Annotated in this window: 49 protein-coding genes and 5 tRNA genes (2 of these 54 cut by a window edge); 20 read left to right on the forward strand and 34 right to left on the reverse strand. The window is 70.8% G+C overall.

The window, feature by feature from the left end; genetic code table 11:
- A protein-coding gene (locus tag ACFY16_RS28655; protein ID WP_390650072.1) for a bifunctional DNA primase/polymerase crosses the window boundary here: on the forward strand, positions 1-406 show its 3' portion. It extends 260 nt beyond the left edge of the window; the window shows 406 of its 666 coding nt (coding positions 261-666); the start codon falls outside the window, past its left edge; it ends in the stop codon at positions 404-406.
- Positions 407-520: 114 nt separating this feature from the next.
- Here the strand turns inward: ACFY16_RS28655 and ftsY are convergent, their stop codons facing one another.
- On the reverse strand, positions 521-1,726 hold the full coding sequence (gene ftsY / locus ACFY16_RS28660) for a signal recognition particle-docking protein FtsY (RefSeq protein ID WP_390650073.1): 1,206 nt from the start codon (positions 1,724-1,726) through the stop codon (positions 521-523).
- A gap of 168 nt (positions 1,727-1,894) precedes the next feature.
- Between ftsY and ACFY16_RS28665 the strand changes: the two genes are divergently transcribed.
- The gene (locus ACFY16_RS28665; protein ID WP_390650074.1) at positions 1,895-2,866 is read left to right on the forward strand and encodes an LLM class flavin-dependent oxidoreductase; all 972 of its coding nucleotides are present in this window, start codon (positions 1,895-1,897) and stop codon (positions 2,864-2,866) included.
- 79 nt (positions 2,867-2,945) lie between these two features.
- Here the strand turns inward: ACFY16_RS28665 and ACFY16_RS28670 are convergent, their stop codons facing one another.
- From ACFY16_RS28670 to ACFY16_RS28685, 4 genes are all read right to left on the reverse strand, one after another.
- The gene (locus tag ACFY16_RS28670) at positions 2,946-4,364 is read right to left on the reverse strand and encodes a sugar porter family MFS transporter (protein ID WP_390650075.1); all 1,419 of its coding nucleotides are present in this window, start codon (positions 4,362-4,364) and stop codon (positions 2,946-2,948) included.
- 263 nt (positions 4,365-4,627) lie between these two features.
- Entirely contained in the window at positions 4,628-8,479 is a 3,852-nt protein-coding gene (locus ACFY16_RS28675; RefSeq protein WP_390650076.1) for an AAA family ATPase, read from the reverse strand.
- A 228-nt stretch (positions 8,480-8,707) separates the two neighbouring features.
- The gene (locus tag ACFY16_RS28680) at positions 8,708-8,911 is read right to left on the reverse strand and encodes a hypothetical protein (RefSeq protein WP_020942469.1); all 204 of its coding nucleotides are present in this window, start codon (positions 8,909-8,911) and stop codon (positions 8,708-8,710) included.
- Between the two features lie 382 nt (positions 8,912-9,293).
- Positions 9,294-9,575: an acylphosphatase gene (locus ACFY16_RS28685; RefSeq protein WP_390650077.1), complete on the reverse strand. Its 282-nt coding sequence runs from the start codon at positions 9,573-9,575 to the stop codon at positions 9,294-9,296.
- A 213-nt stretch (positions 9,576-9,788) separates the two neighbouring features.
- Between ACFY16_RS28685 and ACFY16_RS28690 the strand changes: the two genes are divergently transcribed.
- Positions 9,789-10,901 (forward strand): CAP domain-containing protein, encoded by a 1,113-nt coding sequence (locus ACFY16_RS28690; protein WP_390650078.1) that lies wholly within the window; start codon positions 9,789-9,791, stop codon positions 10,899-10,901.
- 124 nt (positions 10,902-11,025) lie between these two features.
- Here ACFY16_RS28690 and ACFY16_RS28695 read toward each other — a convergent pair whose 3' ends face one another.
- A complete protein-coding gene (locus ACFY16_RS28695; RefSeq protein WP_390650079.1) occupies positions 11,026-11,613 on the reverse strand; it encodes a flavodoxin family protein in 588 nt (195 codons plus the stop codon).
- 138 nt (positions 11,614-11,751) lie between these two features.
- Here ACFY16_RS28695 and ACFY16_RS28700 point away from each other — a divergent pair, with 138 nt between their 5' ends.
- The gene (locus tag ACFY16_RS28700; RefSeq protein WP_390650080.1) at positions 11,752-12,153 is read left to right on the forward strand and encodes a winged helix-turn-helix transcriptional regulator; all 402 of its coding nucleotides are present in this window, start codon (positions 11,752-11,754) and stop codon (positions 12,151-12,153) included.
- On the opposite strand, the gene mutM is transcribed toward ACFY16_RS28700, so the two are convergent.
- From mutM to ACFY16_RS28740, 8 genes are all read right to left on the reverse strand, one after another.
- Positions 12,126-12,986, reverse strand: coding sequence for a bifunctional DNA-formamidopyrimidine glycosylase/DNA-(apurinic or apyrimidinic site) lyase (gene mutM / locus ACFY16_RS28705; RefSeq protein WP_390650081.1), 861 nt, complete (start codon positions 12,984-12,986; stop codon positions 12,126-12,128). The two genes, ACFY16_RS28700 and mutM, sit on opposite strands and share 28 nt — an antisense overlap.
- Before the next feature lie 75 nt (positions 12,987-13,061).
- Entirely contained in the window at positions 13,062-13,895 is an 834-nt protein-coding gene (gene rnc / locus ACFY16_RS28710; RefSeq protein ID WP_390650082.1) for a ribonuclease III, read from the reverse strand.
- A gap of 19 nt (positions 13,896-13,914) precedes the next feature.
- A complete protein-coding gene (rpmF, locus tag ACFY16_RS28715) occupies positions 13,915-14,088 on the reverse strand; it encodes a 50S ribosomal protein L32 (protein WP_003951102.1) in 174 nt (57 codons plus the stop codon).
- 2 nt (positions 14,089-14,090) lie between these two features.
- Positions 14,091-14,735, reverse strand: a complete 645-nt coding sequence (locus ACFY16_RS28720) for a YceD family protein (RefSeq protein ID WP_390650083.1) — start codon at positions 14,733-14,735, stop codon at positions 14,091-14,093.
- A gap of 164 nt (positions 14,736-14,899) precedes the next feature.
- Entirely contained in the window at positions 14,900-15,946 is a 1,047-nt protein-coding gene (locus ACFY16_RS28725; protein ID WP_390650084.1) for an ATP synthase F0 subunit B, read from the reverse strand.
- 134 nt (positions 15,947-16,080) lie between these two features.
- Entirely contained in the window at positions 16,081-16,560 is a 480-nt protein-coding gene (coaD, locus tag ACFY16_RS28730) for a pantetheine-phosphate adenylyltransferase (RefSeq protein WP_390650122.1), read from the reverse strand.
- A gap of 26 nt (positions 16,561-16,586) precedes the next feature.
- The gene (gene rsmD, locus ACFY16_RS28735) at positions 16,587-17,174 is read right to left on the reverse strand and encodes a 16S rRNA (guanine(966)-N(2))-methyltransferase RsmD (RefSeq protein ID WP_390650085.1); all 588 of its coding nucleotides are present in this window, start codon (positions 17,172-17,174) and stop codon (positions 16,587-16,589) included.
- 125 nt (positions 17,175-17,299) lie between these two features.
- The gene (locus ACFY16_RS28740; protein WP_390650086.1) at positions 17,300-20,521 is read right to left on the reverse strand and encodes a helicase-related protein; all 3,222 of its coding nucleotides are present in this window, start codon (positions 20,519-20,521) and stop codon (positions 17,300-17,302) included.
- Positions 20,522-20,688: 167 nt separating this feature from the next.
- Between ACFY16_RS28740 and ACFY16_RS28745 the strand changes: the two genes are divergently transcribed.
- Positions 20,689-22,518, forward strand: a complete 1,830-nt coding sequence (locus tag ACFY16_RS28745; protein ID WP_390650087.1) for an HSP90 family protein — start codon at positions 20,689-20,691, stop codon at positions 22,516-22,518.
- On the forward strand, positions 22,515-25,439 hold the full coding sequence (locus ACFY16_RS28750) for a tetratricopeptide repeat protein (protein WP_390650088.1): 2,925 nt from the start codon (positions 22,515-22,517) through the stop codon (positions 25,437-25,439). Before ACFY16_RS28745 ends, ACFY16_RS28750 begins: the two co-directional genes overlap by 4 nt.
- Before the next feature lie 20 nt (positions 25,440-25,459).
- Here the strand turns inward: ACFY16_RS28750 and ACFY16_RS28755 are convergent, their stop codons facing one another.
- Positions 25,460-27,286: a DAK2 domain-containing protein gene (locus ACFY16_RS28755; RefSeq protein ID WP_390650089.1), complete on the reverse strand. Its 1,827-nt coding sequence runs from the start codon at positions 27,284-27,286 to the stop codon at positions 25,460-25,462.
- A gap of 246 nt (positions 27,287-27,532) precedes the next feature.
- Between ACFY16_RS28755 and rpmB the strand changes: the two genes are divergently transcribed.
- The 3 genes from rpmB to ACFY16_RS28770 all read left to right on the forward strand — a co-directional run bounded on the left by rpmB (position 27,533) and on the right by ACFY16_RS28770 (position 32,080).
- Complete coding sequence (rpmB, locus tag ACFY16_RS28760) at positions 27,533-27,718, forward strand: 50S ribosomal protein L28 (protein ID WP_003993230.1); 186 nt, start codon at positions 27,533-27,535, stop codon at positions 27,716-27,718.
- Positions 27,719-27,830: 112 nt separating this feature from the next.
- Positions 27,831-30,830, forward strand: coding sequence for a BTAD domain-containing putative transcriptional regulator (locus ACFY16_RS28765; RefSeq protein ID WP_390650090.1), 3,000 nt, complete (start codon positions 27,831-27,833; stop codon positions 30,828-30,830).
- A gap of 35 nt (positions 30,831-30,865) precedes the next feature.
- Entirely contained in the window at positions 30,866-32,080 is a 1,215-nt protein-coding gene (locus tag ACFY16_RS28770; RefSeq protein WP_390650091.1) for an FAD-dependent monooxygenase, read from the forward strand.
- Here ACFY16_RS28770 and thiD read toward each other — a convergent pair.
- Entirely contained in the window at positions 32,065-32,868 is an 804-nt protein-coding gene (gene thiD, locus ACFY16_RS28775; RefSeq protein WP_390650092.1) for a bifunctional hydroxymethylpyrimidine kinase/phosphomethylpyrimidine kinase, read from the reverse strand. The two genes, ACFY16_RS28770 and thiD, sit on opposite strands and share 16 nt — an antisense overlap.
- Complete coding sequence (locus tag ACFY16_RS28780; RefSeq protein WP_390650093.1) at positions 32,865-33,830, reverse strand: thiamine-phosphate kinase; 966 nt, start codon at positions 33,828-33,830, stop codon at positions 32,865-32,867. The genes thiD and ACFY16_RS28780 overlap by 4 nt, the downstream gene beginning before the upstream one ends.
- Before the next feature lie 233 nt (positions 33,831-34,063).
- On the opposite strand from ACFY16_RS28780, the gene ACFY16_RS28785 reads away from it, so the two are divergent.
- Entirely contained in the window at positions 34,064-34,297 is a 234-nt protein-coding gene (locus ACFY16_RS28785) for an Lrp/AsnC family transcriptional regulator (RefSeq protein ID WP_003997603.1), read from the forward strand.
- Positions 34,298-34,317: 20 nt separating this feature from the next.
- Positions 34,318-34,809, forward strand: coding sequence for a DUF3515 domain-containing protein (locus tag ACFY16_RS28790; RefSeq protein WP_390650094.1), 492 nt, complete (start codon positions 34,318-34,320; stop codon positions 34,807-34,809).
- Positions 34,810-34,830: 21 nt separating this feature from the next.
- Here the strand turns inward: ACFY16_RS28790 and ACFY16_RS28795 are convergent, their stop codons facing one another.
- From ACFY16_RS28795 to ACFY16_RS28805, 3 genes are read right to left on the reverse strand one after another with little or no spacing between them, the layout of a single operon-like run.
- Positions 34,831-35,988 (reverse strand): D-alanine--D-alanine ligase family protein, encoded by a 1,158-nt coding sequence (locus ACFY16_RS28795; protein WP_390650095.1) that lies wholly within the window; start codon positions 35,986-35,988, stop codon positions 34,831-34,833.
- 59 nt (positions 35,989-36,047) lie between these two features.
- Entirely contained in the window at positions 36,048-37,058 is a 1,011-nt protein-coding gene (locus tag ACFY16_RS28800) for an NAD(P)H-dependent glycerol-3-phosphate dehydrogenase (protein WP_390650096.1), read from the reverse strand.
- Positions 37,055-37,903, reverse strand: coding sequence for a lysophospholipid acyltransferase family protein (locus tag ACFY16_RS28805; RefSeq protein WP_390650097.1), 849 nt, complete (start codon positions 37,901-37,903; stop codon positions 37,055-37,057). Before ACFY16_RS28805 ends, ACFY16_RS28800 begins: the two co-directional genes overlap by 4 nt.
- Positions 37,904-38,058: 155 nt before the next feature.
- Between ACFY16_RS28805 and cofC the strand changes: the two genes are divergently transcribed.
- Together cofC and ACFY16_RS28815 are read left to right on the forward strand one after the other, a co-directional pair.
- Positions 38,059-38,697: a 2-phospho-L-lactate guanylyltransferase gene (gene cofC, locus ACFY16_RS28810; RefSeq protein WP_390650098.1), complete on the forward strand. Its 639-nt coding sequence runs from the start codon at positions 38,059-38,061 to the stop codon at positions 38,695-38,697.
- 123 nt (positions 38,698-38,820) lie between these two features.
- Positions 38,821-39,024, forward strand: coding sequence for a hypothetical protein (locus ACFY16_RS28815; protein ID WP_351145014.1), 204 nt, complete (start codon positions 38,821-38,823; stop codon positions 39,022-39,024).
- Positions 39,025-39,102: 78 nt separating this feature from the next.
- Here the strand turns inward: ACFY16_RS28815 and ACFY16_RS28820 are convergent, their stop codons facing one another.
- The 4 genes from ACFY16_RS28820 to leuC all read right to left on the reverse strand — a co-directional run bounded on the left by ACFY16_RS28820 (position 39,103) and on the right by leuC (position 42,414).
- Entirely contained in the window at positions 39,103-39,753 is a 651-nt protein-coding gene (locus ACFY16_RS28820; protein ID WP_351145015.1) for an HU family DNA-binding protein, read from the reverse strand.
- A gap of 137 nt (positions 39,754-39,890) precedes the next feature.
- A complete protein-coding gene (locus ACFY16_RS28825) occupies positions 39,891-40,121 on the reverse strand; it encodes a hypothetical protein (protein WP_390650099.1) in 231 nt (76 codons plus the stop codon).
- Positions 40,122-40,384: 263 nt separating this feature from the next.
- Positions 40,385-40,978, reverse strand: coding sequence for a 3-isopropylmalate dehydratase small subunit (gene leuD / locus ACFY16_RS28830; protein WP_390650100.1), 594 nt, complete (start codon positions 40,976-40,978; stop codon positions 40,385-40,387).
- A gap of 5 nt (positions 40,979-40,983) precedes the next feature.
- Positions 40,984-42,414: a 3-isopropylmalate dehydratase large subunit gene (gene leuC, locus ACFY16_RS28835; RefSeq protein ID WP_390650101.1), complete on the reverse strand. Its 1,431-nt coding sequence runs from the start codon at positions 42,412-42,414 to the stop codon at positions 40,984-40,986.
- A gap of 188 nt (positions 42,415-42,602) precedes the next feature.
- Here leuC and ndgR point away from each other — a divergent pair, with 188 nt between their 5' ends.
- Positions 42,603-43,319, forward strand: coding sequence for an IclR family transcriptional regulator NdgR (ndgR, locus tag ACFY16_RS28840; RefSeq protein ID WP_390650102.1), 717 nt, complete (start codon positions 42,603-42,605; stop codon positions 43,317-43,319).
- A gap of 81 nt (positions 43,320-43,400) precedes the next feature.
- Here the strand turns inward: ndgR and ACFY16_RS28845 are convergent, their stop codons facing one another.
- Positions 43,401-43,919: a DUF4188 domain-containing protein gene (locus ACFY16_RS28845; protein ID WP_390650103.1), complete on the reverse strand. Its 519-nt coding sequence runs from the start codon at positions 43,917-43,919 to the stop codon at positions 43,401-43,403.
- Positions 43,920-44,009: 90 nt separating this feature from the next.
- Here ACFY16_RS28845 and ACFY16_RS28850 point away from each other — a divergent pair, with 90 nt between their 5' ends.
- A complete protein-coding gene (locus tag ACFY16_RS28850; protein WP_390650104.1) occupies positions 44,010-44,654 on the forward strand; it encodes a MerR family transcriptional regulator in 645 nt (214 codons plus the stop codon).
- Between the two features lie 56 nt (positions 44,655-44,710).
- On the opposite strand, the gene ACFY16_RS28855 is transcribed toward ACFY16_RS28850, so the two are convergent.
- The 9 genes from ACFY16_RS28855 to ACFY16_RS28895 form a co-directional block, all read right to left on the reverse strand.
- Positions 44,711-44,783: transfer RNA gene (locus ACFY16_RS28855), tRNA-Glu, on the reverse strand.
- A 28-nt stretch (positions 44,784-44,811) separates the two neighbouring features.
- Positions 44,812-44,883 (reverse strand) — tRNA-Gln (locus tag ACFY16_RS28860).
- A gap of 20 nt (positions 44,884-44,903) precedes the next feature.
- Positions 44,904-44,976, reverse strand: a tRNA-Glu gene (locus tag ACFY16_RS28865).
- Between the two features lie 28 nt (positions 44,977-45,004).
- Positions 45,005-45,077 (reverse strand) — tRNA-Glu (locus ACFY16_RS28870).
- Positions 45,078-45,098: 21 nt separating this feature from the next.
- A tRNA-Gln gene (locus ACFY16_RS28875) sits at positions 45,099-45,170 on the reverse strand.
- Between the two features lie 91 nt (positions 45,171-45,261).
- The gene (locus tag ACFY16_RS28880; protein ID WP_390650105.1) at positions 45,262-45,993 is read right to left on the reverse strand and encodes an HAD family hydrolase; all 732 of its coding nucleotides are present in this window, start codon (positions 45,991-45,993) and stop codon (positions 45,262-45,264) included.
- 97 nt (positions 45,994-46,090) lie between these two features.
- Positions 46,091-47,575, reverse strand: coding sequence for a glutamate--tRNA ligase (gene gltX, locus ACFY16_RS28885; protein ID WP_390650106.1), 1,485 nt, complete (start codon positions 47,573-47,575; stop codon positions 46,091-46,093).
- Positions 47,559-48,344: a fumarylacetoacetate hydrolase family protein gene (locus tag ACFY16_RS28890; RefSeq protein ID WP_390650107.1), complete on the reverse strand. Its 786-nt coding sequence runs from the start codon at positions 48,342-48,344 to the stop codon at positions 47,559-47,561. The genes gltX and ACFY16_RS28890 overlap by 17 nt, the downstream gene beginning before the upstream one ends.
- 193 nt (positions 48,345-48,537) lie before the next feature.
- Entirely contained in the window at positions 48,538-48,726 is a 189-nt protein-coding gene (locus ACFY16_RS28895; protein ID WP_390650108.1) for a hypothetical protein, read from the reverse strand.
- Positions 48,727-49,330: 604 nt separating this feature from the next.
- On the opposite strand from ACFY16_RS28895, the gene ACFY16_RS28900 reads away from it, so the two are divergent.
- The 5 genes from ACFY16_RS28900 to ACFY16_RS28920 all read left to right on the forward strand — a co-directional run.
- A complete protein-coding gene (locus ACFY16_RS28900; RefSeq protein ID WP_390650109.1) occupies positions 49,331-53,104 on the forward strand; it encodes a nitrate- and nitrite sensing domain-containing protein in 3,774 nt (1,257 codons plus the stop codon).
- A 9-nt stretch (positions 53,105-53,113) separates the two neighbouring features.
- Complete coding sequence (locus tag ACFY16_RS28905) at positions 53,114-53,527, forward strand: roadblock/LC7 domain-containing protein (protein WP_003993189.1); 414 nt, start codon at positions 53,114-53,116, stop codon at positions 53,525-53,527.
- Positions 53,528-53,639: 112 nt separating this feature from the next.
- Positions 53,640-54,035 (forward strand): DUF742 domain-containing protein, encoded by a 396-nt coding sequence (locus ACFY16_RS28910; RefSeq protein WP_351145026.1) that lies wholly within the window; start codon positions 53,640-53,642, stop codon positions 54,033-54,035.
- Complete coding sequence (locus ACFY16_RS28915; RefSeq protein ID WP_132855910.1) at positions 54,016-54,591, forward strand: ATP/GTP-binding protein; 576 nt, start codon at positions 54,016-54,018, stop codon at positions 54,589-54,591. Before ACFY16_RS28910 ends, ACFY16_RS28915 begins: the two co-directional genes overlap by 20 nt.
- Positions 54,592-54,969: 378 nt before the next feature.
- Positions 54,970-57,671, forward strand: partial view of a nitrate- and nitrite sensing domain-containing protein gene (locus ACFY16_RS28920; RefSeq protein ID WP_390650110.1) — the 5' portion only. It continues 532 nt past the right edge of the window; the window shows 2,702 of its 3,234 coding nt (coding positions 1-2,702); the start codon lies at positions 54,970-54,972; its stop codon lies beyond the right edge, outside the window.

The following is a 57,671-nucleotide window of genomic DNA, read 5'->3' on the forward strand; positions in this document are numbered from 1 at the left end:
CGAGGTCCCGGGTGCCGCCGTGATGCTGCCGGTCGGCCGCGCGTTCGACGTCGTCGAGGTGGCCGAGCCCGCCGGGCGCCACGCCCTGGTCCGGCTGGAGCGCATGGGGCTCCCGCTCGGCCCGGTCACCGTCACCCCCGAGGGCCGCGCCCAGTTCTTCGTCGCCCCCGGCGCCGCCGCCGAGCTGCCCGAGCTGCTCTACCGCATGGGCTGGGACGACCCGTCCACCCTCGACCTGCGCGGCCTCGGCCCCGGTACGTACGTCACCGCGCCCCCCTCCGACCGCGGCGGCCTCGGCCCGGTGCAGTGGCTGCGCCCGCCCGCCCTGGACGCGGCCACGAAGCCGCCGGCGGCGCGCCTGCTGCTGGGGACGCTGGCGTACGTGGCGCACCGGTCGCGAGCGTGAGCCGGGTGACCCACAGCGAAGGGCCCCACCGCATCTGCACCGTGCGGTAGGGCCCTTCTTCGATCAGGTACCGGTCTCGGCAGGTGATCAGGTACCGGTTCTGGCAGGTGGGATTCACTCCCCGATAAGGGCATCCACGAACGCCTCCGGCTCGAACGGCGCCAGATCGTCCGCGCCCTCGCCGAGCCCGATCAGCTTGACCGGTACGCCCAGCTCGCGCTGGACCGCGACCACGATGCCGCCCTTGGCCGTACCGTCCAGTTTGGTCAGCACGATGCCGGTGATGTCGACGACCTCGGCGAACACCCGGGCCTGCACGAGCCCGTTCTGCCCGGTGGTGGCGTCGAGGACGAGCAGCACCTCGTCGAGCGGCGCGTGCTTCTCGACGACCCGCTTGACCTTGCCGAGCTCGTCCATGAGCCCGGTCTTGGTGTGCAGGCGGCCGGCGGTGTCGATGAGGACCACGTCGACCCCCATCTCCTTGCCCTCCTTCACCGCGTCGAAGGCGACGGAGGCCGGGTCGCCGGCCTCGGGCCCGCGCACGATGTGGGCGCCGACCCGCTCGCCCCAGGTCTGCAGCTGGTCGGCGGCGGCGGCCCGGAAGGTGTCGGCGGCACCCAGGACGACGGTACGACCGTCGGCCACCAGGACGCGGGCGAGCTTGCCGGTGGTGGTGGTCTTGCCGGTGCCGTTGACGCCGACGACCATCACGATGCCGGGCTTGCGGTCCTCGGGCTCGGTCTTCACGGTGCGGTCGAAGTCGGTGCCGACCAGCGTGAGCAGTTCCTCGCGCAACAGGCCGCGCAGCTGCTCGGGGGTGCGGGTGCCGAGCACCTTCACGCGCTCGCGCAGCCGCTCGACCAGCTCCTGGGTGGGCAGCACGCCCACGTCGGCGGTGAGCAGCGTGTCCTCGACCTCCTCCCAGGTGTCGTCGTCGAGGTGCTCGCGCGACAGCAGGCCGAGCAGGCCCTTGCCGAGGGCGTTCTGCGAGCGGGAGAGGCGGGCGCGCAGGCGCACGAGGCGCCCGGCGGTGGGCTCCGGGATCTCGATCGCGGGAGCTTCGACGACGGGAGGTTCCTCGACCGCGACTCCGGTCGAGCCGCCTTCGGGAAGATCCACCTCCTCTATCGTGCGGCGCGGTTCTTCACGCGGCGTCTCGGCCTCGTCGCCGACGTGCGGCTCGGCCGGAGGGGCGGTGATGTCGGGCGCGGCGGGCGGCGGCGGGGGCAGCGACTTCTTCCGCCGGCTGCCGACGATGAGCCCACCGAGCGCGCCGAGCACGACCACGGCGATGACTACAGCAAGGATGACGATTTCCATAACGCGTCCAGTATCAGCCATGGGCCTCGACCGGACCCAGCTTGTGGTTTCCTCCAAGCCGGCGTGCCGCCTCGCGGACGTACCGGACGTACGACGCCAGGGCATCGCCGTAGCCATCTGACGGAACGTCAGCTACCGTCCCCCTCGCCAACTCGAAGGGGGATCCCCATGCCCGTCACGGTCGTACGTTTCAACCTCGTCGCGCCCGACGCCACCCCCGCCGCGCTGCACGCGCGCCATGCGACAGCCCTGGAGATGGCGAGGTACGCCGACGACCACGGCATCACCACCGTGCAGACCGAGGAGCACCACGGCGTCGCCGACAACTGGATGCCGTCGCCGTTCACGTTCGCGGGCGCGGTGCTCGGGGCGACCCGGCGGCTCGCGGTGACGGTCTCGGCGGTGATCGGCCCGCTGCACGATCCCCTGCGGCTGGCCGAGGACATCGCCGTACTGGATCTGCTGAGCGGCGGCCGGCTGGTGACCGTCGCCGGGATCGGATACCGGCCGGAGGAGTACGCCATGTTCGGGGTGGACTGGAAGCGGCGCGGGCAGCTCCAGGACGAGCTGCTGGAGACGGTCCTGAAGGCGTGGACCGGCGAGGAGTTCGTGTACCGGGGCCGTCCGGTTCGGGTGGCCCCGCGGCCCTGCTCCGACCCTCACCCCTTGCTGCTGGTCGGCGGCTCCTCCAGGGCCGCCGCCCGCCGGGCCGCCCGCCTCGGGCTGCCCTTCTTCCCCAGCGCGCACCTGCCGGAACTGGAGGCGTACTACAAGGACCGGCTCGCGGAGTACGGGACGGAGGGGTGGACGATGATGCCGGGCGCCGAGACACCGTTGCTGCATGTCGCCGAGGATCCGGACCGGGTGTGGGCGGAGTACGGCGAGCACTTCCTGCACGAGGCGCGGACGTACGCCTCCTGGCAGTCCGGCGAGATCCGCTCGGCGGTGAAATCTGCGGCCACGACGGTGGAGGAACTGCGCGCCGAGGGGGTGTACCGCGTTCTGACGCCGGACGCGTGCGCGGCACAGGGTCTGGACAACCTCGTCCTGCACCCGCTGGCCGGCGGGATGCCGGTCGAGGAGGGGTGGCGCAGCCTGCGGCTGTTCTGCGAAGACGTACTGCCCCGGCTCAGCAGCTGAGCCGGGGCAGTACGTCTTACGGGTACGAGGAGAGGGGCAGCGGGGGGTTTGGCCCTTCTCCCCGAGCTTGCGGGGCGGGTCAGCCCATCTCCTCCAGGGCCTTGCCCTTGGTCTCCTTCACGTACTTCAGGACGAACGGGATGGAGAGCGCGGCGAAGACCGTGTAGATCACGTAGGTGCCGGAGAGGTTCCAGTCGGCCAGCGACGGGAAGCTCGCGGTGATGGCCCAGTTGGCGATCCACTGCGCGGAGGCGGCCACGCCCAGGGCTGCGGCGCGGATCCGGTTCGGGAACATCTCGCCGAGGAAGACCCAGACGACCACACCCCAGGACAGGGCGAAGAAGAGGACGAAGATGTGGGCGGCGATGAGGGCGGTCCAGCCCTGCGCGGCCGGCAGCTTGCCGTCGACCAGGTCGAACGAGAAGGCCCAGGCCTCCAGCGCGAGGCCGATCACCATGCCGACCGAGCCGATGAGGGCCAGCGGCTTGCGGCCGACGCGGTCCACGAAGATCATCGCGATCACGGTGCCGACGATGTTGATGATCGACGTCGTGAAGGAGTAGAAGAACGAGTCCGCCGGGTCGACGCCGACCGACTGCCACAGCGTCGAGGAGTAGTAGAACGCGACGTTGATGCCGACGAACTGCTGGAAGACCGACAGGCCGATGCCGACCCAGACGATCGGCTTGAAGAAGAAGGAGCCGCCGAGCAGGTCCTTGAAGGTCGACTTGTGCTCGCTCTTCATGCCGTGCTCGATCTCGGCGACGCGGGCGTCGAGGTCGATCTTGTCGCCCTCGACCTCGGCGAGGATCTCACGCGCCCGCTCGTGCTTGCCGACGGAGATCAGGAAGCGCGGGGACTCGGGGATCGCGAAGGAGAGCAGGCCGTAGAGGATGGCCGGGATCACCATGACGCCGAGCATGACCTGCCAGGCCTCCAGGCCCATGATCTTGCCGCGCTGGTCGCCGTCGGCGGCGTTCAGCAGACCCCAGTTGACCAGCTGCGAGAGGGCGATGCCGACGACGATCGCGGCCTGCTGGAAGGAACCGAGACGGCCGCGGTACGCGGGCGGGGCGACCTCGGCGATGTAGGCGGGGCCGATGACCGAGGCCATGCCGATGGCGAAGCCACCGACGACACGCCAGAAGGCGAGGTCCCACAGCGCGAAGGGCAGCGCCGAACCGACGGCGCTGATGGTGAACAGCACGGCGGCGATCTGCATGCACCGGATGCGGCCGATGCGGTCGGCTATCCGGCCGGCGGTCGCGGCACCGATGGCGCAGCCGATCAGCGCGATGGCGATGACCTGGGCCAGGGCCGCGGATCCGACGTCGTAGCGGCCCCGGATGGCTTCGACGGCGCCGTTGATCACGGAGCTGTCGTAACCGAACAGGAAACCGCCCATCGCGGCCGCCGCCGCGATGAAGATGACGTGCCCGAGATGATCGGGATGAGCCGTCCTGGCTCCTGACTTGGGTGCCTGCGCAGTGCTGGTCACGTGTACTCCTCGGGCCACCGGCCTCGCTGCCGGGGGTGGGGGTCTGCCCTTGCAGGCGTGGGTCGAAGCCAGTGGCTCCAGTGGCGCATAGGTTCACGCCACACACACCTGAAGGTAAAAGCAACGCCACTGAGACTATGCCTTCAAGTTTCGAAGTCAACAGGTCCGAAGCTGTGAATTTGTGCCCATCGGGAACCTGGCGTGTGTTCAAGAAGTGAAGTCACTGAGAAGTGCAGGTCGGGGCCGGTGTAGACCGCACGTATCTAGCGCAGTCGCTGCGAGATGACCTTCGACACACCGTCGCCCTGCATGGAGACGCCGTACAGCGCGTCAGCGACCTCCATCGTGCGCTTCTGGTGCGTGATCACGATCAGCTGCGAGGCCTCCTGCAGCTCCTGCATGATGCGGATCAGCCGCTGCAGGTTGGTGTCGTCCAGCGCGGCTTCGACCTCGTCCATGACATAGAACGGACTCGGCCGGGCCTTGAAGATCGACACCAGGAGTGCGACAGCCGTCAGTGACCGCTCGCCGCCGGAGAGCAGCGACAGCCGCTTGACCTTCTTGCCCGGCGGACGCGCCTCGACGTCCACACCCGTGGTGAGCATGTTGTCGGGGTCGGTGAGCAGGAGCCGTCCCTCACCACCCGGGAACAGCCTGCTGAACACGCCCTCGAACTCGCGGGCGGTGTCCCGGTACGCCTCGGTGAAGACCTGCTCGACGCGCTCGTCGACCTCCTTCACCACTTGGAGGAGGTCGGCGCGGGTCTTCTTCAGGTCCTCCAGCTGCTCGCTGAGGAACTTGTGGCGCTCCTCCAGAGCCGCGAACTCCTCCAGGGCCAGCGGGTTGACCTTGCCGAGTTGCTGGTACGCCCGTTCGGCGGACTTCAGCCGCTTCTCCTGCTCCGCCCGCACGAAGGGCTTCGGCTGGTTGCGCGGATGCTCCGGGTCGTCCGGCAGTTCCTCCCCCTCGGCGGCGAGCGAGGGCGGCACCAGCTGATGCGGACCGTACTCGGACATGAGCCCCGCCGGTTCGACACCCAGCTCCTCCAGCGCCTTCGTCTCCAGCTGCTCGATCCGCAGCCGTTTCTCGGCGCCGAGTACCTCGCCCCGGTGAACTGAATCCGTCAACTTGTCGAGTTCTGCCTTGAGATCGCGCCCGGCGCTGCGGGCGGCGACCAGCTCCTGCTCGCGGCGGGCCTTGGCGGCCTCGGCAGCGGTCCGCTCCTCGTCGGCCCGGCCCAGCGACACCTCGACGTGCGCGAGCAGCTGCCGCGCACCGGAGGCGACAGCCTCCGCGACGCCCGCCTCGTGCCGCAGCCGGGCCCGCCGCTGCTCCGCCCGCGCGCGTGCCTCACGTTCGGCGCGGGCTGCCCGGTCCAGCGAATCGGCCCGCCCGGCGAGCCCCTTGACCCGCTCCTCGTGCGTACGGACCTGGAGTCGCGCCTCCATCTCGGTCTGCCGGGCGTTGGCCCCGTCGGCGGCGAGCCGGTCGCGCACGGAGGTGTCCGGCTCCTCCTCGACCGGCATCTCCTCCGCCACGGCAAGCCGTTCGGCAAGCTCCTCGGCCTCCTGTACGGCCTTGTCGAGCGCTTCCTGCGCCCGCGCCGCCGCCGCCGTGGAGCGCTCGGCCTCACCGGCGGCACCGCGCGCCTGTCCGGCGAGCCGCCCGAGCTGCTGGGCCACGGCCGACTTCTCCCGGTCGGCGGCCCGGCGCCGCTCCCCCAGCTCCTCGACGAGCGCGGCGCACTCCCTGCGCCGCTCGGCGGCCGCGTGCTGCGCCCCGGTCAGCGCCTCGCACCGCACGGCCAGCTCCTCGAGCTCGGTGGCGGCCTCGTCCACGGACGCCTGTACTTCCAGCAGGCTGGGCGCCCCGGCCGACCCGCCGTGCGCGAAGTGCGCCCCAAGCAGATCGCCCTCCGCGGTGACCGCGGTGAGCTCGGGACGGGCGTCGACCAGATCCTCGGCGTCCTCCAGGGTGCCGACGACGACGATCCCACGCAGGAGCCGTCGGACCGCGGGCACGAGCTCGGCGGGAGCGCGGACGAGGTCGGCGGCGAAGGGCGGTCCGGCTGTGGCGGTGCTGGTGGCGGCGGGGCCGGTGCCAGCGGTGCCGGTTGTGGCGGTTCCGGCAGTGGCGTCGCCCAGCGCACCCGCGCCGGCGCCCATGCCGTCACCCCGCACCGGGCCGCCGCCCACAGGCCCCGCCGACGGCTGCGCTCCGGACGACGAACCCGCCTCGGCAGCGAAGGCCGGTCCGGCGGTAGGGGTGACGGCGGTGGGGGTGACGGCGGTGGGCGTGGCGATTCCGGCAGTGGCGGCGCCCAGCGCACCCGCGTCGGCGGCCGTGGCGGCGCCGTGCGTGTCACTGTGGCCGGACCCGATCGCAGTGTCCTCCGGCGCCGCCGCCAACAGCAGCGCCGCCCGCCCCGCGTCCTGCTTGCGCAGCAGGCGGATGGCGTCGGCGGCCGAGGACGGGGTGGTCACCGCGATGGCGTCGGCGGCGGCGCCGAGAGCGGCGGCCAGCGCGACCTCGTATCCCGGAGTGACCGTCAGCAGTTCGGCGGCCGGGCCCAGCAGGCCGGTGAGTCGGTCCTTCGCACCCAGCAGCGCGCCGGTGCCGTCCTTGCGGCGCAGGCCCAGGGCGAGGGCCTCGTGGCGGGCCTGGGTCGCGGCCCGTCCGCGTTCCGCCGCTGTGGTCGCCTCGCGGGCGGCGGTCAGGGCGGCCTCGGCTCGACCGAGCTGCTCCTTCGCCGCCTCGTGCTGCCCGGCGAGTTCGACGTCGCCGGCGTCGAGGCCGTCGACCTCGGCCTTGAGGGCCTCGTACTCCTCCTGCGCCTGCACCGCCCGCTCCTGGGCCTCGTCGCGTGCCGCGGCGAGCCGGTCGATCTCGGCCTGGGCCGAGGCGGCCCGTGAACGGGCCGCGTTGACCTGGCCGTTCAAGCGGGCAAGCCCCTCACGGCGGTCCGCGATGGCGCGGGCGACGTCCTTCAGGCGCCGTTCCTCGACAGCAAGTTCGCGCTCCAGGTCGGCGCGGTGGGCGACGGTGTCGTCCAGGGCGTGCTGCGCCGCCTCCAGGGCGGCCTCCAGCTCGGCCTCCTGCTCGCGGATGCGGGCGGCCTCGCGCTCCATGTCCTCGGGGTCGCGGCCACGCCGTTCCTCCGGGGGCGCGGACGTCGCGCTCTTCACGCGCGCGTCGGCCAGCGAGATCGTTCCGCGCACCCGCTCGGCGAGCTGGGAGAGCTCGTACCAGGTGTGCTGGGCGCGCTGGAGGCGCGGCGTGAGCTGGCGGACCTCGTCCTCCAGGAGGGCCTCGCGCTGGAGCGCCTTCTTCAGCTCCTGCTCCGCGGCCTCCTTGCGTTCCTTCAGAGCGGCCTCGTCAGCGACCTCGGCGTTGAGTGCCTCACGCAGTCGTACGAGATCGTCGGCCAGCAGCCGTAGACGCGCGTCGCGCAGGTCCGCCTGGATCACGGCGGCCCGGCGCGCGACGGCCGCCTGGCGGCCCAGGGGCTTCAGTTGTCGTCGCAGCTCGTCCGTCAGGTCCTGCACGCGCGCGAGGTTGGCCTGCATCGCGTCCAGTTTCCTGAGCGCTTTCTCCTTGCGCTTGCGGTGTTTGAGAACGCCCGCGGCCTCCTCGATGAAGGCGCGGCGGCCCATGGGGTCGGCGTGCAGGACGGAGTCGAGCTGACCCTGGCCGACGATGACGTGCATCTCGCGGCCGATGCCGGAGTCGGACAGGAGTTCCTGGATGTCGAGGAGCCGGCAGGTGTCGCCGTTGATCTGGTACTCGCTGCCGCCGTTGCGGAACATGATCCGCGTGATGGTGACCTCGGCGTACTCGATGGGCAGCGCCCCGTCGGAGTTGTCGATGGTCAGGGACACCTCGGCGCGGCCCAGCGGCGGACGCCCGGTGGTGCCGGCGAAGATGACGTCCTCCATCTTGCCGCCGCGCAAGGACTTGGCGCCCTGCTCGCCCATGACCCAGCTGAGCGCGTCCACGACGTTGGATTTGCCCGAGCCGTTCGGTCCCACGACACAAGTGATCCCCGGCTCGAACCGGAGCGTGGTCGCCGAGGCGAACGACTTGAAGCCGCGGAGGGTCAGGGCCTTGAGGTGCACGCCGCTGGACTCTACCTCCCGGGCATGTCTCACTCCATGAACCCGCGGTTTCACCCATGAACGCGCAGGGCACACCAGACGTTAAAGACAGTGAAAGGGTGCGCGGGGGCAGAGAAGACGGGGGCAAGAAAGAAGGGACGCCGAAGCGTCCCTTGCAAACTCTGACAACTTAGCGGTTGATACGGGCAGCCCAACCACTGCGTGTGCTGTTGTGGAGCAGTGCAGCGATCAGGTGAGCGCAGGCTCCGCCTGGTGTGCGTCGATGCTCTCCATGATCCTGTCGTGAGAAGCGGCAGCCGTCAGCGCTTCGTTCTCGGCCTGGATCCGTCCAAGCTCGGATTCCAGGTCCTGTACGCGCTGCTGGAGCCGTCGCATCTCGGCGAGGAGTCGAGGGTCGGAGCCGCCGACGTAACCGAGAAGCGCCTTTGCCATGATGGATGGTCCTCCACACTGAGTGACCGACCGAAGCGGTGTGGGTCGTGAGGGATTTCGCACCCGCGGTGCTTGGCATTCTTGAGTTTGTGCTGCCGTTCATCCATGCCAAACAGCTAAGGTGCGCGGGGCTTTCAGCGTCTCACCAAAAAGTTTGACGGTCAACACGATCACGCCCCGTATCGGCGGGCGACCCGGCGGCACGCGGCCTGAGAACGGCGGCGTTGCGACTGCTGCGGGCCCCTCGGGGCGTGGCGATCATCCTTACGCGGGGAGCTTGCCACCGCAAGCGATTCTTGGCAACCACCAGGCCATTTCTGCTTCGGGCAATTGCCGGTGGCATGCCCCTCCGCTTCGGCCTGGGTCTTTTTACAGATCGGACTCAGCGGATGGCGAAGCCGTCGTAGCCACCGCGCGGTGTGTCCCAGATCTCCGTGACACCATCCACGCGGCCGGGCGTGTCGTCACCCTGGAGCCAGTCGAGGAGTCCCTCACAGCCCGCACGTGACCCCTCGGCGACCACCTGCACCCGCCCGTCGCCCAGATTGAGAGCAAAACCACTCAGCCCGCCGATCTCGAGCGCCTTGGCCCGCGTGAACCAGCGAAAACCCACGCCCTGCACGCGTCCACGCACCCAGGCAACCAGTCGCACATCCTCGCTCATGGGTGCAACCTAACCAGCCAATGTCCCTCGGGACACTTCCTCCCCCAGCGCCATGCGGTACCGTCCCGACCCAATGAATCTCATATGAAACTCACTCGATCGAGTGAGTCTGGTCACTCCGTGGAGCGCCAGATGCCGCGCGGGCCGGCCACCAGGACTCGGGGCCGGCTCGGGTCGACCGCAAGGACGATCAAGGACGAGGAAGGCAAGGGCATGGGACGCCACCGACGCTCCGCCGCCGGCCGCGCCGCCACGGGCCGCACCACGGAGGTCACGGAAACGTATGGCTCTCATCCGGGGAGCCGCGGCGTCCAGGGCCCGCAGGACTCGTACGGCGACACCCCCACCACGATGGGCATCGCGCCCTATCTGAACCCCGAGGCCTATGCCGAGACCAACGCGCGGAGCGATGCCTACCTCTTCGCGCCGGACGACGACCGCGGGCGGATCGACGACACCGTGATGTTCCCGGCGGAGGGCTTCACACCCGATGGCGGTGCACGGGACGCCGGGCGCCGCCGCCGGAAGAAGAGGACCGTGACGCCGGTCCGCACCGGCCTGCTCGGCGTCTCTGCCGCGGTCGCCCTCGGCACCGTCGCCGTCGCCTCGGGCGTGGTGCCCGGCCTCGACACCTACAAGCTCGGCGGCGGCACGAGCAGCGGCGACAACGTGCAGGCCGCGGACTCCCCGTCCAACTCGGCGACGGAGCAGGGCGGCAGCTCCGGCACCGCGGCCGGGCGCGACGACTCCACCTCGACCGGCCGCAACTCCGACCGGACGACCTCGCCGTCGGCCTCCCCCTCGACGGCGTCGGCCACGCCGACGCCGACCAGGACACCGTCGAAGAAGCCGACGGCGACGCCCGGCACGCCGACGACCACGCCGTCGAAGAAGCCGACGGCCACGAAGGCGCCGAAGGAGACCAGCGCCCCGGTGACGGTGTCGGCGGCGGCGCAGTCCGAGGCCGAGGTGCTGCAGCTCGTCAACGAGGAGCGGGCGAAGGTCGGCTGCAGTGCCGTTTCCGCGAACAGCTCGCTGACACAACTGGCCGAGGCCTTCAGCGAGGACATGGCCCAGCGGAACTTCTTCGACCACACCGACCCGGACGGCGCCACGCCGTGGGACCGGGCCTCGAAGGCCGACATAACCAACCTCGGCGGCGAGAACATAGCGCGGGGCCAGGCCGACGCGGCGGCCGTCATGGATGCCTGGATGAACAGCCCGGGCCACCGGGCCAACATCCTGAACTGCGACTTCACGACCCTGGGCGTCGGAGTGCACTTCGGCGAGGGCGGCCCGTGGTGGACGCAGGACTTCGGGTATTAGCTAGCTAGACCGGTACCAGGCCACTGCTAGCTAGACCAGTACCAGACAAGTACTGGACCAGTACTGCAGCGGTACCAGACCGGCACCGGACACGGTTCCACCGTTGCCCAGGACCGGTACTCGCTCAGGCGGCGGCCGCCCGCCCCTGAAGGAACACCTTCGCCGTCTCGGCGACCCGGCGCCCGAGGTGCTCCGCCGTCGCCACGTCGGCCTTGTGGACGGCCTCCGGGCCCTCGTCGACGTTCGTCTGGGCGGCGGCGCCCGCGAAGACGCCGAGGCGGTTGAGGTCGTGCTCGGAGCCCGCGCTGTTGTTCCAGCCGGGGTGCAGGCCGAGGTTGACCCAGTTCATGCCGTGCTGGGCGGCGAGAATCTGGAAGAACTGCAGGGTGTGCAGCTTGTCGCCGCTCTTGGAACCGGAGTTGGTGAACCCGGCCGCCAGCTTGTCCTTCCAGTCCTGCCCGAACCAGCGCTTCGAGGACGCCTCGGCGAAGACGTGGAAGGCGCCGGACGCGGTGCCCATGTAGGTCGGCGAGCCGAACACGATCGCGTCCGAGCCGTCGAGCGTGGCCCACTGCTCGTCGGTGATCTCGCCGACGTCGATCAGGTGCACCTCGGCGCCGGCTTCGACGGCCCCGGTCCGGACGGCCTCGGCGAGGACGGCGGTGTGGCCGTAGCCGGAGTGGTAGGCGATGGAGACAACAGGGGTGGTCACGTTACGTACTCCTCGAAATGCAGGAACAAAGAACGCGGCGAAGCAGCGGCGCAGCTCACCAGCGATGAAAAAAGGAAAGCACTAACTTCCAGTTAGTGCAACCTGTTGGTTAGCGCTGCGCTCGCGTAGGCTTGGGGCATGACCACCACGCAGGAGCGCAGGGAGGACCCGAACCTCCCGTACAACGTGTTCGCCAAGGCCTGCCCCTCGCGCGGGACGCTGGAACACGTCACGGGACGCTGGGGAGCGCTCACGCTCGGCGCCCTGCACGATGGCTCCCTGCGGTTCAACGAGCTGCGTCGCCGCGTCGACGGCGTGAGCGAGAAGATGCTCTCCCAGACATTGCACGCGCTGGAGCGCGACGGCCTGGTGCACCGCGACGCACAGCCGACCAATCCGCCCCGCGTGGACTACGAACTGACACCGCTGGGCCGCGAGGTCGCCCAGCGGCTGCTGGCCCTCATCCGGGTTCTGGAGGGCGGCATGGACGACGTGCTGGCGGCGCGGGAGCGCTACGACGAGACGCGCGGCGCCCGCTGACACTTCGGGCAGAAGTAGCTGGAGCGGTTCATCCAGGGGCGTCGGCGCATCGGCGTGGCGCACCGCTTGCAGGGCAGGCCCTCGCGGCCGTACGCGTCCAGTGACCGGTCGAAGTAGCCCGACTCCCCGTTGACGTTGACGTACAGGCTGTCGAAGCTGGTGCCGCCGACGGCGAGGGCGGCGTTCATCACGTCCCGTACGTGGCCCAGGAGTTCGGCGGTGCGCGGGCGGGTGAAGGACGCGGTGGGGCGCTCGTAGTGGACGCGGGCGCGCCACAGTGCCTCGTCGGCGTAGATGTTGCCGACGCCGCTGATGAGCGACTGGTCGAGCAGGGCCCGTTTGATGGTGGTGCGCTTGCGGCGCAGTGCCTGATGGAAGGCCTCGTCGTCGAACAGCTGGTCGAGGGGGTCGCGGGCGATGTGCGCGATGACGTCGGGCAGCCCGTCGGGGGTGTTGTCGTGCAGCGACAGGCCGCCGAAGGTGCGCTGGTCGACGAAGCGGAGTTCCGTGCCCTGGACGTCCGTGAAGCGGACGCGGATGCGCAGGTGCTTCTCGTCGGGCGCCTCGTGCGGCTGGACCAGGAGTTGGCCGCTCATGCCGAGGTGGGCCAGGACGGACTGGTCGGTGTCCTCCAGGGGCAGCCAGAGGTACTTGCCACGGCGGCTCGGGACGCCGATCCGGTGGCCCTTGAGTCGGTGTGTGAAGTCGTCGGCACCGGCCAGGTGACGGCGGACCGCGCGCGGGTGCAGCACCTCGGCCTCGGCGACCGTCCGGTGGGCGACCCACCGCTCCAGACCGCGCCGTACGACCTCGACCTCGGGCAACTCGGGCATGGGACCCCCGTGACAACCGGTGGATGAGCCGAGCGCCCGCCCCGGGCGGGGCGGGCGCTCGGATGCGCTGTTCGGTCAGGCGGATGCCGACTCGGGGCCGGTCTCGGCGGCCGCGGTGGCCTCTGCAGTGAGTTCTGCAGTGGTCTCTGCGGCTGCCGCCTTGGCACGCTCGTCCGCCGCGGCCCGGATGGACCGCCAGGCGGACTCCGCGGCCTGCTGCTCCGCCTCCTTCTTGCTGCGGCCGGTGCCGGTGCCGTACGAGACGCCTCCGACGCGGGCGGCAGCAGTGAAGGTCTTCTCGTGATCGGGGCCGGTCTCCGTGACCAGGTACTCGGGCACGCCGAGCCCCTCGGTCGCGGTGAGCTCCTGGAGACTGGTCTTCCAGTCCAGGCCGGCACCGAGGTTCGAGGACTTCTCGATCAGGGGGTCGAACAGGCGGTGCACCAGTTCGGACGCCGCGTCGAGGCCCTGGTCGAGATAGACCGCGCCGATCACCGCTTCCAGGGTGTCGGCGAGGATGGACGCCTTGTCCCGGCCGCCTGTGCCCTCTTCACCACGGCCGAGCCGGATGAAGGCGCCCAGGTCGAGGCCACGGCCGACCTCCGCCAGCGCACGAGAGTTGACCACCGCGGCCCGCAGCTTGGCCAGCTGGCCTTCGGGCAGGTCGGGGTGGGTGGTGTACAGCGTGTCGGTGACGACGAGACCGAGCACGGAGTCCCCGAGGAACTCCAGCCGCTCGTTCGTCGGCAGACCGCCGTTCTCGTACGCGTACGAACGGTGGGTCAGCGCACGCACCAGAAGGGCGGACTCGAGCTTGTACCCGAGCCGCCCTTCCAACAGCGTGTGGGACGAGGCCGCCGTGTTGTCCGCCTTTTTCTTGGCGGTCGTTTCCGCCTTGGCGTCAGACATGAAGCCTCTCACCAGCCGCTCAGACCTCGAGGACCTGGCGCTTGTTGTAGGTGCCGCAAGACGGGCACGCGATGTGCTGCTGCTTGGGCTCGTGGCAGCGCTCGCACGCAACCAGGGTGGGGACCGCAGCCTTCCACTGCGACCGGCGGTGGCGCGTGTTGCTGCGCGACATCTTCCGCTTCGGAACAGCCACGGCTACTTCTCCTGCTTCTCGTCGACGCCCGCTTCGGCGCCGCTGATCTCGTCCTTCTCGCCGTCTCCGGATGAACCAGCGAGTCCCTGCAGTGCCGCCCAACGGATGTCGACGGCGTCATGGTGGTGGTCCGGGTCGTCCGCAAGGCGTGCGCCGCACTGGGCACACAGTCCTGGGCAGTCTTCCTGGCACACCGGCTGCATCGGCAGTGCGAGCACCACCGCATCACGCAGCACGGGTTCGAGGTCGAACAGGCCGTCCTCGATGAAGAGCCTGTCCTCGTCTTCCTCGGCGTCGTCGGCCGGTTCCGCCTTGGGGCGGCCCCGGTCGTCGGCGTCAGGGTACGAGAACATCTCCTGGAAGTCCGCTTCGAGCGCCAGCTCGAGCGGCTCCAGACACCTTACGCACTCCCCCTCGGCCTGTGCACGGGCGGTGCCTGTGACGAGCACCCCTTCCATGACCGACTCGAGTCGGAGTTCGAGCTCCACCGGGGCGCCTTCCGGCACTCCGATGACCTCCTGGATCCCGAGATCCCTGGGGGCGTCGATCGTGCGGGTCAGGCGCTGCAGCGCGCCAGGACGCCGCCCCAGCTCGTGTGTGTCGAACACGAGAGGGTTGCGGTGGTCGAGGCGGGCGTTCAGAGCCATTCCTGCTTTCGATCTTCTGAGCTCAGAGGGACACTGCCCTTCGGTGTTGCCGGGCAGCGTTGATCGCGGACGTACACGCGACCGAAGAGCCAGGATACTGGACCTTTCGCTCTCGGCCCAATCCGGTGCGACTGCCGGCCTCCGACCGCGCTCGGAGACAGGCCCTACAGGCCCCGCTCCTGCTCATAGGCCCGCAACTGCTCGGCACTGATCATGCTGGTGTCGAAGAGGCTGGTCTCGTCGAGGGCGTAGCCCTGCTGGTCCTGCTGCGGCTGCTGGGCCTGGTTCGGGTCGTACGCGGTTTGCTGGGCGTCGTAGCCCTGGTAGGCCGCGTACGGATCCGCCTGCTGGTAGCCGTAGGCGTCCTGCTGACCGTAGGACTGCTGCTGGTAGCCGCCGTACGGGTCCGACTGCTGCTGGTAGCCGTACGCCGGCTGCGCGGTCTGCGGGTCGTACTGCGGCTGGGCGGGCTGCTGCGGCTCGGCCGGGGTGTCCGCGAGGGCGGCGAGGTCGGCGAGGTAGTCGGCGTCGCTGGAGTGCTGGAAGGTCGTGGTGTCGTCGGCGAGGACGCCGAGGTCGTCGGTGGCGATACGGCCGTGCAGCTTCTGGCGGCCGCGACCGACGGCCTCCAGGGTCTTGGCCAGGACCGCCTCGAAGGCGCCGAGCTTGGTGTCGACGTACGCGTCGGCGTCGCGGCGCAGGGTCTCCGGGTCGTGGCTGCGCTCGGGGGCGTCCTCGTCCTCGTAGCCCTGCTCGTCCAGGCCCGGGCCGGTGCCGAGCAGCTTCTCGCGGCCGCGGCCGACGGAGCCGAGGGTCTTGGTGAGGACGACCTCGAAGTTGGCGAGCTTGGAGTCGACGTAGTCGTCGGCCTCGGCGCGGACCTCCTCGGCCTCCTTGCGTGCCTCGTCGAGGATCCGGTCGGCCTCGGCCTGGGAGCGGCGGGCGATCTCGGTGTCGGAGATCAGGGAGCCGCGCTCGGCGTGCGCCGTGGAGATGATCCGCTCGGCCTCCTGGCGGGCCTGCTCGACCATGTGCTCGCGGTCGCCGATCAGCTCCTGGGCCTGCGCGAGGGAGCCGGGCAGTGCCTCGCGCAGCTCTTCGAGCATCGCGAGCAGCTCGGCGCGGTTGATCACGCACGAGGCCGACATCGGCATCGACCGGGCACTGGAGACCGTCGAGACGACCTCGTCGAGCTTCTTCTGCACGTCCATCGTGTGCTCGCCACTCTCTACAGCTGTGTTGGAGACGGACGGGACGACTGTACGGCCATGGGGTGTGCGGCCGACACCGGGTGACGGACTGTCAGGTTCCGGAGGGTTTCCCGTGCGCGCCCCCGGGGTCGGTCTCAGTCCTTCTTCAGACGCTGGGCGAGGGCCTCGAGGACCGCGGGCGGGACCAGGTGGGAGACGTCGCCGCCCCAGGTCGCGACCTCCTTGACCAGGGAGGACGACAGGAAGCTGTAGGTGGGGTTGGTGGGCACGAAGAGGGTCTCGACGCCCGACAGGCCGATGTTCATCTGGGCCATCTGCAGCTCGTAGTCGAAGTCGCTGACGGCGCGCAGACCCTTGACGATGGCGGGGATGTCACGCTGCTTGCAGAAGTCGACGAGGAGGCCGTGGAAGGCCTCGACCCGGACGTTCGCGTACTCGGCGGTGACCTCACGGATGAGGTCGATCCGCTCGTCGATCTCGAACAGGCCCTTCTTGGACTTGTTGATCATCACCGCGACATAGACCTCGTCGTACAGACGGGAGGCGCGGCCAATGATGTCGAGGTGTCCGTTGGTGATGGGGTCGAACGACCCGGGACAGACGGCGCGGCGCAACTGTGATCCCTCGCTCTCCGGTCCGGTCATGGTGCGTCTTCGCACGTAGAGGCGGCGCGACCGTACCAAAACGTGCCCTCGCCGTAGCGACGGGCCCTAAGGGCTTCGAAACCGTCCGGCCACCGGAATTCCCCGCCTCTGGTGCTGCGCTCCACGGTGACGAGGGCTTCCTGTGCGAGCCAGCCCTCCGTGCGGAGTGTGAGCAGAATCTCGCGAAGATCGTCGTCGGAGACGGCGTACGGGGGGTCGAGGAAGACGATGTCGTACGGCTCCGCGGGCGGCGGCGACTTGATGATCTGTTCCGCTTTGCCCGATCTGACCTCGGCACCGGGCAGCCCGAGGCTCTTCACGTTCTCGCGGACCGTGCGGGCCGCGCGGGCGTCGGCCTCGACGAGCAGGATGTGACCCGCGCCACGGGACAGGGCCTCCAGACCGACGGCGCCCGACCCGGCGTACAGGTCGAGGACCCGTTCGCCGTCCAGCGGGCCGCCGAGCAGGGACTGCCATGTGGACAGGAGGCCCTCGCGCGCGCGGTCGGAGGTGGGGCGGGTGCCTGTGCCCGGCGGGACGGCGAGGCGGCGTCCGCCGGCTGCGCCGGCGATCACGCGGGTCATCTGGGGTCCTTGTCCATGTGCGGTGGGGCGTCGCTTCCAGTCTCTCAGCTCTCCCGCTCCCGGCTCTTCCCGGCCCGATCGGTTCTCCCGCTCCCGGCTCTTCCCGGCCCGGCCACCGCGGGTGCTCACCCCTTGTCCAGGTACTGCTCCCTTTCCTCGTCCAAGAGGGCGTCCAGCGCCGTCCGCAGTCCGGGGAGGTGCTCCAGTTCGGGGTCGGCGGCGACGACGGCGGCCGCCTCCTCGCGGGCCTCCGCGATGACCTCCTCGTCCTCGATGACGGCGAGCACCCGCAGGCTGGAGCGGACGCCGGACTGGGCCTGGCCGAGCACATCGCCCTCGCGGCGCTGTTCGAGGTCGATACGGGAGAGCTCGAAGCCGTCCAGGGTGGACGCCACCGCGTTCAGCCGCTGGCGGGCCGCGCTCGCCTCGGGCATCTCGCTGACCAGCAGACACAGCCCGGCAGCCGAGCCACGCCCCACCCGGCCACGCAGCTGGTGGAGCTGGGAGACACCGAACCGGTCGGCGTCCATGATCACCATCGCTGTGGCGTTCGGCACGTTCACGCCGACCTCGATGACGGTCGTGGCGACCAGGACGTCCGTGTCGCCGGCGGCGAAGCGGCGCATGACGGCGTCCTTGTCGTCCGGTGGCATACGGCCGTGCAGCACCTCCACCCGGAGCCCCTGGAGGGGCCCGCGGCTCAGCTGCCCGGCCACGTCGAGGACGGCGAGCGGGGGCCGCTTCTCGGCCTCGTCCTCGGGCGACTGCTTCTTCTTGGCGGCCTTGGGGTCGTCGGCCTCGTCGCCGATGCGGGGGCAGACCACGTACGCCTGGTGCCCGTTGCCCACCTCCTCGCGCACGCGCTCCCAGGCCCGGGCCAGGAAGTGCGGCTTCTCGGCGGCCGGGACGACATGACTGGCGATGGGCGAACGCCCGGCGGGGAGCTGGTCCAGTACGGAGGTCTCCAGATCACCGAAGACGGTCATCGCGACGGTCCGCGGGATGGGTGTGGCGGTCATGACCAGCAGATGCGGCGGCTGCTTGCCCTTGCCGCGCAGGGCGTCGCGCTGCTCGACGCCGAAGCGGTGCTGTTCGTCGACCACGACCAGGCCCAGGTCGTGGAACTGGACCTTGTCCTCGATCAGCGCGTGCGTGCCGATCACGATTCCGGCCTCGCCCGTGGCGAGGTCCAGCATCGCCTGGCGGCGCGCGGCCACCCCCATCGACCCGGTGAGCAGCACCACCTTGGTCGCGTGCTCCGAGCCGCCCAGCATCCCGCCCTCGGCCAGCTCGCCCATCATCTCGACGACGGACCGGTGGTGCTGCTGGGCGAGCACCTCGGTGGGCGCGAGCATGGCGGCCTGTCCGCCTGCGTCGACGGTGGCGAGCATGGCGCGGAGGGCCACCATCGTGTTGTGGGTGACCGTGAAGTTGTCAGTGACGTAAGCATGGCTCGGGTGAGCGACGCTGACGCACTGGACCGGCTTTCGTCCCACGTACTCGACCGCGCGAATTCCGCGCCGGAAGGTGTTGTACTTCGGACGGGGACCTACCTGTTCGGCCTTGCGGGTCAGCCTGAACGGGGCGTACAGGTCGGGCAGGGACACGGAGACGTTGAACGCCGCCCGCTTCGGCAGGATCCGCGCCCGGCCTCCGAGCGAGCGGACCAGCCAGGCAACATCCTCCGCGAGCCGGAGCGAAGCTGAGCAGAACGAGGCGCTGAGGCCGCCCGTGTGGACGGTGCCGTCAGTGTCCATAAGCCCTTGGAGCACAGCGAGACGGTTTTTGATCGACGTGTTCTTGAACACGTCGGGCACGAACTTGCCCTGCGAGGTCACGCCCCAAAGGTTCAGGTCCCGCAAGGCCTGGATCACTGGATTACGCGCGCCTCCTTTACGGCAGGTCAGCTGGATCGTGTAGTCGCAGCGGGATCCCTTCACCGGAACCAGTCGGCATTCGGGGGCCACTGCCGTGGCCGCTGCCTCACGGATCTCGGCGTCGATCGTGGACAGGCGCAGGTTGTGCCGGAATGAGCCGTCTCCCAGCAGGAGGCCGAACAGGTAGGGATCGAGAGGCAGCCCGGCGTCGTTCCCAAGATCGACCGGAATGGCTGCCGGAACGTACCACTTCGAAGATCCGTTGGCCTTGAAGGTGTCCAGGCGGATCTCCCGGGTTGTCATGACCTTGGGAGCCTGACCTCGATGCCACGCACAACTCGTGCCAACGATCCAGAGATGCTCGTCGTCGCACTCGACGGAGCTTCCGTCGGAGAGGACCAGCCGCCAAACATCGCGCTCTCCCTGCGGAAAGACGCCGTCGATCAACGCGATCTCCCCGTCCGGCACGACAACTTCGTCCCCCACCCGCAGGTCGCCCATACGACGGAAACCGGCGGGAGTGAGGACCAGCGAGTCGAGGGGCTGAGCCTTACCCGAACCGACCTCTCCCTGCAGCAGTCGGTGCATCGGATGCTCCGTCGCGAGGTCGTCGAAGATCTCCTTGGAGACCTTCTGCTGGCCCTCGGTGAGGGTGAAGGGGAGGCGGTCGTCGAAGGCCGCGAGGAGGCCGTCGGGGGCGGGTTTGCGGGGGACGGCGGGGAGTTGGGCGTCGGCGTGGCGGCGGCGGGCGAGGGCGACCTGGAGGACGAAGGCCTCGTCCCACTTCAGTCGGGCGCGGGCGTCGGCGATGTCCGCCTTGGTGTGCGGGCGATGGATCTTGAGGAGGGCCTCGGGGAGGGAGACCAGGCCGCGGCCCTCGCGGAGGGATCCGGGGAGCGGGTCGAGGGCCTCCCGGGCGCTCGGCAGCACCGTCTGGACCGCCTTGCCGATCTTCCAGGACTCCAGTTTGGCGGTGGCGGGGTAGAGGGGGATGAGGGCGCCGGCCCAGGTCTCGACAGCCTCCTCCGTGTCGGCGCGCAGCAGTTCGTAGGCCGGATGGGCCAGTTGGAGGCGGCGGTTGAAGAGGGAGACCTTGCCCGCGAACATCGCGCGCGTGCCCGGCAGGAGCTCCTTGTGGGGCTTGTGAACGCCGTTTCCGAAGAAGACCAGTTGGAGCCGCCCGCTGCCGTCCGTGATCGTCACCTCGAGGCGCTGGCCTTTTCCGCGGGGTGCCTTGGACGAGGCGAAGGTGTGCAGACGGGCGTCGGCGACCTGGGCGACCACGGTGACGTGCTCGTCCATGGGGAGGTCGGCGAGGTGGGTGAGCTGGCCGCGCTCCTCGTATCTGCGGGGGTAGTGGTGCAGGAGGTCGCCGACGGTGTGCAGGCCGAGGTGCTCGGCCATCACCTTCGCGGTGGCGGGGCCGAGCACCTTTTTGAGTGGTTCTTGCAGTGCGGGCACGAGATCCATTGCACACCACACCACTGACAATGCCGTATACGTCCCGGGAATCTCCTGGTCGGACGGGCTGTTCGGGCTCTAGGATGGCGCGCTCCGGCCATCCCCCGCGGTCACTGCCCCACCGGGACCGCCCGACCCCGCGCCGTCGATCATCCCCCACCCACGGCGCTGCGACGATGGACTCCCAGACCTCACAGTCATCCCAGGCATCCCAGTCACCTCATACGTTCCAGGTCGACCTGCGTGGTCTGGTTGACCTGCTGTCCCATCACCTTTACTCCAGTCCCAAGGTCTACTTGCGCGAACTGCTGCAGAACGCGGTGGACGCGATCACTGCCCGGCGGGCCGGGCAGCCGGACGCACCTGCTCGGGTGCGGCTGTTCGCGGAGGGCGGTGCCCTGCGGGTCGAGGACTCGGGGGTCGGGCTCACCGAGGCCGATGTCCACAACCTGCTGGCCACCATCGGCCGCAGCTCCAAGCGGGCCGACGGTCTGCAGGAGGCCCGTTCCGACTTCCTCGGGCAGTTCGGCATCGGCCTGCTGGCCTGTTTCGTGGTCGCCGAGCGGATCCGGGTCGTCAGCCGCAGCGCCCGTACGCCGCAGGCCCCGCCCGTGGAGTGGACGGCGACCGACGACGGTTCGTACACCGTGCGGACGCTGCCGGACGAGGCCCGCCCCGAGCCGGGCACCACCGTGCACCTGGTGGCGCGGGCCGGGGCCCAGGAGTGGCTGACCGAGGCGCGCGTCCTGGCGCTGGCGCGGGACTTCGGGTCGCTGCTGCCGTACGACGTGCGGGTGGGCGACGAGGCGGTCACCGACCTTCCGGCGCCGTGGGACCGGCCGTATCCGTCTCCCGCCACCCGGCGGGTGGCCCTGGCGCGGCACTGTCACGGACTGTTCGGGTTCACTCCGCTGGACGCGATCGACCTGGACGTGCCGCTGGCCGGGATCCGCGGTGTGGCGTACGTGCTGCCGTCGGCGGTCAGCCCGGCCCAGCGGGCCGGTCATCGCGTCCATCTCAAGGGCATGCTGCTGACCGAGCGGGGCGAACAGCTGCTGCCCGACTGGGCCTTCTTCGTGCGCTGTGTCCTGGACACGGACAGTCTGCGGCCCACGGCGTCGCGCGAGTCGCTGTACGAGGACGAGACGCTGGCCGCCGTGCGGGAGGCGCTCGGAGAAAGGATCCGGTCGTGGCTGACCGGGCTGGCCGCCGGTGATCCGGAGCGGCTGGCGGCCTTCCTGTCCGTGCACCACCTGGGCGTGAAGTCCCTGGCGCGGCACGACAGCGAGATGCTGCGCACGATGCTGCCGTGGCTCCCCTTCGAGACGACCGACGGGCGGCTGTCCCTGGAGGAGTTCGCGCAGCGGCACCCGGTGGTGCACTTCACCCGGACCGTCGAGGAGTACCGCCAGGTCGCGCCGATCGCCTCCGCGCAGGGCGTCGGGGTGATCAACGGTGGTTACACGTACGACAGCGAGCTCGTCGAGGCGCTGCCCTCGGTACGGCCGGGGACGGTGGTCGCCGAGCTGGACGCGGACACCGTGACGGCCCATCTGGACGCGGTCGACCCGGCCGAGGAGCTGGCCCTTTCGGGTTTCCTGGCGGCCGCGCGGGCGAAGCTCGACCCGCTGGGCTGTGACGTCGTCCTGCGTGCCTTCCATCCGCTGTCCGTGCCCGCGCTGCACCTGGACGACCGGGCGGCCCGGCACGAGCAGGCGCGGGCGGAGGCCGAGGAGCAGGCCGACGATCTGTGGGCGGGCATTCTCGGCTCGCTGCGCGGCAGCGCTCCGCGCGCGCGTCTGGTGCTCAACCACCTCAATCCGCTGATCCGCAGGATCAGTTCGCTGCGTGACGCGGAGCTGATCGGCACCGCCACGGAGTCCCTGTACGGGCAGGCGCTGCTGATGGCGCAGCGCCCGCTGCGGCCCTCCGACTCGGCGCTGCTGAACCGGGCGTTCATCGGCCTGCTGGAGTGGGCCACCCTTGGCGAGGACGGTCACCGATGAGTGAGATCACGGACTTCGACTCCCTCCGCCGGGCGATGGCGGAGAACGGCGAGGAGCCGGAGGGGCCGGCCCGCAACGCGCGCGCGGAGCAGCTGCTCACCGAGGCGGAGCGGCTGAACATCCCGCTCGCCGTGATCGAGGCGCTCGGGCACCAGCTGAAGGTCTACAACTACAGCTCCGAGAAGGACAAGATGTTCGTCCCGTTCGCGCGGCTGCTGCGCATGTGGGACGAGAGGCCCGAGGACTTCGACGAGTACGAGACGCATTCGCTGCACTGGGTCTTCAAGTGGATGTCGTCCGGCATGCTCGACCAGCCGCACGTTCCGCTGGCCGCCATGGAGAAGTGGCTCGGCGAGATGGAGCGCCGCTACCGCCTGGCCGGGCACTCCGAGCGGGCCGTGCGCAGCGCGGAGTTCAGTGTGGCCGCGCACGTCGGGGACGTCGGGCGGGCCGAGCGGGCGTACGCCGCCTGGCTGGCCGCCGACCGGGACGCCATGGCCGACTGCCACGCGTGCGAGCTGCACGGGCAGGGCTGGTGGCAGTCGGAGCGGGGCCGGGACGCCGAGGCGGTCGAGCTGTGGGGGCCGGTCCTGGACGGCGAGTTCTCCTGCGCCCACGAGCCGCACACCGTCCTCGCCTCCTCCCTGGTCCCCCTGCTGCGCCTCGACCGCCTCGACGAGGCACGCGCCAACCATCTGCGGGGCTTCCGGCTCGTACGGTCCATGGAGAGCATGCGCGGCGCGTACGCGGACCACGTGGAGTTCTGCGCGCTGACCGGCAACGAGGCGCGCGGCCTGGAGCTGCTGGCGGAGCGGCCGGCGTACTTCACGGACACCGGGCATCCGCGCAGCCGACTGGAGTTCATGGCCGTGGTGGCCCTGCTGATGGACCGCCTCACGGAGCTCGGCCTCGAAGACCGGCGGGTGCCGGGGCCGGCGGGCCGGGCGTGGACGGCGGTCGAACTCGGAGCCCACGCGCGTGTGGAGGCCCTCGCGCTCGCCGAGCGCTTCGACGCGCGCAACGGCACGTCGTACGTCAGTGAGCGGGCACGCGCGCGTATGGCGCAGCGTCCGCTGGTGGAGCGGCTGCCGCTCGGCGTGCGCGCGGCCCGGCCCGCCGGCGCCGCCATGCCCGTGGTCACGTCGCCGGTGGAGCCGGCCGGCGAGCCCGATCTGGCCGCGCTGCTGGCCGAGGCGCGCCGGCTGTCGGACACGTTGCAGCCGAACGCCGTGGAGGCGTGGGCGGCGGTCTCCCGGGCCGCCGAGGGTGTCGAGCTGGACGCCCGCGACCGCGCGGAGATCGCCGACCACCAGGCGATGGACGCGGGCCCCGAGGGCGCCGAGCTGTTCGAGCGCGCCGCCGAGCTGTACGCGGAGGCGGGCGACCCGGGTGAGGCGTTGGCGGCACGCGCGCGTGCGGCGTACGTGCACGCCCTCACCGGCGAGCTGGACGAGGCGGTCGCCGCGGTCGCGGGGCCGTACGACGAGGTCCTCGCGCTCTACGCCGCCGACGCCACGGGTGTCCGGCAGGCGGCGTCCGTGCTGATGGGGCGGGCGCGGATCCTGATGCGGCGGGTGCACGAGGCCGACGGTCCCGCGCCGGAGCCGGTCCTGACCGAGGCGGAGGCGGCCGCGCGGGAGGTGCTGGCGCTCGTCGACGGGCACGTGGGGGACGACGTACGGCTCGCCTCACGGGCCGCCGAGTCCCAGGCGATGCTCGCGGAACTGGCGGCGCTCACCGGGGACGCCCAGGCGGGCGCGGAGCTGTTCGCGCGGGCCGCGGCGGCGTTCGTCGGGGCCGGGCTGCCGTGGTTCGCGGTGGAGTACGAGGCGCGGCTGGCCGGGCTTGCGCACCACCTGGGCGACACCGCGGAGGCGGAGCGGGCGCTGCGGGCGGCCCTGGAGCACGGGGGGCCGCACCTGGAGGCGGTCGGGCGGGCCCAGCTGCACCTCCAGCTCGCCGAGGTCGTCGGCGGCCGGGGGCAGGCCGAGGAGGCGGCCGAACACGCCCTGGAGGCGGCGCACTGGGCCGACGAGGCGGGCGAGGGGCCGACGCTGGGTGCCTGGGCCCGGCACCAGCTCGGCGGGTTCCTGGTACGGCAGGGGCGGTGGGTCGAGGCCGCGGAGGTGCTGGAGTCGGCACTGCCCGACCTGACCGCCGAGACGCACGGCGACGGCGCGATCGTCCAGACGCAGTGGTGGCTCGGTGACTGTCTGAGCGAGCTCGGGGAGCACCGCGCCGCCGCCGAACGCCGGCTCCAGGCCGCCGAGATCGCCCGGCACTGGCCCGAGCAGCACGACCACGCGACGCTCGCCCACCTCGCCGCCGAGAACCTCGGGCACGCCGGCCTGCCCGCCGAGGCGGACCGGGCCTACGCCCGCGCGGGCGACCTGTGGCGCACCCTCGGCAACACCCACGGCCTGGTCCGCTCCCTGCGCGCCCGCGCGTGGCTCGCGCTGCGGACCGGGCCGGGGCCGGAGGGCGCCCGGGAGTTGATGGCGGGCGCGGTACGGGAGTGCCAGGCGGCACTGGACGCGGCGGCCGACGAGGAGGCACGGGGACGGCTCGTCGCCGAACTCGGCCACACCCATCGGCAGTTCGGCGACCTGCTGGCCCGCTCCGTCTCCGAGGACGCCGGTGACGACTCGATCCAGGGCGCGTTCGAGGAGGCCCTGTCCCAGGCGGCGGAGGCGATCGCGGTGTTCGGCTCCCTCGGGCCGGAGGCCCGGCACAGCCGCACCGCCGCCCAGCTCGCCGCGGGCTGGCTGGAGGCCGACCTGGGCCGCCCGGCGGACGCGGCCGCACGCGCGCGTGCCGTCCTGGAGACGTACGCCGACGGGGACGAGGACGGGACGGCGCAGGCACGGCGCGCGGAGGCGGAGCAGATGTTGCAGGTCCTGGAGGAACAGGCGGCGAGGTAGGACCGAGGCGGAAGCAGGGCCTACTCGACGCCGATGAGCAGCAGCGACCCTTGCCGCCCGCCCCGGTACACCACCGTGTCGACGGCGAGATAGGACTCCCGGACCCGGGCCTCCAGATGCGCCGCGACGGCTTCGGGCGCCTCGTCGCCGAGAACGATGGTGACCAGCTCTCCACCCGCCTGGAGCATGCGGTCCAGCACGGTCTCGGCGGTGGTGGTGACGTCCGACCCGATCACGGCGACGTCGCCGTCGATGAGACCGAGGACGTCACCGGCCTGGCAGATGCCGGCCATGGTCCAGGACTGGCGTTCGGCGACGGCGAGCTCGGCGTAGCGGGTGGCACCGGCCGCCGAGGTCATGGCGACGACATCCTCGTCGAAGCGGCGGTCGGGTTCGTGCACGGCGAGCGCCGCGATGCCCTGGACCGCGGAGCGCGTCGGGATCAGGGCCACCCGGATGCCCTCGGCACGGGCCTGGTCGGCCGCCGCGGCCGCGGTGTGGCGCAGGTCCGCGTCGTTGGGCAGCAGGACGACCTCGCGTGCGTGGGCCCGGCGTACGGCCTCGACGAGTGCACCGCTCGCGGGCGGCTCCCCGGGGCGCGCGAGCACGGTGGTGGCGCCCGCCTCGGTGTACAGCCCGGCCAGGCCCTCGCCGGGCACGACGGCCACCACGGCGCGCTGGGCGGGCTCCCGGCGTCGGCCGCCGCGGGTGTGCACGTCGCCGGCGCCGAAGTGGGTGATGCGGATCCGGTACGGCCGCCCGGCCTCGACGCCCGCCTCCACGGCGGCGCCCGCGTCGTCGACGTGCACATGGACGTTCCACAGCCCGTCGCCGCCGACCACGACGAGCGAGTCCCCGAGGGCGTCGAGCCGTGCCCGCAGCCGCGCGACGGCCGCGTCGTCGGCCTCCAGCAGGTAGATCACCTCGAAGGCGGGGCCGCCCTCCTCCGGTGCCGCGGGCCCGTCCGCGCACGCCGCGACGTCGTCGGCGGCGGAGGTAGCGACGGCCGGGGTGGCGACGGCGGGGGCTGCGACGCTCTCGCCCACGCGCGCGTGGGCCCTGGGCACCGGTACCCCGGCCACCCCCGGCACCACCAGCGTCGCCGGAGCCTCTCCCGTGAGCGTCTCGACCAGCGCCCCGAGCACGGCCACCAGTCCCCGCCCGCCGGCGTCGACCACTCCGGCACGCTCCAGGACGGCCAGCTGGCCGGGGGTCGCGGCCAGTGCCGCACGCGCCCCCTGGAAGGCCGCCCGCGCGACCGCCCCGCAGTCGCCCTCGGCTCCCTCGGCCGCGTCGGCGGCGGCGGAGGCGACCGACAGGACCGTGCCTTCCACGGGGTGGGCCACGGCCTGGCGGGCGGAGTCGGCGGCGTGCCGCAGGGCGAGCCGCAGCCCCGTCCCATCGGTGTGAGCGGCCTCACCGTCGGCGGCGAACACCTGCGCCATACCTCGGAGCAGCTGCGCGAGGATCGTCCCGGAGTTGCCGCGCGCCCCTATGAGGGCCCCGTGTGCCATCGCGCGCGCGGCGTCCGCCAGAGACGGAACGGCGTCCGCCAGAGACGAAGAAGGTGAAAGGGCAGGGGAAGGCGAAGCGGAAGGGGAAGGCGAAGCGCCCCCGGCGTCCCTGTCGCCGCCGAATCCGGCCTCGTGTCCCGCGAACACCGCCTCGACGGTCGCGACGGCCGATTCCACGGTCAGGTACAGGTTCGTGCCGGTGTCTCCGTCCGCCACGGGGTAGACGTTGATCGCGTCGATCTCCTCGCGCGCCCGCCCGAGCGCCTGCAGCGCGAGACCACACCAGGTGCGCACCGCGAGAGCGTCGAAGAATGTCGGCGGCACCTGCGGCACCTGCGCCTCCTTGAGCTGCTGGTCTGGGAGGCAGCGTAGACCCCGGTTCGGTGTCCGCCGGAAGAGGGCCGGGGCGGACCCCCGGTCAGCCATGGTAGTTTCGTTGTACTGGCGCAGCCGTTGTATGCTGCTCCGGTTGCCCGATCACATCGGGCTCTCCCCCTGGCACCGCCACTCAGATCCTCGATCCTGATCCCGGCATGCCGGGATCAACCGTAAGTGCATCTGAAGTCTTTGGAGTGACCCGTGGCTGCCAACTGCGACGTCTGCGGCAAGGGGCCGGGCTTCGGCAACAACATCTCGCACTCGCACCGCCGTACGTCCCGTCGCTGGAACCCCAACATCCAGCGCGTCCGTACCGTGGTCGGCGGGACGCCGAAGCGCGTGAACGCTTGCACCTCGTGCATCAAGGCCGGCAAGGTCTCGCGCTGACGCACAGCTAAGCGCGCGGCCACTGCTGGTTCGCTGCATCAAGCCGGTCCACCTCGGTGGGCCGGCTTTTTGCCGTACCCGATCACCACCGCGCCCTGCCAGACTCCCATGAATGCGCTTCGGCATCCTGGGCCCCCTCGAGATACGCACCGACGACGGCACCCCCGTCGACCCCGGCGGCCCCCGCCCCCGCACCCTGCTCACCCTCCTGCTCCTCGATGCCGGCCGTACGGTCTCCGCGGAGCGCCTGACCGATGGCCTGTACGGCGCCGAGCCGCCCGCCGGAGCCGCCAACGCGCTCCAGTCCCAGGTCTCCCGCCTTCGCCGGCGCCTGGCCCCGCACACGGAGATCGAGGCGGCCCCCACCGGCTACCGCATCGCCACCCCGCCCCACTCCGTGGACGTCCACCGCTTCGAGCGGCTGTCCGAGGAGGGGCGTGCCGCGCTCGCCGCCGGGGACCATCCCGGAGCCGCGGCGCGGCTGCGGGAGGCGCTCGCCCTGTGGCGCGGGCCCGCGCTGCCCGATCTCCCGGACGCGCACGCCGAGACCGCTCGTCTCGGGGAGCTCAGGCTGGCCGCCGTGCAGGACCGGATCGAGGCGGACCTGGCCCTGGGCGGCGCCCCTGAGCTCGTGCCGGAGCTGCGGGCGCTGCTGTCCGCCCATCCGCTGAGCGAGCGGCTGTACGGGCAGCTGATGCGGGCCCTGCACGCGGGCGGGCGGCCCGCGGAGGCGCTCACGGTGTACGAGGAGGCCCGGCGCACGCTGGCCGACGAACTGGGCGCCGATCCGTCGCCCGACCTGTCCGCGCTCCACCTGGAGCTGCTCCGGGGCCGTGGCCCCGCCCGGCAGCAGGTCCCGGAGCAGCTCACCCGTTTCGTCGGCCGCGAGGACGAACTCGTCCGGATCGCCCGGGCCCTGTCCGACGCACGGCTGGTCACGCTCACCGGTCCGGGCGGTGCCGGCAAGACCCGGCTGGCGATCGAGGCAGCCCGCGCCCGGCCCGAGGTGTGCTTCGTCGAGCTGGCCCCCCTCACCGACGGCACCCGGATCCCGTACGCCGTACTGACCGCGCTCGGCGCCCGGGAAGGGTTCCGCACCCCCGCGACGGACACCACGAGCCGGTTGCTGGCGGCGCTGGAGGACCGTGAGCTGCTGCTGGTCCTCGACAACTGCGAGCACCTGGTGGAGGAGGCCGCCCGGCTGTCCGCGCTGCTGCTCGGCGCCTGCCCCGGCGTCCGTGTCCTCGCCACCAGCCGCGAGTCGCTCGGCGTCACCGGGGAGGTCCTCGTTCCCGTGCCCCCGCTGCCGCCGGAGCCCGCGGTCCGGCTCTTCCGCGACCGCGCACGAGCGGTGCGCCCCGATTTCGAGGACCACGCGCGCGTGCCCGACATCTGCCGCGCCCTCGACGGGCTGCCCCTGGCGATAGAACTGGCGGCGGCGCGCCTGCGCACACTCACGCCGGACGAGCTCGCCGCCCGCCTGGACGACCGGTTCCGTCTCCTGTCCCGCGGCGACCGGTCCAAGGCGCCCCGGCACCGCACGCTGCGCGCGGTCGTGGAGTGGAGCTGGGACCTGCTGGACGAGGAGGAGCGGGAGCTGGCGGCCCGGCTGACCGTGTTCTCCGGAGGCGCGACCCTCGACGCCGTGGAGGCGGTGTGCGCGGTGCCGTACCCGGAGGACCTGCTGGCCTCGCTGGTCGAGAAATCGTTCCTCGAGGTGTCCGAGGGGCGCTACCGGATGCTGGAGACGATCCGCGCGTTCGCCGCCTGGGGCCTCAGCGACGAGGAAGCGTTCCGGGACGCGCACGCCGCGTTCTTCCTGGAGCTCGCCGAGCGGGCGGAGCCGTGTCTGCGCGGCGGCGAGCAGCTGTCGTGGCTGGCCCGACTGACCTCCGAGCACGACAACCTGGACGCGGCTGTGCGCCACCTCACTCGTAGCGCGCCCGCCGACGCTCTGCGCCTGATGGCCGTGCTGACCTGGTTCAGGCGGCTGCGCGGTCCGTACGGCGAGCAGGTGCCGCAGGCCCGCGCACTCCTGGCGGCCGTCGGCGGCGAGCCGCCCGAGGGCCTGGCCGAGGAGTACGCCCTGTGCCTGATGAACGCGGTCAGCGGACGCGGCGAGGATCCGGCCGAGGCCGGCCTCATCGCGCGCACGGCCACCATCATGGGATCGTTGAACGATCCTCTGGGGTTACCGTTCACCGTGGTTCTCTGGTCGCTCACCGGTGGCCCCCACCTCACGGTCGGCGAACAGGTCCGCGTGCAGATCGGCGAGGAGCCGTGGGGTCTCGCCCTGCTGGACCTGGGTGTCGCCTACCAGGAGATGTTCGCGGGCCGCGCTGCCGAGGCCGAGATCGCCTTCGCCCGGTCCCTGGCCCGCTTCCGGGCCACCGGCGACCGCTGGGGCATGGCCAACTGTCTCGACCCGCTGGGCGGCTTCGCCGGCCGGCGCGGCGCGTACGGCCGTGCCCTGGAGCTGCTGGACGAGGGCTTGGCGTACGTGCGAGAGCTTCAGGCGCCGGAGGAGACCGCGGACCTGCTGCGGTCCCGCGCGTTCGTGCTGCTGCACCGCGGCGACACCGAAGAGGCAGCCGCGCACTTCACCCGCTCCGCGGACCTCGCCCGTACGGCGGGTGCTTCCGACAAGGTGGCGAGCGCCCGCCGGGGCCTGGGTGACGTGGCACGACTGTCCGGCGACCCGGCCCACGCGCGCGTGCACTACGAAAGCGCCCTGGAGGCCTGCGCCGCCAACTGGTTCAGCGTCGGCGAGACGGTGTGGATCCTCCTCGGACTGGGCCGCGCGACCGTCGCGGAAGGGGACACGGAAACGGCCCGGGACTGGTTCGCCCAGGCCCGCACGCTCGCCCTCGACTCCCCCGACGTCTTCGCGCTGGCGGGCGTCGCCGACGCGCTCGCCTCCGTCGCGCCGCATCCCGAACGGGCGGCCGAACTCCTGGGCGCCGCCACGGGCCTCAGGGGCGCCCCGGCCGAGGGCGACCCCGACGTCGTACGCACGGAGCGGGACGTACGCGCACGGCTGTCCGCCGAGGCGTACGACAAGGCCTTCGAGCAGGGCCGGAGTCTGCGGTCAGCCGCGGTCAGCGAACGGTAGGGGAACGGTCAGCGGCTCCCTGGAAGCTCATGGCCATGACGAACCCGACGAACGCACACAGCCTCAGCCACCTCACCGTTCTGGTCTCCGGCGCCAGCGTCGCCGGCCCCGCCGTCGCCCTCGACCTGGCCCGGTACGGCGCCCGTGTCACCGTCGTCGAGAAGGCCCCGGGCATGCGCGCGGGCGGCTTCGCGGTCGACTTCCGGGGCCATGTCCACCGCACCGTCCTGACCGCGATGGGCATCTGGGACGAGATCCACGCCCGCCAGACGCACATGGGCCGGCAGATCGTCGTCGACGCGGACGGCAGCCCGCGCGTGGACCTGCCCTCGGAGATGATGAGCGGGGACGTGGAGATCTTCCGCGGCGAACTCGCGCAGATCATGTACGAGCGCACCAGGGACAGTGTCGAGTACGTCTTCGGCGACTCGATCGCCACGCTCACGGAGACCGACGGCGGCGTCGAGGTGACGTTCGAGAAGGGCGCGCCCCGCCGCTTCGACCTCGTGGTCGGAGCCGACGGTCTGCACTCGAACACCCGCCGCCTGGCCTTCGGCGACGAGTCCCGTTACCTGCGCTTCTTCGACCACTACGTGGCAGGCTTCGACATCCCCAACGACCTGGGCCTGGACCGCACGGGCCGGGTCTACAGCGAGCCCGGCCGCGCGGTCGCCCTCGGCAACTACGACGGCGATCCGGACCGCGCCGGCGCCCTGCTGGTCTTCAAGTCCGAGCAGCTGACGTACGACCGTCGGGACATCGCCGCGCAGAAGCGGATCCTCGCCGAGCGGTTCGCGGGGATGGGCTGGGAGGCCCCGAAGGTGCTGAAGGCCCTGGAGCAGACCGACGAGCTGTACTTCGACGCGATCGCCCAGGTCCACATCGACCGCCTCACCAAGGGCCGCGTGGTCCTGCTCGGGGACGCCGGTCACGGCGCCACGATGGGCGGCATGGGCACGGGCGTGGCGATCGTCGGCGCGTACGTCCTGGCCGGCGAGCTCGCCCTCGCGGGCGGTGACCACCGCACCGCCTTCGCCGAGTACGAGAGCAGGATCCGGGACTTCGCGAAGGGCTGCCAGAAGATCTCCGGCAATGCCGGACCGTTCTTCGCCCCGCCCACCGAGCGCCGCATCCGCAGCCGCGACCGCATGTACCGCCTGCTCAGCTCGCGTCTCCTGGCCGGCTTCTTCAAGAAGCTCACCGAGAAGGCGGCCACGGACATCGAACTCCGCGACTACCCGGCGGCCTGAGGCCTGAGGGCCCACCGGTGGTCCACCGGTCCGATGCCCCCACCGAGCGCGAATCCGGCCGCGATCGCCCCGGTGACGTACCTCTTGGCGGCCGCGACCGCCTCCGGCACGGACTGCCCCTTCGCCAGCTGCGACGCGATCGCGGACGCGAGGGTGCAGCCCGTGCCGTGCGTGTGCCGGTTGTCGTGCCTCGGCGCCCGCAGCCAGTGCTCCTCGGAGCCGTCGGTCAGCAAGTCCACGGCGTCACCGGCCAGGTGGCCGCCCTTGATCAGCACCCACCGCGGCCCGTACGCCAGCACGGCCGCCGCGGCCCGCTTCAGATCCGCCTCCGACTCGACCCGCACACCGGTCAGCTGGGCCACCTCGTCGAGGTTCGGCGTGGCGACGGTCGCGACGGGCAGCAGTTTCGTCCGTACGGATTCCAGGGCCGAGGCGGCGAGCAGCGGGTCGCCGTGTTTGGACACGCCGACCGGGTCGACGACGGCCGGAGCGTCCGTCCCGCCGATCAACTCGGCGACGGTCGCCACCAGTTCGGCCGAGGAAAGCATCCCGGTCTTGACCGCCTGTACGCCGATGTCGTCGACGACGCTGCGGTACTGGGCCCGCACCGCCTCCACCGGGAGCTCCCAAGCTCCCTGCACGCCGAGGGAGTTCTGTGCGGTGACCGCCGTGATCACGCTCATGCCGTGCACGCCGAGCGCGAGCATCGTCTTCAGGTCGGCCTGGATGCCCGCGCCGCCACCGGAGTCGGAGCCCGCGACCGTCAGCACCCTGGGCGGAGCGCTCACGATTCGATGTCCCCGAAGTGGTCCCAGCCGCCCTTGCTGGTCCACGGCGCGCCGTCGACCGTCACCTGGGGCAGCGCCGACGGGTTGAGCACCTCGCCGATCACCTTCCAGCGGGCGGGCAGCTTCACGTCCGGCGGGAAGGTCGCCACGATCGCGTGGTCCTCGCCCCCGGTCAGCACCCACTGGAGCGGGTCGACGCCGACGGCCTGCCCGATGTCGTTCATCTGGCTGGGGATGTCGATGGCACCGGAGCGGATGTCGATGCGGACCTTGCTGGCCTCCGCGATATGGCCGAGGTCGGCGATGAGCCCGTCGCTCACGTCGCACATGGCGGTCGCGCCCAGCCCGGCGGCGGCCGGTCCCGCGTGGTACGGCGGTTCGGGGCGGCGGTGGGCCTCGACGAAGGCGCGCGGCGAGCGGAAGCCGCGGGAGAGCACCGCGTACCCGGCGGCGGACCAGCCCAGCCAGCCGGTGACCGCGACGATGTCCCCGGGCTGCGCGCCGCCCCGGGTCACCGGCTCCTGGTTGCGCAGGTCGCCGAGCGCGGTGATCGACACCATGATCGTGTCACCGCGTACGACGTCGCCGCCGACCACGGAGGCGCCGGCGACCTGGCATTCGTCGCGCAGGCCGTCCATCAGCTCGGTCGGCCAGGTCACCGGGAGTTCGGCGGGGACGACCAGGCCGAGCAGCAGCGCCGTCGGTACCGCGCCCATGGCGGCGATGTCGGCGAGGTTCTGCGCGGCGGCCTTGCGGCCCACGTCGTAGGCCGTGGACCAGTCGCGGCGGAAGTGCCGCCCTTCCAGCAGGATGTCGGTGCTCGCCACGACCCTGCGGTCGGGGGCGGCGACCACCGCGGCGTCGTCGCCGGGGCCGACCCGGACCGCCGGGGTGGTGGTGAGACGGGAGGTGAGCTCCCTGATGAGCCCGAACTCCCCGAGCTCACCAACAGTGCCCTTCATTACCCTTGCTCCCCTTCTGTCCCTGTCCATACCCGGTCGCGTTCTGGCCCTGTCCATGCCCGGTCGCGCGTCACCAGTGTCCTCGATACGGTCGAGGGGATCGTCAACTTCTGTCGTGCCTGGACCCCGGCACGGGGACGCCGGGCGCCGCAGGTCTCCCCGCGGCGAGCGGCGACGCGATACCGTGGCGTTCCTTTTCCCCACATGATCCTCGTGGCCGCCCTGGAGGTTCCGTGGTACAGGCGTACATCCTGATCCAGACGGAGGTCGGCAAAGCGTCGACCGTCGCCGAGACGATCAGCAAGATTCCTGGCGTGATCCAGGCAGAGGACGTGACGGGACCGTACGACGTCATCGTGCGCGCACAGGCCGACACAGTCGACGACCTCGGTCGCATGGTGGTCGCCAAGGTCCAGCAGGTGGACGGCATCACCCGCACCCTGACCTGCCCGGTGGTCCATCTGTAGCCCCCGTCTACCCTTGGCCGGTGAACTTCTCCCGTCACCGGCACCGCATTGTCCTCGGGCCGCCCGCGCTCGCCCTGCTCGTCGCCGCCGCGGGCTGCTCATCAGCAGACGGCAGCGCGTCGGCGGTGGTTCCCAGCCCCGACGCGAAGGTCGCGACGTTGTGCCGGAACCTGGACGAGGCGCTGCCGTCGAAGGTGGACGGTCTCAACCGGCGTGACCCCGAGCCCGTATCCTCGCTGACCGCGGGCTGGGGGAACCCGGCGATCATACTGCGCTGCGGTGTCGCCAGGCCCGAGAAGATGAGTGACCCGGAGGCCGACGGGGTCGAGGTGGACGGGGCCGGGTGGCTGCTGGAGAAGCAGGACGACGGAGCGTTCCGGTTCACGACGACGTTGCGCAAGGCGTATGTCGAGGTGACGATTCCCGCGAAGCGAACCGGGGACGGCATGGCGCCACTGGTCGATCTGGCGCCTGCCATCAAGAAAACGATCCCGGAGGGGATTGCCGACTAGGACCTGTCCTGGGAAACCAGGTCAGCGCAGTCCCGTCGGCCTGCGAAGTGCCGCCTGCACCAGCCTGTCCACCAGCTCCGCATAGCCGATCCCGCTCGCCTGCCACATCTGCGGGTACATCGAGATCGGCGTGAAGCCCGGCATGGTGTTGATCTCGTTGATCACGAACTCCCCGTCCTCCGTGAGGAAGAAGTCCGCCCGCACCAGGCCCTCGCAGGACGCCGCCTCGAAGGCGTCGACCGCGAGCTTCTGCACCTGCGCCGTCTCCTCGGGGGTCAGCGGGGCCGGGACGAGGCCCGGCGTCGAGTCGATGTACTTCGCCTCGAAGTCGTAGTACGCGTGCGCGTCCGGCGGCGGGATCTCCGCGGGGACGGAGGCCCGGGGTCCGTCCTCGAACTCCAGGACACCGCACTCGATCTCACGGCCGCGCAGCGCCGCCTCGACGAGGATCTTCGGGTCGTGCCGCTGGGCCTCGGCGACGGCCTCGTCGAGCCCGGAGAGGTCGTCGACCTTGGTGATACCGATCGACGAACCCGCGCGCGCGGGCTTCACGAACAGCGGCCAGCCGTGCTCGCCGGCGAAGTCGACGATCTTCTTGCGGGCGGCCGACTCGTCCTGCTGCCACTCGCGCGGCCGGATCACCACGTAGGGGCCCACCTTCAGCCCGAACGAGGTGAACACCCGCTTCATGTACTCCTTGTCCTGGCCGACGGCCGAGGCGAGCACCCCCGCGCCCACGTACGGGACTCCGGAGAGTTCCAGCAGGCCCTGGAGGGTGCCGTCCTCGCCGTACGGGCCGTGCAGCACCGGGAAGACCACGTCGACCTCGCCGAGGGCCTTGGGCACCGAGCCGGGCTCGGCGTAGACGACCTCGCGGTTGGCCGGGTCGACGGGCAGCACCACGCCGCCCTCGCTGGACTCGGCGAGCTCCTCGACGCTGGGCGTACGGCGCTCGCTGATCGCCATGCGGTCCGGTTCGTCGGCGGTGAGGGCCCAACGCCCGTCCCGGGTGATGCCGATCGGCAGGACCTCGTACTTGGTCCGGTCGATCGCCCGCAGTACGGCGCCGGCGGTGACCACGGAGATCCCGTGTTCGGAGCTGCGTCCGCCGAACACGACGGCCACACGCGGCTTACGGGACGGCTGCTCGGGGCTCTGGGGGAGGTTCTCGGTGCTCATATCGCGTTGAGAGTACCCGGTGGTAGGGCCCGGAGACAGCGTCGGCGGGGCGGGTTCGCTCAGCGTCGCTCGGGCTTCGCGCTGCGCGACATCAGCTCCTTGAGAGCGACCACCGGCGGCTTGCCCTCGTGCACGATGCCGACCACCGTCTCGGTGATGGGCATGTCGACACCGTGCCGGCGGGCCAGATCCAGCACGGACTCACAGGACTTGACGCCCTCGGCGGTCTGCTTGGTGACCGCGATGGTCTCCTGGAGGGTCATGCCCTTGCCGAGGTTGGTGCCGAAGGTGTGGTTGCGGGAGAGCGGCGAGGAGCAGGTCGCCACCAGGTCGCCCAGGCCCGCGAGTCCGGAGAAGGTCAGCGGGTCGGCGCCCATGGCGAGGCCCAGCCGGGTGGTCTCGGCGAGGCCGCGCGTGATGAGCGAGCCCTTGGCGTTGTCGCCGAGGCCCATGCCGTCCGCGATGCCGACGGCCAGGCCGATGACGTTCTTGACCGCGCCGCCGAGTTCGCAGCCCACCACGTCCGTGTTGGTGTACGGGCGGAAGTACGGCGTGTGGCAGGCGGTCTGGAGGCGCTGGGCGACGGCCTCGTCGGTGCAGGCGACCACGGCCGCGGCCGGCATCCGGGCGGCGATCTCCCGGGCCAGGTTGGGTCCGGTGACCACGGCGACCCGCTCGGGGGCGACCTTGGCGACGTCCTCGATGACCTCGCTCATCCGCATCGTCGTACCGAGTTCGACGCCCTTCATGAGGGAGACGAGGACCGTGCCGGGGGCGAGCAGCGGTGTCCACTCGGCGAGGTTGGCGCGCAGCGTCTGCGAGGGGACCGAGAGGACGGTGAAGTCGGCGCCGGCGGCGGCCTCGGCCGGGTCGGTGGTGGCCCGCAGGTTCTCCGGGAGCTCGACGCCCGGGAAGTAGTCGGGGTTCGTCCGGGTGGAGTTGATCGCTTCCGCGACCTCTTCGCGGCGCGCCCACAAGGTCACCTCGCACCCGGCGTCGGCGAGCACGATGCCGAAGGCCGTACCCCACGAACCCGCGCTGAAGACCGCCGCCTTGACCGGCTCGCTCACTTGCTCTGCCCCTCTTCCTGCCTGGCCTTCCCCTGCGTCCGCGCCTGGCCGCGCACCTGGGGCTGCGGCTCCGTCTGCGGCTGTGCCTGGCCGCGCACCTGCGGCTCCGTCTGCGCCTGGGTGCGGCGCCGCTGCTCGATCCGCTCCCGGCGCGGGTCGTACGGCGTCTCGGGCGCCCGCTCGCCGCGGATCTCCTCCAGCAGGCGGGTGATGGCGGCCATGATGACCTCGGTGGCCTCTTTCAGGACGTCCGGGGTCATCTCCCTGTCGTAGAAGCCGGAGAGGTCCACGGGCGGGCCCGCGAGCACATGGTGGGTCTTGCGCGGAAGGAGATTGGGCTTCTTCGCGTACGGCGGCAGCAGCTCGTTGGCCCCCCACTGGGCGACCGGGATCACCGGGCACTTGGTCTGCAGGGCGACGCGTGCGGCACCGGTCTTGCCGGTCATGGGCCAGCCGTCCGGATCGCGGGTGAGGGTGCCCTCGGGGTAGAAGGCGACGCACTCGCCGCGCTCCACGGCGTCGATCGCGGCCCGGAAGGCGCTCAGTGCGTCGGTGCTCTCGCGATAGACGGGAATCTGTCCGGTGCCGCGCATCGCGGCACCGACGAATCCCTTCCGGAAAAGGCCGCTCTTCGCCAGGAATCGCGGAACCCGTCCGGTGTTGTACTGATAGTGCGCATATGCGAAGGGATCGATGTGCGAATTGTGGTTCACCGCGGTGATAAATCCACCCTCGGCCGGAATGTGTTCCATTCCACGCCAGTCTCGCTTGATCAACGCCACCAACGGCGGTTTGCACAGCACCGCGGCGAAGCGATACCAGAAGCCGATTCTGCGGCGGGGCACGCGGACACCTTCCTCTAGGGCTTCCTCCCAGGGCTGGGGGCCGCACAAGTGTCGCCCCGGGCCGCCGGTCTGTCGAGAACACCGTACGCCCCACCACCCCGGCCCCCGGATGGGCCGGGTGACAATGGCCGCGACAAGAGAGGGGCTCAACGCTCGTGCAGTGGACCTTGGTCATACCCCTGAAGCCTCTGGCGCGGGCCAAGAGCAGGCTCTCGGACACCGCCACCGGCGGGCTGCGCCCGGGACTCGCCCTCGCCTTCGCCCAGGACACCGTGGCCGCCGCGCTGGCCAGCCCGGCGGTCGAGGATGTGGCGGTCGTCACGGACGACGAGCTGGCCGGCCGGGAGTTGGCGGCCCTGGGCGCCCGGATCGTCTCCGGCGAGCCCGGGGGCGGCCTGAACGCCGCTCTGGCCCACGGGGCGGCCGTCGTACGCGCCTCACGTCCCGCCTGCCCCGTGGCGGCCCTGAACGCCGATCTGCCGGCCCTGCGCCCCCTGGAATTGGCTCGCGTTCTGGAGGCGGCCGCGGAATTCCCGCGCGCCTTTCTCCCCGATGCGGCCGCAATCGGCACGACTCTGCTGGCCGCCGCTTCGGGCCGGGAATTGCTTCCCGCATTCGGCCCCGATTCCCGGGCCCGCCATCGCGCGTCCGGCGCGATGGAACTCCACCTCGACGCCGTGGATTCCGTACGCCAGGACGTCGACACCGGCGATGACCTGCGCACGGCACTGGCATTGGGGGTGGGACCCCGAACGGCCACCGTCGCCGCACGCCTCCTGATCCCCGGGCAATGAGCCCCCACCACGCAGCCGCGGATCACCCAGCCGCAAGCCCCCACGGAGCCCCCACAGAACCCCGAGCCCCGGACAGCCTCCGCCGCCGCGCGGCTCCCCGCCCCCGGGCAGTAGGCTGCCGCCATGCAGGCGACCGCATACACGTACGACCCCGAGACCCGCAGCGGACAGGTGCTGTTGGACGACGGCACGCCGGTGCCCTTCGACGCGCCGGCGTTCGACGCCGGGGGGCTGAGGCTGTTGCGCCCGGGGCAGCGGGTGCGGGTGGAGACCGAGGGCGAAGGGGACGCCCGGCGGGCCACCCTGGTGACGTTGCACACCTTCTGAGCGGGCTCGCGGAAACGCCGCGGGCCGGACTCCGAGAGGGAGTCCGGCCCGGCGCGTGAGTGCCCTGTGCCTGCCCTGCTAGCGAGCGGCGGCCTTCTTGGCGGTGGTCTTGCGAGCGGTCGACTTCTTGGCGGGGGCGGCCTTGGTGGTGGCCTTCTTCGCCGGGGCCTTCTTCGCCGTCGCCTTCTTGGCCGTGGCGGTCTTCTTCGCCGCGGTCGTCTTCTTGGCGGCCGCCGCCGTGGTCTTCTTGGCGGTCGTCTTCTTCGCCGTGGTCTTCTTCGCGGCCGCCGCCGTGGTCTTCTTCGCGGCGGCCTTCTTCGCCGTGGTCTTCTTCGCGGCGGCCTTGGTGGTGGCCTTCTTCGCGGCGGCCTTCTTGACCGTCGCGGCGGCACCGCCGGTCAGACTGCCCTTGGGCGCCTTCTTCACGGCGACCTCGCCGCCGCGCGGGAGCTTCTTCGAGCCGCTGACCAGGTCCTTGAACCCCTGGCCCGCGCGGAAGCGCGGCACGGAGGTCTTCTTGACCCGGACACGCTCGCCGGTCTGGGGGTTGCGGGCGTAACGGGCCGGACGGTCGACCTTCTCGAACGAACCGAACCCGGTGACCGAAACTCGCTCACCCGCGACGACCGCTCGGACGAGGGCGTCCAGGACCGCGTCGACAGCATCGGCGGCCTGCTGGCGGCCACCCATCTTGTCGGCAATCGCTTCTACGAGCTGCGCCTTGTTCACGTCTTCCCCTTCGGAGACATTGCCAGAACGAAAGTGTTCAAGCCTTTTCGCACGTTAGGCAGATATATACCGCAAATCAAACACGAAACGGGCTAATCACCCTCGTGCCGCAACGAACTCGGCTGTCCTGGACGCGATCAGCGTTCCTCTTCGAGGAATCGGCCCTCGTCGAGGTCCGCCATGAACCGCTCCAGACGCCTTGTCGCATCGGCGAGATCGTGCTTGGCCGCGGCCGTAATGACCAGCAGCTTCCGGGTCAGCGCCATCCGTACGCCCTCCGGGACTTGCAGTGAGCGCACTCTTGCGTGCGCTTCCTTCAGTCGGTCCGCGACCGCCGCATAGAGCTCGAGTTGGCCGTCGTGTTCCATGCACAGATTGTGCCATCTGGGGCGAGTTGTCGCCTGCGCAGGGTGCAACTATCGCCGCAAACGGCCGTTCGGGCATCGGCCGAGGCCCCGGCCACGGGAATCGCGTACCCGGCCAACCACCTTCGTAACGCGGGAAGTTGAGGGGTGGGGTGCGGACCGGCAGGGCCGTTCGGGTGCAGACATGGCTGTACCCCCAATCGTGGCGATCGGGGGTACAGGCGGAGTGTTGCGTGGCCGAAAGTCGACCCGGCCAGGCCTCTGCGTCAGACCTCGAGCGTGCGCGGCTTGTACGACGGGCGCTTGGTCTCGTACGCGGCGATGTCGGCCTCGTTCTGGAGGGTGATGGAGATGTCGTCCAGCCCGTTCAGCAGCCGCCAGCGGGAGTTCTCGTCCAGCTCGAAGGAGGCGGTGATGCCCTCGGCGCGCACCTCGCGGGCCTGAAGGTCGACCGTGATCTCGGCCTGCGGGTCCTGCTCGGTGAGTTCCTGCAGCGCGTCCACGATCTTCTGCTCCAGAACCACCGTGAGCAGGCCGTTCTTGAGCGAGTTGCCGCGGAAGATGTCGGCGAAGCGGGAGGAGATCACGGCCTTGAAGCCGTAGTTCTGCAGCGCCCAGACGGCGTGCTCACGGGAGGAGCCGGTGCCGAAGTCGGGGCCGGCCACCAGGACGGTGGCGCCCTGCCGCTCGGGCTGGTTGAGGATGAACGAGGAGTCCTTGCGCCAGGCCTCGAACAGCCCGTCCTCGAACCCGTCCCTGGTCACCTTCTTGAGCCAGTGAGCAGGGATGATCTGGTCGGTGTCGACGTTGCTGCGGCGCAGCGGGACGGCCCGGCCGGTGTGCGTGGTGAATGCTTCCATGACTCTCAGACTCCAGCGGGCGTACGGGTGTCGGCGTCGGACAGGTCGGCGGGGGACGCCAGGTGGCCCAGGACCGCCGTAGCGGCCGCGACCTGCGGCGACACCAGGTGCGTACGGCCGCCCTTGCCCTGCCGGCCCTCGAAGTTGCGGTTGGAGGTGGACGCGGAGCGCTCACCCGGGGCCAGCTGGTCGGGGTTCATGCCCAGACACATCGAGCAGCCCGCGTGCCGCCACTCGGCGCCGGCCTCCTTGAAGACGACGTCCAGGCCCTCGGAGACGGCCTGCAGACCGACCCGCGCGGAGCCGGGGACGACCAGCATCCGTACGCCGTCGGCGACTTTGCGGCCCTCGACGATCGCGGCGGCGGCGCGCAGGTCCTCGATGCGGCCGTTGGTGCAGGAGCCTACGAAGACGGTGTCCACCTTGATGGAGCGCAGCGGCTGACCGGCCTCCAACCCCATGTATTCCAGGGCCTTTTCGGCGGCCAGGCGCTCCGAAGCGTCTTCGTACGAAGCCGGGTCGGGGACCTCGGACGAAAGCGGCGCACCCTGGCCGGGGTTGGTGCCCCAGGTGACGAACGGCGCGAGCGAGGCGGCGTCGATGACGACCTCCGCGTCGAATTCCGCGTCCTCGTCCGTCTTCAGGGTCTTCCAGTACGCGACGGCGGCGTCCCAGTCCTCGCCCTCGGGGGCGTGGGCGCGGCCCTTGATGTAGTCGAAGGTCGTCTCGTCGGGGGCGATCATGCCCGCGCGGGCGCCGGCCTCGATCGACATGTTGCAGATGGTCATCCGGGCCTCCATCGAGAGCTTCTCGATGGCAGAGCCGCGGTATTCCAGGATGTAGCCCTGGCCGCCACCCGTACCGATCTTGGCGATGATCGCCAGGATCAGGTCCTTGGCCGTCACACCGTCGGGCAGCTCGCCGTCGACGGTGATGGCCATCGTCTTCGGGCGGGCCAGCGGCAGCGTCTGGGTGGCCAGCACGTGCTCCACCTGGGAGGTGCCGATGCCGAACGCCAGCGCGCCGAAGGCACCGTGCGTGGAGGTGTGGGAGTCACCGCAGACGACCGTCGTACCGGGCTGGGTCAGGCCCAGCTGCGGGCCGACGACATGCACGACGCCCTGCTCGACGTCGCCCAGCGGGTGCAGGCGCACACCGAACTCGGCGCAGTTCTTGCGCAGCGTCTCCAGCTGGGCCCGGGAGACCGGGTCCGCGATGGGCTTGTCGATGTCGAGGGTCGGGGTGTTGTGATCCTCGGTCGCGATGGTGAGGTCGAGCCGCCGCACCCGGCGACCCGCCTGACGGAGGCCGTCGAAGGCCTGCGGGCTGGTCACCTCGTGCAGCAGGTGCAGATCGATGAAGAGGAGGTCGGGCTCGCCCTCGGCGCGCCGGACGACGTGGTCGTCCCAGACCTTCTCCGCGAGTGTCCTACCCATCGCTTTCCCTCCGGCCGGCAAGCGTGCACCGGCCCAACTAGAGATCTTGAGGTGGCGGCACCCGAGCCCCTGCATACGGGCACCCGCCGCCAGGCCCGTTGGTCCGCGGGCCGCTGTGCATACAAGGGTTGCGCGTCTCACTGAAAATTGAACTTGCGTTTCACAGAGTGAGACGCGAGTATCGTTGCATGGACAACAGTAGCGGCGTCGGCGTTCTGGACAAGGCAGCCCTTGTCCTGAGCGCTCTGGAGTCCGGTCCGGCCACCCTCGCGGGGTTGGTGGCGGCCACCGGACTGGCACGACCCACGGCCCACCGACTGGCCGTGGCCCTGGAACACCACCGCATGGTGGCACGTGACATGCAAGGGCGGTTCATTCTCGGACCGCGCCTGGCCGAGCTGGCCGCGGCCGCCGGCGAGGACCGCCTCCTCGCCACGGCGGGCCCGGTGCTCACCCACCTCCGTGACGTCACGGGCGAGAGCGCGCAGCTCTATCGCCGCCAGGGTGAGATGCGCATCTGCGTCGCCGCGGCGGAACGCCTCTCCGGCCTCCGGGACACGGTGCCGGTCGGCTCGACGCTCACGATGAAGGCGGGCTCCTCGGCCCAGATCCTGATGGCCTGGGAGGAGCCGGAGCGCCTGCACCGCGGTCTCCAGGGCGCCCGCTTCACGGCCACGGCGCTCTCGGGCGTACGGCGCCGGGGCTGGGCCCAGTCCATCGGCGAGCGCGAGCCCGGCGTCGCGTCCGTCTCCGCGCCCGTACGCGGCCCGTCCAACCGTGTGGTGGCCGCCGTCTCCGTCTCCGGCCCCATCGAGCGCCTGACGCGCCACCCGGGCCGTATGCACGCCCAGGCGGTCATCGACGCGGCCGGCCGCCTCTCCGAGGCACTGCGCCGCACCGGCTGACCGCCGGCGGCACGTCTACGGGAAAGGGCCGGCCTCAACGCCGCGGCAGGCCCGTCCCCCGTCTCAGACGTCTCACCCGTCTCAGGCGTCCTTGGACGCCTTCGCCGACCGGTAAGCGAACCGGTCCTTCGCCCGCCGCCCCCGCTTCTCCAGCGGCAGCTGACCGTGCGCGGCCGCGAGCCCGAACGCCGGCATGTCCCCGTAGATCGACTCGTACGACCCCTCGGGGACGACGTAGGTCTCATGCCAGAGCCCCACGTGCTGCCGGGCCTTCCCCTCCTTCTCCTTGCGGTTCATGACCGCCCAAGCCCGGTGGTGGAACGTGTCGGGGGACGACGCGTACGCATAGAGCTTCTCCTTGGACTCCCAGTACTGGACGACGTAGTACGTCCGCGGGGAGGCCGTCAGCAGCACATGGCTGAGGAGACCGCGCTCGGGGGCCTTCTGCAGTTCGCGCAGCATGCGCGGCATCCCCACGAACACCGGGAACCAGTGGTGCACGGCCCAGAAGTGGTTGATGCGCATGCCGATCAGAAGAACGACCACGTCCCCCTCTGCTGCCGCGGTCGTACGGCCTGCGGTGACGGGCTTACCGAACATGACGCTTCCCCCTTGCGGTCTGGTTGGCGAGCGGCGCTATCCAATTGGCCATGCTTGGATAGTGTCGGTATCCAATGAGGGGCGCAAGAGATGCGGCTGGCCGAGCTGAGCAAGCGCAGCGGTGTGTCCACCGCGACGATCAAGTACTACCTGCGCGAAGGCCTGTTGGCGCCGGGCCGCCAGATCAGCGCGACCACGGCCGAGTACGACGAGGGGCATCTGCGCCGGCTGCGGCTGGTGCGGGCGCTGATCCAGGTGGGCCGGGTGCCGGTGGCGACCGCCCGGGAGGTGCTCAAGCACATCGACGACGACTCCCTGGGGCGCACGATCCGGCTGGGCGCGGCGCTGTGGGCGCTGCCGCAGGTACCCGAACCGGACGCTGACGACGAGGAGGTGCGGGCGGCCGGCCGCGAGGTGGACCAGGTGATGGAGATGCTCGGCTGGTCCAACGCCCAGGCCCTGAGCTCGATCTCCCCCGCACACCGTTCGCTGGTGGTGGCGGTGGCCACACTTCGGCGGCTCGGCTACGCCTGGGACGCCGAACTGATGCTGCCCTACGCCGAGTTGATGCACCAGGCGGCCGTGCGCGACCTGGACTTCGTGGAGACCCACCCCTCCGAGGCGGAGAAGGTGGAGACGGCGGTCGCGGCGGCGATCCTCTTCGAGCCCGTCCTGCGAGCTCTGCACCGGCTGGCACAGGAGGAGGAGTCGGCGCGACGGTACGGCTTCGAGTAGGGCCGGGCCCGGATACGCCGATGGGCCCCCACCGAAGTGGAGGCCCATCGGACTCGTACCCCCGACCGGATTCGAACCGGCGCTACCGCCTTGAGAGGGCGGCGTGCTAGGCCGCTACACAACGGGGGCGAGGATCTAACGTTTCCGCAGATCCGAGCTGGTCTACCTGGACTCGAACCAAGACTAACTGAACCAGAATCAGTCGTGCTGCCAATTACACCATAGACCAATGTGGTTTAGACCAGTTTGTACCCCCGACCGGATTCGAACCGGCGCTACCGCCTTGAGAGGGCGGCGTGCTAGGCCGCTACACAACGGGGGCCCTAGCGATCCCGACGGATCAGGATCAGTACCCCCGACCGGATTCGAACCGGCGCTACTGCCTTGAGAGGGCAGCGTGCTAGGCCGCTACACAACGGGGGCTTTGCAGATGAGCTCTGCGAGCTGGCCTACCTGGACTCGAACCAAGACTAACTGAACCAGAATCAGTCGTGCTGCCAATTACACCATAGGCCACTGGAACGCAAGCCCCTGAGGGGATCTTGTTCTAGTTTGCTCCCCCGGATTCCGGCCTTTCGGCCCGCTCTCCGGCGGCGCAGGAAGAACATTACCTGAAGGTGGACGGGGCTCCAAAACGACTATCCGTGCCAAGGATCGCGGGAAGTTCGGCGAGGGAGACGATCCGGTGCGGTCCCGCCGGTGCGTCGACGGTCGCGTACTGCCCGTCACGGTCGATCCAGACCGACAGCAGGCCGGCGTCAGCCGCGCCCCGGCCGTCGATCTCCGGGTGGTCGCCGACGTACGCGACCTGGTGCGGGGCGAGTTCCAGGGCATCGCAGGCCGCGTGGAAGGCCTCGGCCTCGGGCTTGGAGACGCCGAGCTCCGCGGCACACAGGACGGCCTCGAAGCGGTCGCGCACGCCGAGCACGCGCAGCTTGCGGTCCTGCACGTGGAGGCTGGAGTTGGAGAGCACGGCGTGTCGGTGGCTGGCCGCGAGGGCGTCCAGGGCCGGCAGGACGTCCGGGAAGAGGGCCCAGGCGGTCTCGTAGTGCCCCATGTAGCGCTCGAACCAGGCGTCGGCCTCGGCGTCGCTCAGCTCCACCTCCAGGAAGACCCGTACGCGGTCCCGCCGCTGCCCCTCGAAGGAGATCTCCCCCGCCGCGAACCGCGCCCACTGCAGGTCGGTGATCTCTCTCCAGTGCGCGAGAGCCTGCTCCGGAGTGCCGTACCCGTCGATCAGCCCCTCGGCCCCGAGGTGCGCGCGCATGCCCTCGCGGTCCGCGGTCGTGTAGTCGAAGAGGGTGTCGTCGACGTCCCAGACCACGGCTCGGATGCTCATGATCCGACGGTAACCCGGCTCCCGCGGGCCCGTCCTGCGATACGGCGAAGGGGCGGCACCCCGGTCCACCGGGTGCCGCCCCTCACGCGCGCGTGGGTTACGCGGTCAGCTTCGCCAGTGCCGCGTCGACGCGGGCCAGCGTCTTCTCCTTGCCCAGGATCTCCAGGGACTCGAAGAGCGGGAGGCCGACCGTGCGACCGGTGACGGCGACGCGGACCGGGGCCTGGGCCTTGCCGAGCTTGAGGCCGTGGGCCTCGCCGGCGGCCAGGACGGCCTCCTTCAGGGACTCGGCGGAGGTCCAGTCGGCGGACTCGAGCTTCTCGCGGGCCGTGCGGAGCAGGGCGTCCGAGCCCTCCTTCATGGCCTTCGTCCAGCTCGCCTCGTCGAAGACCGGTTCCGGCAGGAACAGGAAGTCGACGTTGTCCGTGATCTCGGAGAGGACCTTCAGGCGGGTCTGCGCGTGCGGCGCGACGGCCTGCCACTTGGCCTCGTCGAAGTCCTCCGGCGCCCAGGCGGCGAACGGGGCCTGCAGCCAGGGGCGGCAGCGCTCCGTGAAGTCCTTCACATCCAGCAGGCGGATGTGGTCGGCGTTGATCGCCTCACACTTCTTGAGGTCGAAGCGGGCCGGGTTGGGGTTCACGTCCTTGATGTCGAAGGCCGCGACCATCTCGCCGATGCCGAAGATGTCCTGGTCGGCCGAGAGCGACCAGCCGAGCAGGGAGAGGTAGTTGAGCAGGCCCTCCGGGAGGAAGCCGCGCTCGCGGTAGAGGTTGAGCGACGACTGCGGGTCACGCTTGGAGAGCTTCTTGTTGCCCTCGCCCATCACGTACGGCAGGTGGCCGAACTCCGGGATCCGCTTGGCGATGCCCAGCTCGATCAGCGCCTTGTACAGGGCGATCTGCCGCGGGGTGGAAGAGAGCAGGTCCTCGCCGCGCAGGACGTGGGTGATCTCCATCAGGGCGTCGTCGACCGGGTTGACCAGCGTGTAGAGGGGCGCGCCGTTGGCGCGGACGATGCCGTAGTCGGGGACGTTCTCCGGCGTGAACGTCAGCTCGCCGCGAACCAGGTCGTCGAAGGTGATCGTCTCGTCGGGCATCCGGAAGCGGACGATCGGGCTGCGGCCCTGGGCCTTGTACTCCTCGACCTGCTCGGCGGTCAGGTCGCGGCAGTGGCCGTCGTAGCCGGAGGGCCTGCCGGCGGCGCGGGCGGCCTCGCGGCGGGTGTCCAGCTCCTCCTGGGAGCAGTAGCAGCGGTAGGCGTGACCGGCGGCGAGAAGCTTCTCGGCCACGTCCTTGTAGAGGTCCATGCGCTGCGACTGGCGGTACGGCGCGTGCGGGCCGCCGACCTCGGGGCCCTCGTCCCAGTCGAAGCCCAGCCAGCGCATCGAGTCGAGCAGCTGGTTGTAGGACTCCTCGGAGTCGCGGGCCGCGTCGGTGTCCTCGATGCGGAAGACCAGGGTGCCCTGGTGGTGCCGGGCGAACGCCCAGTTGAACAGGGCGGTGCGGACCAGGCCCACGTGGGGGTTACCGGTGGGCGACGGGCAGAAACGTACGCGGACGGGTGCGCTAGCCACGCTTGACAACCTTGTTGGTGAGAGTGCCGATGCCTTCGATGGTGACGGCGACCTCGTCGCCGACGACCAGGGGGCCGACCCCTGCCGGGGTGCCCGTGAGGATCACGTCGCCGGGGAGCAGCGTCATGGCCTCGGTGATGTTGACGATCAGATCCTCGATCGAGTGGATCATCTCGCTGGTGCGGCCGAGCTGGCGCTGCTGGCCGTTGACCGTCAGCTGGACGGTCAGGTCGGACGCGGCGGCGAGGTCCAGGCCGGTCTCCACCCAGGGGCCGAGCGGGCAGGACGTGTCGAAGCCCTTGGCCCGTGCCCACTGCTTCTCGCGCTTCTGGACGTCGCGGGCGGTGATGTCGTTGGCGCAGGTGTAGCCGAAGATCACGTCCTTGACGCGCTCGCGCGGGACCTCGCGGCACATACGGCCGATCACGACGGCCAGCTCGGCCTCGTGGTGCACTTCCTGGGAGAAGGAGGGGTACTGGATCTCGTCACCCGGGCCGATCACCGAGGTGGACGGCTTGAAGAAGGCGAACGGGGCGTCCGGCACCTCGTTGCCCAGCTCCTTCGCGTGCTCCGCGTAGTTGCGGCCGAAGGCCACGACCTTGTTGGGGAGCACGGGCGGCAGCAGCCTGACCTTGCTCAGCGGCACCTTCGTACCGGAGAGCTCGAAGTCCGTGAACGGGATGCCCTTGATGATGTCCAGGACGAGTTCGTCCTGCTTGTCGCCCTCGACCGCGCCGAAGGCGACGTTCCCGTCGATGGAGAACCTGGCGATGCGCACGGGATGCTTGGCCCCTTGACTGAGCTGGCTGGAGTCTGACGCTCCAGGCTAACGCGGCAGGGGGCCCGGGCCTCGCGCATTACGGCCGGTGCGCCACGGACGGCGAAACCCATGACGAAGGGCGCCCACCGAGTGGTGGGCGCCCTTGGCATCCGTACGGGCCGTCGTGAGTGTTCGGCGGCCGGTGCGTGTACTACTCGGCGGCGGCGGCCGCGGCGGGGACCTCCATCAGGATGGTGCGCCGGGGGTTGGCGGTCTGCGCGGGGAGGTCGACGGAGTGCTCCGGCTGGTCCGGGGTCTGCAGTTCGTCGGCGTCGTCGAGGTGCGCCAGCGTCGTGCGCCGCGGGTTGGCTATCGTGCGGAACATCATCGTCGTCTTCACGGTTGTACGAGACCTTGTCGTTTCGGGCGCTCGGGAGGACGTCAAGGCCCCCCGCACGGGCGCGGGTTGTCAGAGCGATGCCCTTTGTAAAGCGTCAGGCTAAACATGCAGATTCCCGTCGAAGACGTGAAGAGCCCATGATCTGCATGTGAGTTTGCTCACGAACTGGCGCTCAAACCGGTCAATTCAGGCCCGCAATCCATCCCAACGAAACGGACATTGACCCCCTGAAGCCATCATTCCGCTCCTGATCATGGCGACTGGGACACCTCCTCCGGCCTGACAACTCGCGGCCGTTTGTCCGTTATAAGGGGGAACACATTCCACGCCGCGTAACGCGTCACTCACACGCTGTCATGGAGGTCGCGGCCTGACCCACGGGCCTTGTTGGAGATCCGGCACTGTGCTGGAATTCCACGGACCGCCGCAGGATCGAGCCGGCGCACAGGGGGCGCTACGCAGCGCCGAGTGGCGGCTTGGAAGGGGGAGCCGGCGCCGGTTACTCACGACCACCACAGGGGCGTATTCAGGGCGCTCCTATGACGCCGACACCGTGTCCTTCCGTTCACGCGGAGGGGCGCCTGGTCCAGAGGTTGCGACGCTAGTGCAGGGACGTTTCAAGAGGGATGGCAGTGCTTCGGCGGAGCCGGAGCCGCACGGCGGGACCGACCGCGGTTCCTCGCCCCAGCACGCCCAGGGCCCGGGCTCGGCCCCGTCCGGCGACGGCGGTGAGCGCCCCGGGCGCCCCGGCGCGTCCGCGTCGACGGACCCGACGCCTGTGGTCAAGCCGCCGAAGGGCCCCACGGGTCCCGGCTCGCGCGTGGCGCTGCGCAACTGGCGCATCTCGACCCGTCTGGTGTCGCTGCTCGCGCTGCCGGTGGTCGCGGCCACCACGCTGGGCGCGGTGCGCATCAACCAGTCCATGGACGACATCCAGCAGCTCGACAACATGAAGCTGCTGACGGAGATGACCAAGCAGGCCACCGAGCTGGCGTCCGCGCTCCAGGAGGAGCGCGACCAGTCGTCCGGTCCCCTGGCGCACGACGCGAAGGCGGCCAAATACACGGTCGAGGGCTACCGGGACAAGACGGACCGGGCCATGCTCAACTTCCTCGACGCCTCCGACGAGATCGACGACGCCAGCAAGGACGGCAACCTCCAGGGTGTCCGCGACAGCCTGGTCGGTCTGCAGAGGGACCTGAACACCCTCAGCAAGATCCGCTCGACCGCGTACGAGGCCGACGGCAACGCCACACAGACCGTCGAGGCCTACCACCGCCTCATCTCCCACCTGCTCGACCTCTCCCAGGACATGGCGGAGGCGACCAGCAACCCGGAGATGATCTCGCGCACACGCGCCCTGGCGGCCTTCTCCTCCGCCAAGGAGTACGCGTCCGAGCAGCGCGCGGTCCTCGGCGCGGCGCTGCCGGCGGGCAACACCACCTTCGGCACGCTCTCCGAGAACGACCGGCTGTACGCCCAGGCGGCACTGGAGAGCCAGGACTCCGAGCTGAGCAGCTTCCGGAGCATCTACGGCGACGCGGGCGCCGAGGAACTCCTCAAGCCCATCGAACAGGGCAACTCGACGATCGAGGCGAGCGACACCTACGCCACCCGCGCGTTCAGCAAGTCGAAGGGTCTGGAGTCGCTGGACAAGCAGTCCTACATGGACTGGCTCGACGCCAGCTCGACCAAGATCAAGGGCATGCAGCAGATCGAGCACACGCTGCTCGACGACATGGAGCAGAAGGCCCGCGAGCTGCGCAGCGCCACCGAGCGCGACGCGATCATCTCCGGTGCGCTGATCCTCGTCGTCCTCGGCGTGTCGCTGGTCGGCGCCTTCGTCGTGGCCCGCTCCATGATCCGCTCGCTGCGCCGCCTGCAGGAGACCGCGACCAAGGTCGCCCAGGACCGGCTGCCCGAACTGGTCAAGCAGCTGTCCGAGTCCGACCCGCAGGACGTCGACACGTCCGTGGAGTCGGTCGGTGTGCACTCCCGGGACGAGATCGGCCGGGTGGCCGCGGCCTTCGACGACGTGCACCGCGAGGCGGTCCGCCTCGCCGCCGAGCAGGCCCTGCTGCGGGGCAACGTCAACGCGATGTTCACCAACCTCTCGCGCCGCTCCCAGGGTCTGATCCAGCGCCAGCTGTCGCTGATCTCCGAACTGGAGTCCCGCGAGGCCGACCCGGACCAGCTGTCCTCGCTGTTCAAGCTCGACCACCTCGCGACCCGTATGCGCCGTAACGGTGAGAACCTCCTCGTCCTCGCGGGTGAGGAGCCCGGCCGCCGCTGGACCCGTCCGGTCCCGCTGGTCGACGTGCTCCGCGCCGCCGCGTCCGAGGTGGAGCAGTACGAGCGCATCGAGCTGGCCTCGGTGCCGACCACCGAGGTGGCCGGCCGGGTCGTCAACGACCTCGTGCACCTGCTCGCCGAGCTGCTCGAGAACGCGACCTCGTTCTCCTCCCCGCAGACCAAGGTCAAGGTCACCGGTCACGCGCTGCCCGACGGCCGCGTCCTGATCGAGATCCACGACACCGGCATCGGCCTCTCCCCCGAGGACCTCGCCGCGATCAACGAGCGGCTCGCCTCGCCGCCCACCGTGGACGTCTCCGTCTCCCGCCGCATGGGTCTGTTCGTGGTCGGTCGTCTGTCGCAGCGCCACGGCATCCGCATCCAGCTGCGCCCGTCCGACTCCGGTGGTACGACCGCGCTGGTCATGCTGCCGGTCGATGTCGCCCAGGGCGGCAAGAAGCCCCAGCCCAAGCCCGGCCAGGGGGCCGGCGCGAACGGCGGTCCGGCCGCCGCGCAGGCAGCCGCCGGTGTGGCCGCGGCCCGCCGTCAGGGCGGTGCCCTCGGTGCCGGTGCTCCGGGCGGTGCGCCCGGTGGTGCCCTCGGCGCCGGTGCTCAGGCCGGCGGCGGTGGCCGTCTCGGTGCCGGGCCGGGTCCGCGGGCCGCGCTTCCCGGGGCGGGTACGGGCGGCCGTCCCGGCGCCCCGGGTGGAGCGCGCGGACCGCAGGGTCCGGGTTCGCCTCAGCAGCCTCAGCAGCCCCAGGGGCGGCCGGCTCCGGCCGGTGCGGGTGCCGGTAGCGGTGCCTTCGGCCAGGCGCCGGGTGCCCCGCAGGGCCTGCAGGCCGCGGGCACGGGTACGCCGCAGGGCTTCGGGGACGGTCAGCGCCAGGACGCCTTCGGCGGCGGCAACCGTGGTCCCGTACCGCCGCAGCGCTCGAACGGTGACGCCGAGCAGCAGCAGGGCCGTCGCTCGCGTCGGCCGCAGCTGCCGGGGCGCGGTGGACCGCGCGCCGAACTGCCGGGCAGCGACACACAGCAGCGCACGCCGAGCTGGAGCGACGAGAACGCGCAGCCGCCGGTGCCGCGTGCCTCGCTGGACACCCCGCGCGGGCACGAGGAGCCGGACGTCTCCCGGACGGCCCCCATGCCGCGGATCGACGACCGCCAGGGGCCGGGCAGCACCTCCGAGTTCGCCCGGCCTGACTTCGACGCCCCGCGCCCCGGCGCGAACACCGGCCAGAACACCGGCCAGTTCGCCCGTCCCGGCGCCAACGGCCCGCAGGACCCGAGCGGTCGGCAGAACATGACCGGCCAGCAGAACACGGGCTCCTTCGTCCGCCCGGACGTCTTCGGCCCGTCGGCCGGACAGTCACCGGCCGGACCGAACAACCCGTCCGCCACGGGCCAGTTCGCGGCTCCGCAGGCGTACGACAACGGCTCCACGGGCCAGTTCGCCGCTCCGCAGGCCTACGACAACAGCTCCACGGGCCAGCACGCCCTGCCGGGCCGGCCGGCGCCCACGGCTCCGCAGAACACCGGCCAGTTCGAGCGGCCGCAGGCCGGCGGCGCCGACTTCGGCGCGCCGCAGCGGCCCGGCCGCCCCCAGCCGGAGGCGCTGCCCCCGGCCACGGGCCCCGGTGACGGTCGTACCCCGCTTTACGACACGCTGGAGACCAACTGGTTCCACGGCCAGCAGGGCCAGCCGCAGCCCAACGGCTCGGCTCCGGCTCCGCAGCAGCAGGCTCCGGCTCCGCGACAGACGCCGGCGCCCGCTGCTCCGCAGCGTCCGGCGCCCGCCTCCTGGCGCACCTCGCCGAACGACGAGCTGGTCCGCCAGGCGGAGCGCGTGCGCCAGCCTGCCGCGGGCGGTATCACCACCTCAGGCCTGCCGCGCCGGGTGCCCCGGGCGAACCTCGTCCCGGGCACGGCTCAGCAGCAACAGCACCAAACCGGTCCGCAGGTCTCGCGTGCGCCTGACGACGTACGCGGCCGGCTGACCAATCTCCGTCGGGGTATCGCGCAGGGTCGCCAGGCCGGCAACGGTCAGACCGGTGGCTTCCCGAGCCCCACTCACCAGCAGGAGCGTTAGTTGAGTCCGATGAGCCAGGCGGCACAGAACCTGAACTGGTTGATCACCAACTTCGTGGACAACACCCCCGGGGTGTCCCACACAGTGGTGGTCTCCGCCGACGGCCTCCTGCTGGCGATGTCCGAAGGATTCCCGCGGGACCGCGCCGACCAGCTCGCGGCCGTCGCGTCCGGGCTCACCTCGTTGACCGCCGGGGCCTCCCGGATCTTCGAGGGGGGCAGCGTGGCGCAGACGGTCGTCGAGATGGAACGCGGGTTCCTGTTCCTCATGTCCGTCTCGGACGGCTCGTCCCTGGCCGTCCTCGCACACCCCGAGTGCGACATCGGCCTCGTCGGCTACGAAATGGCACTCCTGGTCGACCGCGCGGGCGCGGTACTCACGCCCGACCTGCGCGCCGAACTCCAGGGAAGTCTGCTCCACTGACCGGCCCCGGATCCACCCGTCTCACCAAATCACCGTCCGGCCGCCACAATCCCCCCACCGGCCCCCGTCAGACGGCACGACTGACCGACCTGCTGTCCCGCCCGGAGGATTCATGACCCCGCCCACCGCCTCTCATGATCCGTACGCGGAGCCGTACGGGGACGAGGGCGACCAGCCGCTGGTTCGTCCGTACGCGATGACCGGCGGCCGGACCCGGCCGCGCTACCAGCTCGCCATCGAAGCGCTGATCAGTACGACGGCCGACCCGGCAGCGCTCATGGGGCTGCTCCCGGAGCACCAGCGCATCTGCCACCTGTGCCGTGAGGTGAAGTCGGTCGCCGAGGTCTCGGCGCTCCTGGCCATGCCGTTGGGCGTGGCCCGGATCCTCGTCGCGGACCTCGCGGAGGCCGGTCTGGTCGCCATTCACCAGCCGGGCGGCGACGAGTCCACCGGCGCACCGGACGTGACACTGCTCGAAAGGGTGCTCAGTGGACTTCGCAAGCTCTGACGGAGGCCGGGCGACCACCTCCGCGAAGATCGTGGTGGCCGGCGGCTTCGGCGTCGGCAAGACCACGTTCGTGGGCGCCGTCTCCGAGATCAACCCGCTGCGCACCGAGGCCGTGATGACGTCCGCGAGCGCGGGCATCGACGACCTCACCCACACCGGGGACAAGACCACCACCACGGTGGCCATGGACTTCGGCCGCATCACGCTCGACCAGGACCTGATCCTGTACCTGTTCGGCACGCCGGGCCAGGACCGGTTCTGGTTCATGTGGGACGACCTGGTGCGCGGCGCGATCGGCGCGGTGGTCCTGGTGGACACCCGGCGGCTGGCGGACTGCTTCCCGGCCGTGGACTACTTCGAGAACAGCGGTCTGCCGTTCGTCGTCGCCCTCAACGGCTTCGACGGTCAGCAGCCGTACCAGCCGGAGGAGGTCCGTGAGGCACTGCAGATCGGACCGGACACCCCGATCATCACGACGGACGCCCGCCATCGCGCGGATGCCAAGAGCGCGCTGATCACGCTGGTGGAGCACGCACTGATGGCCCGGCTGAGGTAACTCTCAAGTCGGAAGTGCCCTACGGAAGTTGTCGTAGACGTGGCCGGAGTCGGCTGTGGCCTTTGACACGGTCGGCTCCGGTGTTCATAACGTTTCGGCAGAGGAATCGAGTGGTATCGCCACGCGTCGCGGTCAACCGGTCTCGCTGCGCGCACGGTAGCCCCGTCTTTTGACGGGGCTCGCTCTTTATGACCGTTTTATCTGGGGCTTACATCACTCGGAACCGGTGCTTCCGACTGTTTGGAAGAGCGCAGGTCCACGTGCTGGAATGCCTGAACTGCCCAATGGTCAATGACGTACTCACCAGTCGATGGCGAACCGGGCTCTGATTCACTGCGGCACGACGAAGGTGCCGACCGCCGAGAGGTTGTTGGTCGAGTGAGGCGAAGCAAGAGCAGTCCCGAGCCGGCGGCACGGGGCAACTTCACCCCGCCGCCGCGCGGAGCGGCGCCCGCCCCCATATCAGGCCCGGAGCCGACGGCGACGCCCCCCAAGAGCGGCGGCCGTCTCTCTCCGCGCAACTGGCGGGTGCCCACCCGGCTGAACGCGATCCTGCTCATACCCGTGATGGTCGGCCTCGTCATGGGCGGCTTCCAGGTGAAGAGTTCGATCGACACCTGGCAGGAGGCCCAGGACGCGGAGAACACCGCGCGTCTGGTCCGGGCCTCCCTCGCCTACGCCGACGCCCTCTACCTCGAGCGTGATTCCTCGGCCGAGCCCCTGCTCGAGGGCAAGGGCCAGGACGACAAGACCGTCACCGCCGTCCGCAAGGCGACGGACGAGGCCGCGGACGCCTTCGACCAGGCCGCGCAGAGCATGCCGGACACGTCCGGTCTGCAACGCCGGCTGAAGCTGTTCCGCGAGGAGGAGCCCAAGCTCCAGACGATCCGCGCGGCCGCGTACACCTCCAAGCTCCCCGCCGTGCAGACGGAGGAGGGCTACACCAAGGTCGCCCACCCGCTGATGGAGTTCGCCAACGAGCTCGGTCTGGGCACCGGAAACATCACCAGCTACGGCCGTACCGTCTACGCGATCTCGCTGACCAAGGCCGCCCTGTCGCTGGAGCGCTCGATCGGCATGCACCTGCTGATCAAGCCCGGCCCCAAGGCCGAGAACTTCGCCAAGCAGCGCGTCGCGCTCTCCTCTTACGCCTACCTCGAGGGCATCGCCGTCGAGGAGTACCTCGGCGGTGGCACCGAGGCCGACGCGGCCAAGCTCGACGCGGCCACGAAGAAGATCAAGACCGACGGTGCGGCGATGGTCCAGCAGGCCAAGGCCCAGAACTCGGACTACGTCGCCCCGCCGTCCGACCCGACCGACATGGTCGCGGCCCTGTCGACGCTGCAGAGCACGGACACCACCGAGCGCGCCCTGCTCGCCGAGAACGGCATCACCGCGCAGAACTGGTGGGCGGTCAACACCCTCAAGTACGACGCCTACCGCAAGATCGAGTCGGACATGGCCGACAAGGCCGTGAGCGAGGCGTCCGCCATCGCCGACGACGCCAAGACCTCCGCGTTCATCACCGGTGCCGCCGTCGTGGTCGCCCTGCTCGCCGCGTTCATCCTGGCCGGTATGGTGGCCCGCCAGATGAGCCGCTCCATGCGCCAGCTGCGCAACGCCGCCTTCGGCATCGCCGAGCAGCGTCTGCCGATGCTGGTCGACCAGCTCTCGCGCACCGACCCCGGCCGTGTCGACACCCGCGTCGCCCCGATCCCGATCACCACCACGGACGAGATCGGCGAGGTCGCCCGGGCCTTCGACCAGGTCCACCGCGAGGCCGTCCGGCTCGCCGCCGAGCAGGCCCTGCTGCGGGGCAACATCAACGCGATCTTCACCAACCTCTCGCGCCGCAACCAGTCGCTGATCGAGGGCCAGCTGACCCTGATCACCGACCTGGAGAACAACGAGGCCGACCCGGACCAGCTGGAGAACCTCTTCCGTCTGGACCACCTCGCGACCCGTATGCGCCGCAACGGTGAGAACCTCCTGGTCCTCGCGGGCGAGGAGCCCGGCCGCCGCTGGGACCAGCCGGTCCCGCTGGTCGACGTGCTGCGCGCCGCCTCCTCCGAGGTGGAGCAGTACGAGCGCATCGAGCTCTCCGGCGTCCCGGAGGCCGAGATCCACGGCCGTGCCGTGACCGACCTCGTGCACCTGCTGGCCGAGCTCCTGGAGAACGCCACCACGTTCTCCTCCCCGCAGACCAAGGTCCGTGTCACGGCCACCCGTCTCCCGGACGGTCGAGTCATGATCGAGATCCACGACAAGGGCATCGGCCTCACCGCCGAGGACTTCGCGGACATCAACCACAAGCTGGCCAACCCGCCGACCGTGGACGCCGCGATCTCCCAGCGCATGGGCCTGTTCGTGGTCGGCCGGCTGTCCGACCGGCACGGCATCCGCGTCCAGCTGCGTCCCTCGGGCGAGCAGGCCGGTACGACCTCGCTGGTCATGCTGCCCGACGCGATCACCCACGGCGGTGGCGGCGAGCAGCAGCTCGAGCGCGACGAGTTCACGGTCTCGCAGATCATCCCGGAGCAGCGGCAGCAGCTGCAGTACCCGGGTGAGGACTTCAACCAGCAGCAGCCGATGCGCACGGCGGCCGAACTCGGTTTCGACGACAGCCGCTACACCGAGGTCCCGGACGACATCCGGGATCTGGACCCCGTCGGCCGTTCCCTGATGCGCGAGGAGCGCCGGGCGGCCCTGGAGACCCAGGCGCAGCCCCAGGAAGGCCGGCAGAGCCCCGACGACTCCGTGTACGGCGAGGAGTTCGACGCGCGGCAGACCGCCTACGAAAGCGGCCAGGCGTCCTACGACAACAGCACGACCGGCTACACCGAGCAGCCCGCCACGTACGACCAGCAGCCCACGTACGAGGGTCAGCAGCAGGCGTACGACGACCAGTACTTCGGGCCGAACGGCGGCCAACCGCAGAACAACGGTTTCTCGTTGAACGGCGGCTACCCGGACCCCGCCTATGCGGAGCCCGTCCAGGAGAAGCCCGCAACGGCGAACACCGCTGCGTCGGAGACCTTCTCGGGCTTCGGAGAGCCTTCCTACCAGGACGACTGGCCGCA

Source organism: Streptomyces sp. NPDC001315, assembly GCF_042896175.1.
Classification (GTDB): Bacteria; Actinomycetota; Actinomycetes; order Streptomycetales; family Streptomycetaceae; genus Streptomyces.

Bases quoted from the DNA above. Each gene is read 5' to 3' on its own strand.
- ftsY (WP_390650073.1), bottom strand. From the start codon at position 1,726: ATGGAAATCGTCATCCTTGCTGTAGTCATCGCCGTGGTCGTGCTCGGC.
- ACFY16_RS28665 (WP_390650074.1), top strand. From the start codon at position 1,895: ATGCCCGTCACGGTCGTACGTTTCAACCTCGTCGCGCCCGACGCCACC.
- ACFY16_RS28680 (WP_020942469.1), bottom strand. From the start codon at position 8,911: ATGGCAAAGGCGCTTCTCGGTTACGTCGGCGGCTCCGACCCTCGACTC.
- ACFY16_RS28685 (WP_390650077.1), bottom strand. From the start codon at position 9,575: ATGAGCGAGGATGTGCGACTGGTTGCCTGGGTGCGTGGACGCGTGCAG.
- ACFY16_RS28690 (WP_390650078.1), top strand. From the start codon at position 9,789: ATGGGACGCCACCGACGCTCCGCCGCCGGCCGCGCCGCCACGGGCCGC.
- ACFY16_RS28700 (WP_390650080.1), top strand. From the start codon at position 11,752: ATGACCACCACGCAGGAGCGCAGGGAGGACCCGAACCTCCCGTACAAC.
- mutM (WP_390650081.1), bottom strand. From the start codon at position 12,986: ATGCCCGAGTTGCCCGAGGTCGAGGTCGTACGGCGCGGTCTGGAGCGG.
- rnc (WP_390650082.1), bottom strand. From the start codon at position 13,895: ATGTCTGACGCCAAGGCGGAAACGACCGCCAAGAAAAAGGCGGACAAC.
- ACFY16_RS28720 (WP_390650083.1), bottom strand. From the start codon at position 14,735: ATGGCTCTGAACGCCCGCCTCGACCACCGCAACCCTCTCGTGTTCGAC.
- ACFY16_RS28725 (WP_390650084.1), bottom strand. From the start codon at position 15,946: ATGGACGTGCAGAAGAAGCTCGACGAGGTCGTCTCGACGGTCTCCAGT.
- rsmD (WP_390650085.1), bottom strand. From the start codon at position 17,174: ATGACCCGCGTGATCGCCGGCGCAGCCGGCGGACGCCGCCTCGCCGTC.
- ACFY16_RS28740 (WP_390650086.1), bottom strand. From the start codon at position 20,521: ATGGATCTCGTGCCCGCACTGCAAGAACCACTCAAAAAGGTGCTCGGC.
- ACFY16_RS28745 (WP_390650087.1), top strand. From the start codon at position 20,689: ATGGACTCCCAGACCTCACAGTCATCCCAGGCATCCCAGTCACCTCAT.
- ACFY16_RS28750 (WP_390650088.1), top strand. From the start codon at position 22,515: ATGAGTGAGATCACGGACTTCGACTCCCTCCGCCGGGCGATGGCGGAG.
- ACFY16_RS28765 (WP_390650090.1), top strand. From the start codon at position 27,831: ATGCGCTTCGGCATCCTGGGCCCCCTCGAGATACGCACCGACGACGGC.
- ACFY16_RS28770 (WP_390650091.1), top strand. From the start codon at position 30,866: ATGACGAACCCGACGAACGCACACAGCCTCAGCCACCTCACCGTTCTG.
- ACFY16_RS28780 (WP_390650093.1), bottom strand. From the start codon at position 33,830: ATGAAGGGCACTGTTGGTGAGCTCGGGGAGTTCGGGCTCATCAGGGAG.
- ACFY16_RS28795 (WP_390650095.1), bottom strand. From the start codon at position 35,988: ATGAGCACCGAGAACCTCCCCCAGAGCCCCGAGCAGCCGTCCCGTAAG.
- ACFY16_RS28815 (WP_351145014.1), top strand. From the start codon at position 38,821: ATGCAGGCGACCGCATACACGTACGACCCCGAGACCCGCAGCGGACAG.
- ACFY16_RS28825 (WP_390650099.1), bottom strand. From the start codon at position 40,121: ATGGAACACGACGGCCAACTCGAGCTCTATGCGGCGGTCGCGGACCGA.
- leuD (WP_390650100.1), bottom strand. From the start codon at position 40,978: ATGGAAGCATTCACCACGCACACCGGCCGGGCCGTCCCGCTGCGCCGC.
- leuC (WP_390650101.1), bottom strand. From the start codon at position 42,414: ATGGGTAGGACACTCGCGGAGAAGGTCTGGGACGACCACGTCGTCCGG.
- ndgR (WP_390650102.1), top strand. From the start codon at position 42,603: ATGGACAACAGTAGCGGCGTCGGCGTTCTGGACAAGGCAGCCCTTGTC.
- ACFY16_RS28845 (WP_390650103.1), bottom strand. From the start codon at position 43,919: ATGTTCGGTAAGCCCGTCACCGCAGGCCGTACGACCGCGGCAGCAGAG.
- ACFY16_RS28850 (WP_390650104.1), top strand. From the start codon at position 44,010: ATGCGGCTGGCCGAGCTGAGCAAGCGCAGCGGTGTGTCCACCGCGACG.
- ACFY16_RS28880 (WP_390650105.1), bottom strand. From the start codon at position 45,993: ATGAGCATCCGAGCCGTGGTCTGGGACGTCGACGACACCCTCTTCGAC.
- ACFY16_RS28905 (WP_003993189.1), top strand. From the start codon at position 53,114: ATGAGCCAGGCGGCACAGAACCTGAACTGGTTGATCACCAACTTCGTG.
- ACFY16_RS28910 (WP_351145026.1), top strand. From the start codon at position 53,640: ATGACCCCGCCCACCGCCTCTCATGATCCGTACGCGGAGCCGTACGGG.